Annotated in this window: 43 protein-coding genes, 1 riboswitch and 1 other annotated feature; of the genes, 37 read left to right on the forward strand and 6 right to left on the reverse strand. The window is 25.7% G+C overall.

Annotated elements, in window-relative coordinates; all coding sequences use genetic code 11:
* The first annotated feature begins 202 nt into the window (after positions 1–202).
* From Q4E08_RS05185 to Q4E08_RS05195, 3 genes are all read left to right on the forward strand, one after another.
* Positions 203–1,903 (forward strand): ABC transporter ATP-binding protein, encoded by a 1,701-nt coding sequence (locus Q4E08_RS05185; protein WP_303129111.1) that lies wholly within the window; start codon positions 203–205, stop codon positions 1,901–1,903.
* A gap of 148 nt (positions 1,904–2,051) precedes the next feature.
* A riboswitch (purine riboswitch) is annotated at positions 2,052–2,153 on the forward strand.
* 66 nt (positions 2,154–2,219) lie between these two features.
* Positions 2,220–3,530, forward strand: a complete 1,311-nt coding sequence (locus tag Q4E08_RS05190) for an NCS2 family permease (protein ID WP_303129114.1) — start codon at positions 2,220–2,222, stop codon at positions 3,528–3,530.
* 384 nt (positions 3,531–3,914) lie between these two features.
* Positions 3,915–5,330 carry a L,D-transpeptidase/peptidoglycan binding protein gene (locus tag Q4E08_RS05195; RefSeq protein ID WP_303129116.1) on the forward strand — a complete coding sequence of 472 codons (1,416 nt, stop codon included), beginning with the start codon at positions 3,915–3,917 and terminating at the stop codon, positions 5,328–5,330.
* 37 nt (positions 5,331–5,367) lie between these two features.
* On the opposite strand, the gene Q4E08_RS05200 is transcribed toward Q4E08_RS05195, so the two are convergent.
* Positions 5,368–5,523 carry a hypothetical protein gene (locus Q4E08_RS05200; RefSeq protein ID WP_303129118.1) on the reverse strand — a complete coding sequence of 52 codons (156 nt, stop codon included), beginning with the start codon at positions 5,521–5,523 and terminating at the stop codon, positions 5,368–5,370.
* A gap of 105 nt (positions 5,524–5,628) precedes the next feature.
* Between Q4E08_RS05200 and Q4E08_RS05205 the strand changes: the two genes are divergently transcribed.
* Positions 5,629–6,096: a L,D-transpeptidase gene (locus tag Q4E08_RS05205; RefSeq protein WP_303129119.1), complete on the forward strand. Its 468-nt coding sequence runs from the start codon at positions 5,629–5,631 to the stop codon at positions 6,094–6,096.
* A gap of 198 nt (positions 6,097–6,294) precedes the next feature.
* Here Q4E08_RS05205 and Q4E08_RS05210 read toward each other — a convergent pair whose 3' ends face one another.
* Complete coding sequence (locus tag Q4E08_RS05210; RefSeq protein WP_303129120.1) at positions 6,295–6,906, reverse strand: class I SAM-dependent methyltransferase; 612 nt, start codon at positions 6,904–6,906, stop codon at positions 6,295–6,297.
* Positions 6,907–7,175: 269 nt separating this feature from the next.
* Between Q4E08_RS05210 and Q4E08_RS05215 the strand changes: the two genes are divergently transcribed.
* Genes Q4E08_RS05215 through Q4E08_RS05240 form a run of 6 tightly spaced genes read left to right on the forward strand, consistent with a single transcriptional unit; the run spans position 7,176 to position 12,935 of the window.
* Positions 7,176–8,189, forward strand: a complete 1,014-nt coding sequence (locus Q4E08_RS05215) for an ABC transporter ATP-binding protein (protein WP_303129121.1) — start codon at positions 7,176–7,178, stop codon at positions 8,187–8,189.
* Between the two features lies 1 nt (position 8,190).
* Positions 8,191–9,471: an ABC transporter substrate-binding protein gene (locus tag Q4E08_RS05220; RefSeq protein WP_303129122.1), complete on the forward strand. Its 1,281-nt coding sequence runs from the start codon at positions 8,191–8,193 to the stop codon at positions 9,469–9,471.
* A gap of 55 nt (positions 9,472–9,526) precedes the next feature.
* Positions 9,527–10,339, forward strand: coding sequence for a carbohydrate ABC transporter permease (locus Q4E08_RS05225; RefSeq protein WP_303129124.1), 813 nt, complete (start codon positions 9,527–9,529; stop codon positions 10,337–10,339).
* Positions 10,320–11,159 (forward strand): carbohydrate ABC transporter permease, encoded by an 840-nt coding sequence (locus Q4E08_RS05230; protein WP_303129126.1) that lies wholly within the window; start codon positions 10,320–10,322, stop codon positions 11,157–11,159. Before Q4E08_RS05225 ends, Q4E08_RS05230 begins: the two co-directional genes overlap by 20 nt.
* Positions 11,159–12,088, forward strand: coding sequence for a prenyltransferase (locus Q4E08_RS05235; protein ID WP_303129128.1), 930 nt, complete (start codon positions 11,159–11,161; stop codon positions 12,086–12,088). The genes Q4E08_RS05230 and Q4E08_RS05235 overlap by 1 nt, the downstream gene beginning before the upstream one ends.
* Before the next feature lie 16 nt (positions 12,089–12,104).
* A complete protein-coding gene (locus Q4E08_RS05240) occupies positions 12,105–12,935 on the forward strand; it encodes an ABC transporter substrate-binding protein (protein ID WP_303129129.1) in 831 nt (276 codons plus the stop codon).
* A gap of 60 nt (positions 12,936–12,995) precedes the next feature.
* Here the strand turns inward: Q4E08_RS05240 and Q4E08_RS05245 are convergent, their stop codons facing one another.
* Positions 12,996–13,517 carry a Gx transporter family protein gene (locus Q4E08_RS05245; RefSeq protein WP_303129131.1) on the reverse strand — a complete coding sequence of 174 codons (522 nt, stop codon included), beginning with the start codon at positions 13,515–13,517 and terminating at the stop codon, positions 12,996–12,998.
* 5 nt (positions 13,518–13,522) lie between these two features.
* Positions 13,523–13,918: a NusG domain II-containing protein gene (locus Q4E08_RS05250; RefSeq protein ID WP_303129132.1), complete on the reverse strand. Its 396-nt coding sequence runs from the start codon at positions 13,916–13,918 to the stop codon at positions 13,523–13,525.
* Between the two features lie 196 nt (positions 13,919–14,114).
* On the opposite strand from Q4E08_RS05250, the gene Q4E08_RS05255 reads away from it, so the two are divergent.
* The 12 genes from Q4E08_RS05255 (at position 14,115) to Q4E08_RS05310 (ending at position 25,516) form a co-directional block, all read left to right on the forward strand.
* Positions 14,115–14,594 (forward strand): FMN-binding protein, encoded by a 480-nt coding sequence (locus Q4E08_RS05255; protein WP_303129134.1) that lies wholly within the window; start codon positions 14,115–14,117, stop codon positions 14,592–14,594.
* Between the two features lie 262 nt (positions 14,595–14,856).
* Complete coding sequence (locus Q4E08_RS05260) at positions 14,857–15,894, forward strand: FAD:protein FMN transferase (protein WP_303129135.1); 1,038 nt, start codon at positions 14,857–14,859, stop codon at positions 15,892–15,894.
* 13 nt (positions 15,895–15,907) lie between these two features.
* Positions 15,908–16,783, forward strand: a complete 876-nt coding sequence (locus tag Q4E08_RS05265; RefSeq protein ID WP_303129136.1) for a LysR family transcriptional regulator — start codon at positions 15,908–15,910, stop codon at positions 16,781–16,783.
* Positions 16,784–16,796: 13 nt separating this feature from the next.
* Entirely contained in the window at positions 16,797–17,759 is a 963-nt protein-coding gene (locus Q4E08_RS05270; protein WP_303129138.1) for a 1,4-dihydroxy-2-naphthoate polyprenyltransferase, read from the forward strand.
* A 230-nt stretch (positions 17,760–17,989) separates the two neighbouring features.
* A complete protein-coding gene (locus Q4E08_RS05275; protein WP_303129140.1) occupies positions 17,990–19,912 on the forward strand; it encodes an FAD-dependent oxidoreductase in 1,923 nt (640 codons plus the stop codon).
* A 148-nt stretch (positions 19,913–20,060) separates the two neighbouring features.
* Positions 20,061–21,029 carry a polyprenyl synthetase family protein gene (locus Q4E08_RS05280; protein WP_303129142.1) on the forward strand — a complete coding sequence of 323 codons (969 nt, stop codon included), beginning with the start codon at positions 20,061–20,063 and terminating at the stop codon, positions 21,027–21,029.
* Positions 21,030–21,171: 142 nt separating this feature from the next.
* A complete protein-coding gene (locus tag Q4E08_RS05285; protein ID WP_303129143.1) occupies positions 21,172–22,329 on the forward strand; it encodes an AI-2E family transporter in 1,158 nt (385 codons plus the stop codon).
* A 25-nt stretch (positions 22,330–22,354) separates the two neighbouring features.
* Entirely contained in the window at positions 22,355–22,795 is a 441-nt protein-coding gene (gene aroQ, locus Q4E08_RS05290) for a type II 3-dehydroquinate dehydratase (protein ID WP_303129144.1), read from the forward strand.
* Between the two features lie 148 nt (positions 22,796–22,943).
* A complete protein-coding gene (locus tag Q4E08_RS05295) occupies positions 22,944–23,876 on the forward strand; it encodes a nucleoside hydrolase (RefSeq protein WP_303129146.1) in 933 nt (310 codons plus the stop codon).
* Between the two features lie 85 nt (positions 23,877–23,961).
* Positions 23,962–24,390 (forward strand): UDP-N-acetylglucosamine pyrophosphorylase, encoded by a 429-nt coding sequence (locus Q4E08_RS05300; RefSeq protein WP_303129148.1) that lies wholly within the window; start codon positions 23,962–23,964, stop codon positions 24,388–24,390.
* Between the two features lie 103 nt (positions 24,391–24,493).
* Positions 24,494–24,820: a hypothetical protein gene (locus tag Q4E08_RS05305; protein WP_303129150.1), complete on the forward strand. Its 327-nt coding sequence runs from the start codon at positions 24,494–24,496 to the stop codon at positions 24,818–24,820.
* Between the two features lie 129 nt (positions 24,821–24,949).
* Positions 24,950–25,516, forward strand: a complete 567-nt coding sequence (locus Q4E08_RS05310; RefSeq protein WP_303129151.1) for a flavodoxin domain-containing protein — start codon at positions 24,950–24,952, stop codon at positions 25,514–25,516.
* 47 nt (positions 25,517–25,563) lie between these two features.
* Here the strand turns inward: Q4E08_RS05310 and fba are convergent, their stop codons facing one another.
* Positions 25,564–26,427, reverse strand: coding sequence for a class II fructose-1,6-bisphosphate aldolase (fba, locus tag Q4E08_RS05315; protein WP_303129153.1), 864 nt, complete (start codon positions 26,425–26,427; stop codon positions 25,564–25,566).
* Between the two features lie 324 nt (positions 26,428–26,751).
* Between fba and Q4E08_RS05320 the strand changes: the two genes are divergently transcribed.
* Positions 26,752–27,765: a polysaccharide deacetylase family protein gene (locus Q4E08_RS05320; protein WP_303129154.1), complete on the forward strand. Its 1,014-nt coding sequence runs from the start codon at positions 26,752–26,754 to the stop codon at positions 27,763–27,765.
* Positions 27,766–27,822: 57 nt separating this feature from the next.
* Here Q4E08_RS05320 and Q4E08_RS05325 read toward each other — a convergent pair whose 3' ends face one another.
* Positions 27,823–29,172 (reverse strand): tol-pal system YbgF family protein, encoded by a 1,350-nt coding sequence (locus Q4E08_RS05325; RefSeq protein ID WP_303129156.1) that lies wholly within the window; start codon positions 29,170–29,172, stop codon positions 27,823–27,825.
* Positions 29,173–29,409: 237 nt separating this feature from the next.
* Here Q4E08_RS05325 and Q4E08_RS05330 point away from each other — a divergent pair, with 237 nt between their 5' ends.
* The 14 genes from Q4E08_RS05330 to Q4E08_RS05395 all read left to right on the forward strand — a co-directional run.
* Positions 29,410–29,910, forward strand: coding sequence for a DedA family protein (locus tag Q4E08_RS05330; RefSeq protein WP_303129158.1), 501 nt, complete (start codon positions 29,410–29,412; stop codon positions 29,908–29,910).
* A gap of 202 nt (positions 29,911–30,112) precedes the next feature.
* A complete protein-coding gene (locus tag Q4E08_RS05335) occupies positions 30,113–31,441 on the forward strand; it encodes an FAD-dependent oxidoreductase (protein WP_303129160.1) in 1,329 nt (442 codons plus the stop codon).
* Between the two features lie 159 nt (positions 31,442–31,600).
* On the forward strand, positions 31,601–31,885 hold the full coding sequence (locus Q4E08_RS05340) for a hypothetical protein (protein ID WP_303129163.1): 285 nt from the start codon (positions 31,601–31,603) through the stop codon (positions 31,883–31,885).
* Complete coding sequence (gene fni, locus Q4E08_RS05345; RefSeq protein WP_303129165.1) at positions 31,873–32,904, forward strand: type 2 isopentenyl-diphosphate Delta-isomerase; 1,032 nt, start codon at positions 31,873–31,875, stop codon at positions 32,902–32,904. Before Q4E08_RS05340 ends, fni begins: the two co-directional genes overlap by 13 nt.
* Positions 32,905–33,000: 96 nt before the next feature.
* Positions 33,001–33,138, forward strand: coding sequence for a six-cysteine ranthipeptide SCIFF (gene scfA, locus Q4E08_RS05350; RefSeq protein WP_035279055.1), 138 nt, complete (start codon positions 33,001–33,003; stop codon positions 33,136–33,138).
* Between the two features lie 78 nt (positions 33,139–33,216).
* Positions 33,217–34,569 carry a thioether cross-link-forming SCIFF peptide maturase gene (gene scfB / locus Q4E08_RS05355; RefSeq protein WP_303129172.1) on the forward strand — a complete coding sequence of 451 codons (1,353 nt, stop codon included), beginning with the start codon at positions 33,217–33,219 and terminating at the stop codon, positions 34,567–34,569.
* Between the two features lie 36 nt (positions 34,570–34,605).
* Entirely contained in the window at positions 34,606–35,820 is a 1,215-nt protein-coding gene (locus Q4E08_RS05360; RefSeq protein WP_303129174.1) for a pitrilysin family protein, read from the forward strand.
* 51 nt (positions 35,821–35,871) lie between these two features.
* Positions 35,872–37,290, forward strand: a complete 1,419-nt coding sequence (locus Q4E08_RS05365; RefSeq protein WP_303129175.1) for an aminotransferase class I/II-fold pyridoxal phosphate-dependent enzyme — start codon at positions 35,872–35,874, stop codon at positions 37,288–37,290.
* Between the two features lie 105 nt (positions 37,291–37,395).
* Positions 37,396–37,770: a hypothetical protein gene (locus Q4E08_RS05370; RefSeq protein ID WP_303129176.1), complete on the forward strand. Its 375-nt coding sequence runs from the start codon at positions 37,396–37,398 to the stop codon at positions 37,768–37,770.
* Between the two features lie 201 nt (positions 37,771–37,971).
* Positions 37,972–38,227 (forward strand) — a binding site (T-box leader).
* Positions 38,228–38,279: 52 nt separating this feature from the next.
* Positions 38,280–38,762: an Lrp/AsnC family transcriptional regulator gene (locus tag Q4E08_RS05375; RefSeq protein ID WP_303129177.1), complete on the forward strand. Its 483-nt coding sequence runs from the start codon at positions 38,280–38,282 to the stop codon at positions 38,760–38,762.
* Positions 38,759–39,928, forward strand: a complete 1,170-nt coding sequence (locus Q4E08_RS05380) for an aminotransferase class I/II-fold pyridoxal phosphate-dependent enzyme (protein ID WP_303129179.1) — start codon at positions 38,759–38,761, stop codon at positions 39,926–39,928. Before Q4E08_RS05375 ends, Q4E08_RS05380 begins: the two co-directional genes overlap by 4 nt.
* 85 nt (positions 39,929–40,013) lie before the next feature.
* Complete coding sequence (locus Q4E08_RS05385) at positions 40,014–41,396, forward strand: MATE family efflux transporter (RefSeq protein ID WP_303129181.1); 1,383 nt, start codon at positions 40,014–40,016, stop codon at positions 41,394–41,396.
* Between the two features lie 131 nt (positions 41,397–41,527).
* The gene (locus tag Q4E08_RS05390) at positions 41,528–42,238 is read left to right on the forward strand and encodes a phosphatase (RefSeq protein WP_303129183.1); all 711 of its coding nucleotides are present in this window, start codon (positions 41,528–41,530) and stop codon (positions 42,236–42,238) included.
* Between the two features lie 66 nt (positions 42,239–42,304).
* On the forward strand, positions 42,305–42,502 hold a 198-nt coding region (locus Q4E08_RS05395), incomplete at its 3' end, for a hypothetical protein (RefSeq protein ID WP_303129184.1).

Here is a 42,502-nt window from a genome sequence, read left to right on the forward strand (position 1 = left end):
GTAAAGCAACTTTGTTGCCATTTAAAGTTATAATAGAAAAATATAATAATAATGAAAAAACTAATTAATTTTTAAAAGCAAAGTCTAAATTATAGGCTTTGCTTTTTTTATGATAAATAATTAATTGTTAAGATAAACTTTGAATTTTTGATATAATGTATATTAAACGGCTAAAATTTAATACGAATGAGAGGGATAAATTATGTTAAAAGAATTTATAAAATATTATAAGCCCTATAAGAAGTTATTTATATTAGATTTATTTGCAGCATTTACAGTATCGTTGTGTGATTTGGTATATCCTATGATAACAAGAAACATAATGGATGATGTTGTTCCTAATAAAAATTTTAGAATGCTTGTAATATTTGGTGTGGCATTATTACTAATATTTATACTTAAAGCAGGATTAAATTACTTTATGCAATATTGGGGTCATGTTGTAGGGGTTAGAATGCAAGCAGATATGCGAAAAAAAGTATTTATACATCTTCAAAAACTTCCAAACTCATATTTTAGTAACAACAAAACTGGTGTTATAATGTCTAGAATAATAAATGATCTTATGGACATATCAGAACTTGCACATCATGGTCCAGAAGATTTATTTATATCTTTAGTAATTATATTAGGATCTTTCTTTATATTACTAGGAATAAATATTCCACTTACAATAATAGTTTTTTCTATACTTCCATTTATAATTTTATTTGCAATAACTCAAAGAAAAAGAATGAGTAGAGCTTTTAAGGAAACTAGAGTTAAAATTGGTGAAGTAAATGCTACTTTAGAAAATAGTATAGCAGGAATTAGAGTTACTAAATCTTTTTGTAATGAAGAAGAAGAATTAAAAAAGATGGAAGAATCCAATAATATATTTAAAAAAGCTAGAGAAAAAGCATATAGAGTAATGGCTGGTTATTTTTCAGGTATGTTTTTTGGAACTGACTTTTTAGAATTAGTTGTTTTAATAGTTGCAGGATATTTTACTTATATGGATTATATTACTTTAGGAGATTTTGCAGCATATTTACTTTACGTAAAAATGTTTATGCAACCTATTAGAAAACTAATAAACTTTACAGAACAATATCAAAATGGTATGACTGGTTTTGAAAGATTTATGGAAATAATAAATCAAGAAACAGAAAAAGAAAGTGAAAACCCAATAGAGCTTAAAGATGTAAAAGGAGATATTGAAATACAAAATTTATCTTTTACCTATGAAGATAATAATGAAGTGCTTAATAATATTAATTTAAAAATAGATGCGGGAAAAACAGTAGCACTTGTTGGGCCATCTGGTGGTGGAAAAACAACTTTATGTAGTCTTATACCAAGATTTTTTGAATTTGAAGATGGGGATATAAAAATAGATGGAACAAGTATTAAAGATGTTAGCTTAAATTCACTTAGAAATAATATTGGAGTTGTAGCACAAGATGTATTTTTATTTACAGGTACAGTAAAAGAAAATATAACTATAGGAGATAGGAATGCTACAGATGAAGAAATTATAGAGGCTTGTAAAAAAGCTAAGATACATGATTTTATAATGTCTCTTCCAAATGGATATGATACTTATATAGGAGAAAGAGGAGTTAAGCTATCTGGAGGTCAAAAGCAAAGAGTATCAATAGCTAGAATATTTTTGAAGAATCCACCTATTATGATTTTAGATGAAGCTACATCAGCTCTTGATAATGTAACAGAGAAAGAAATACAAAAATCATTAGAGGAATTAAGTAAAGATAGAACAAATTTAGTTGTAGCTCATAGATTGTCAACAATAAAAAATGCAGATGAAATAGTTGTTTTAACAGAGAATGGAATAGAAGAAAGAGGAACACATAAAGAACTTATAGAAAAAGGTGGAGTGTATTCTAAACTTCATAGAAAATAAATAATGGTAGAAATCTTTTTAAATTAATTTAAATATTAAGGTTATATTTAAAAAAGATTTCTACTTTTTTTATTATATAAAAATATATAAATACGAATATTGACTAATGAATATAAGTATAATATTATGTATATATACGAAATATAATATAAAAAATATAAAAAAATATCGTATAATATCGCAAATAAGGTTCGATAGTTTCTACCAGATCACCGTAAATGGTCTGACTACGATTTTTCTAAAGATTATATGGACAATCCTTTAGATTAATCAAAGCTTAAAAAGATTTCAAAAACTAAAGGAGGAAATATTAAAGATGAACTTTATATCAAAATTTTTCAAATTTGAAAAAAGAAATACTACTTTAAAAGGGGAATTAATTGGAGGGATAACAACATTTATAACAATGTCATATGTTTTATTTGTTATACCAGATATATTAAGTACAACAGGAATGGATAAAAATAGTGTTTTTGTTGCAACAGCATTAGCCGCAGCATTTGGAACACTAATAATGGGGATATATGCAAACTTTCCAATGGCACTTGCACCAGGCATGGGACTAAATGCCTTCTTTGCTTTTACTGTTTGTGGAGAGATGGGAATCTCATGGCAAGTTGCTCTTTCAGGAATTTTAGTTTCAGGAATAATTTTTGTAATAATTTCAGTATCAGGACTTAGAGAGCTTATTATAAAAGCAATACCTCAAAATTTAAAATCAGCAGTTACAGCTGGAATAGGATTATTTATAGCATTTATAGGTTTTAAAGGTGCAGGAATAGTAGTACAAAATGATGCTACTTTTGTTTCAATAGGTAATTTAACAAGTCCTAAAGTATTACTTGCTATATTTGGACTTTTATTAACAGGAGCATTAATGGCAAGAAAAGTTAAAGTTGCAATTTTTGTTGGAATGATATGTACAGTAATAGTTGGAATAATATCAGGGCTTATAGATACTCCAAGTAGAGTAATTTCATCAGTACCATCAATAGCACCTACTTTTGGATATGCACTTTCAAATATAAAAGAAGTTTTTACACCACAAATGCTTATGGTTGTTTTTACAATGTTATTTATGGATTTCTTTGATACTGCAGGGACTTTAGTAGCAGTTGGAGCAAAGGTTGGACTTGTTAAAGAAGATGGATCTATAGAAAATGGCTCTAGGGCTTTAGTTGCTGATTCAATTGCAACATGTGTTGGTTCTATATTTGGAACAACTAATACAACATCATATATTGAATCATTATCAGGTGCTTCTGTAGGAGCTAAAACTGGATTTTCAAGCGTTGTTGTAGGAGGAATGTTTTTATTATCAACATTCTTCTCACCACTTCTTTCAGTAGTAACTTCTGAAGTTACGGCACCAGCTCTTATAATTGTTGGATCACTTATGTGCGCTTCATTAGCTGATATTAATTGGAAAGAACCAGAAGTTGCAATTCCAGCATTTTTAACAGTTATATTAATGCCTTTATCATATAGTATAGCTATAGGAATTGCTTTTGGATTTTGTGCTTATGTTGTATTAATGGTTTTAAAAGGTAACTTTAAATCTGTTCATCCTATAATGTATACTTTAGCAGGTTTATTTACATTTTACTTTATATTTGGACTATCTTAATTGATTCGATTAAATTTAATATAAAATTATGACTTTTATAAGGAAGCTATTAAAAATAGTTTCCTTTGATTTTTATTAAATTTACTAATAAAGAAATTTTAACTAAATAGTAATTGGCAAAATAGGAAAATACGAATATAATTAAATATGTTTTTATATATTAAAATTAAAATATTTTAAATTGTTTAAAATATATTTTTTAATATTATAATGCATTTTAATATTATTAAGTCAATTTTTAAGTAATAACATTAAAATAATTAAATTTATTATTTAAAAATTGATTAAATTGTAAATAAAAATTTAATATAGCGTTACTGTATTAAAAAAGGACAACCTTTGAAGAAAAATTTTGGTATAGTATTATAGGGAGGAATTGTTAATATGGAAAAAGATAGCGATAAAGGAAGTAGAAAAATGAGAAGGGATATTAATCGTAAAAAAACTATAATAGGAATTATAATTTCTATATCTATTTTACTTGCTATATATTTAGGAATGTCCATGTATTTTATTAATCATTTTTATTTTGGTTCATCTGTTAATTCAATAAGTATATCAGGATGTACTGTGGAAGAAGCTAATAAGAAAATTGAAGATAAAATCGGAAATTATAAATTAGAATTAGAAGGCAGAGATGGAGCTAATGAAGTAATAACTTCAAAAGAAATAGGATTAAAATATGATGCAGCTCAAACAGTTAAAGAGCTAAAAGAAGAGCAAAGCCCTTTTAAATGGATTATAAAAATATTTAGTAATAAAGACACTGAAATAGATCTTTTAGCATCATATGATAAAAATCTTTTAAAGAAAACTATAAATAAGATGGTTTATTTTAATAAGAATAAAATTGTTAATCCTAAAAATGCTAGTTTTAAATATACTGATGGAAAGTATGAAATAGTAAAAGAAGTCTATGGTAATAAGGTTAATAAAGAAAAATTGTATAATGTAATAGTAGATGCAATTCATAATGGACAAAAAAGTGTAAACTTAGATAAAGCAAATTGTTATGATAACCCTAAATATTTAGCTGATTCAAAGAAGGTTATAGAAGCTAAGGATAAATTAGATAAATATGTATCTTCAGATATAACATACACTATAGGAGATAATAAAATAAATTTAAATGGTTCTATAATTCATAATTGGGTTAATGTAGATAAAGATATGAATGTTGTAATTGATGATCAAGCAGTTTCAAATTATGTAAATGGGTTAGCTAATGAATATAATACAGTTGGAAAAACAAGAGAATTTAAAACTTCATTAGGAACTGTTGTAAAAGTAAGTGGTGGATCTTATGGATGGAAAATAAATGTGCCACAAGAAGTTCAAACATTAATTTCAGAAATAAAAGAAGGTGCAAAGGTTACAAGAAAACCAGTATACTCTCAAACTTCTTTATCTTATGGAACTAATGATATAGGAAATACATATGTTGAAGTTAATTTAGATAAACAACATGTTTGGTATTATAAAGATGGAGCTCTTATTACAGAAGGTGATATTGTTACAGGTAATGCAAGTAGAAATTGGGCAACACCACCAGGAGTGTATTACTTAAACTATAAGGAAAAAGATGCAACATTAAAAGGTGAAGATTATAAAACACCAGTTAAGTTCTGGATGCCATTTAATGGGGGGATAGGACTTCATGATGCGTGGTGGAGAAATAAGTTTGGTGGAAATATATATCAAAATCAAGGCTCACATGGTTGTGTAAATTTACCACCTCCAGTTGCAGAAGCAATATTTAATAATATAACATCAGGAACACCTATTGTTTGTTATAAGTAAGTAAAATACGAGTGAATTTATTCACTCGTATTTTTATTTAATTTATATGTTGATTTTGAAAGCCTTCACGTTTTACAGAATGTTTTTTTTGAGTTCTGTTGTGATTTTTTCCTTCTTCACTAGTAAGGGAAGTTTGACAATTACATTTTGGCATTCTTGAAGCTTTTTTATCTGGTTGACTATCTTTTGGCATAATATCACCTCCACAAGTAATTCAGTATTAGTATGCCTTAAAATCACAAAATATAAATAGTTAATATTATAATATAAAGGAAAAAATATTTTAAGGAGTAAGTTTATGAAAAATCCTGTTGAAATATATAATTCTCTTGATTTTAAAAATTTTAATATTGATATGTTAAAGTTTGTTAATGAAAATAATATAAAAAGTGATACTGGATATTTAATTACAACATCATTAAAAACAAAGTATACTTATATATTTAAAGAAGATGGTGGTAAATGGGAACAAATTTATAAATGGAGATGTACGGTTGGAAAAAAGACTACACCAACAATAAAAGGATATTTTTATATAACAGGCAGAAAACCTTACTTTGGAACTACTCAGTATAGGGCTAAGTATGCAACGAGATTTATAGGAAGATATTATTATCATTCAATTTTATATGATAGTACAGGCAAGTATGTAATAGATTCTAGACTTGGAATGCAAATTAGTCACGGATGTATAAGGCTTTTAACTCAAAATGCTAAATGGATATATGATAATATACCAAATTCAACACCTGTTATTATTGCGTAAGACAAGTATTAATAATAAATATGATACTATTAATTTTTTTGTGTATTAAATAAAGAAATCAAAAGAGCTATATTTGGAGAGAGAAAAGGAAAGATTATAATATTATGATTTTTAATTTTAAAAGTAAATTTAAAATTTAATATTAAAAATAAGAAAATATTAATGGTATCTATTTTTTATAGATACCATTTTATAATTTTAATTTATATAAGCTAGCTTATATATTAAAAATCTTTCTCTTGAATCAGTTTTAAAGCTTTCAAGTCGTATTTCTTTATATAACATAAAAAATGTATAATTTTCTAAAAAGAAAATATAATCATCTGATGGATAAAATAATATAAGTTCTATATCTCTTTTATATTCATAAACTGATTCTAAAATATTATCTAAAACTTTCATAAATATTTGAATAGAAAATGGATTAAAAAAATAAAATTTATTATCTTCTTTATTAATTTTATATTCTTCAGCTAAAATACAAGAAAAATTAATTTTACATTGATCCTTATTATATTTTTCAAGAAAATGTTCTTTATTAATTAAAGCTTGCTTATAAAAGTAATGATTCATTTCAATTCCTGTAACTTTAGAATTAAATAAATAACTTATAAAAAAATTAAGCCTTCCCATACCACATCCAAAATCAATTATTGAATCACTTTCTTTTAATTTATAATGTTTAAATAATTCGTTTAATGCCGAATATTCAGTAGGTTCGTATCTGTTATAGTGTATTGATGTTTCATCTAAATCTTGCTTTTTATTAGTTTTTATATTTAGTAATTCTTCATAATATTGTTCATTCATTAAAATACCTCTTAAGTTTTTTATACATAAAAATAATATTATTAAATATTAATATAGTCAATTACAGAAAAGATATATAAAATAAAAGATTTTGATTGCTTAGTTATTTAAGATTTTTATATTGTATAGAATAAAAGTATTTCTAAATAATTTCATATATTTGTATAATTTAAAATGCTTTAAGATAGATTAATTTGGAGATGATAAAAATTAGTTATGTAGTGTTTAAGGAACTATTTAAAAGGTATAAAGGGAAAAAATTTAATACTTTGGAAAATATCAATTTAGAAATTAGTAAAGGAGAATTTGTTGTAATAGTTGGTCCAAGTGGTAGTGGAAAGTCTACTCTTTTAGAAATAATTTGTGGATTTGAAGAAGTTACAAGTGGAATTATAGAACTAGATGGCAAAGTTATAAATGATATTGAACCAAAGGATAGAAATATATCAATGGTTTTTCAAAACTATGCTTTATTACCACATTTAACAGCATATGAAAATATTGCATTTGGAATGAAAATAAGAAAAGTTGATAAAAAAGGAATTCATAATAAAGTTATGTGGGCTGCTAGTATATTAAATCTTCAAGATTGCTTAAATGCTAAACCTAAAAACTTATCTGGTGGTCAAAGACAGAGAATAGCATTAGCACGTGCCATTGTTAGAGAACCTAAATTATTTTTAATGGATGAGCCTTTATCTAATTTAGATTCAAAACTTAGAAATCAAACATCAAATGAAATAACAACATTACATAAAAAAATAAATGCAACAACTATATATGTAACTCATGATCAAGTGGAAGCCTTAACTATGGCAGACAAAATTGTCATTTTAAATGATGGAGTTATTCAACAAATAGGAAGTCCAAAAGAAATTTATAAAAATCCAAATAATATATTTGTAGCACAATTTATAGGAAAACCCGAAATTAATTTGTTTGATTTAGAAATTAAAAAGGATGAGTTAATTATTGAAGGGACAATAAAACTAAAAAAGAATGATTTATTAAATAATATAGATGAGGGTAAGTATATCTTAGGAGTTAGGTCAGAAAATATAAAAATTAATTTAAATAGTGGAAATATAAAAGCAAAAGTTGAAAAAATAGAATACTTAGGTAGCGAATATATTGTTTATTTAAATTATTTAAATAAGAAATTTACTAGTAAGGTAATTAATTTAGAAAATATTAATTTAAATGATGAATTATATATTAGTTTTGATTTAAATGAAGCTAATATTTTTAATAAAAATAACAAAAGAAATATGAGGGGAGAATGAAATGAGAAAAAAATTACTTAGTATTTTAATATTATTACCACTTATTCTTACTGGATGTGGAACAGAGAAAAAAGAAGCAGCAGGAAAGATTGGAGGAACTATAACAGTTGTAACTGATAGAACTGATGCTGATAAGTTATTCGAGGATATAGAAACAAAATTTAAAGAAAAATATCCAGAAGTTGAGGATGTAGTATTTGAATCATCAAATGATTACACAAATTATATTACAACAAGAATGAACACTAAAAACTATGGTGATGTCTTATTTGTACCGTTTAGTATGAATGCAACTCCAGAGGAATATGAAAATTATTTTGAACCATTAGGAAATGTTAAGGATTTAGAAGAAAAATATATAGATGTTACAGAAGCTGATTATAATGGAGTATCTTATGGACTTCCAGCTGCATTAAATTCATTAGGTATAATTTATAATGAAAATGTTTTAAAGAAAGCTGGAGTAGAAAAAATGCCTACATCTTTAGAAGAAATGATAGAAGCTTGTGAAAAAATAAAAAAGAATACTGATGCTATACCATTTTATACAAACTATAACAATACTTTAGGTGTATGGGGTGGAGCATTAACTTCATATGGTGGAGAGCAATATAGATCAGAAATGCTTAAAAAAGGAACAGCATTTAAGGAAGGACAGCCTATAAGAGAAGTTATGGATTTATTTTATAATTTATCCTCAAAAGGATTAACAGAAAAGGATCCTATAACTGGAGATTACGGAAAGTCAATGCAATTGCTTGCTGATGGGAAAGTGGCAATGTTTATGATGGGATCTCAAGAGGTGCCAGATATACAAAAGTTAGCTAAAGGTGACAATAAAGAAGCAATAAAAATAGCTCCATTTCCAGTAAAATTTAATGGACAAACAAGCATACCATTTGGGGCGCCAGCAGTTGTTGGAATAAATAAAAATAGTGAAAATAAAGAAACTGCAAAAGCATTTTTAGAATTCTTTATTTCAAATGAAAGTGGTTATGCAAAAGAATTTGGTGGAATGAGCCCAGATAAAAATAGTTTAAGTGCTGATCAAAAGAAAATGTTTGAAGAAAATAATATAATACTTACAGTTCCAAAGGAAACACCAGAAACAGATAAATTATATAGCGATATAGCTAATGAAGTTGGTGTTGGAAGACTTAATGACGTTCTTCAAAATACTATAAATATAGGCTTATATCCAAATCAAAATAAAAGTTATAATGATTATATAAAAGAATTAGAAAATAAGTGGGAAAAAGCAGTAAAAAATAATGAAAAGTAAGCTTTTAAAAAAAGAAAGAAAGATTATCTTTTTCTTTCTTTTTTTTCCTATATTATTGTTAGTATTATTTGGTTTTTTGCCTATTATATCGTTAATAAATTATAGTTTTACTTCATGGAATGGATTATCTAGTAACAAAGAGTTTGTAGGTTTTGATAACTTTATAAAAATATTTACAGATCCTAATTATATAGAAGTTTTTAAAAATAGTTTGTATTATTTTATATCTGGAGTTGTTCAAATTGTTATTGGATTATATCTTGCAATAATTTTATCTTTTAAGGTGAAATTAAAAAACTTTTTTAAAGGAATTTATATATTTCCATTATTAATTAGTGGAGTGGCAATTTCTATGATTTTTAGAATGTTTTTTACACCTGATGGAACTTTTGATCAAATATTAACTTTTTTAGGACTTGAAAATATTATAAATTATTGGCTTGGTGACCCAAGATTTGTTAATTATACTTTAGCTAGTATATCCTTATGGAGATTTACAGGATTTAGTTTTATTATGTATTTTGGTGCTATACAGACTATACCAAAGGAATATTTAAAAATAGCAGAAATTGAAGGAGCAACAGTATTCCAAAAAGTTAGATATATTATATTACCTAATATACATACAGTATTAAAGATTAATTTTACATTACTTATAATAGGTGCTATATCAGCATTTGAAATACCTATGATAATGACAAATGGTTCAAATGGAACAACAACATTTTTATTAATGACTATGAAAACTGCTTTTGAAAATAAAAAAATAGGGCTTGCAGCAAGTATGGCAGTAATAATTAGTATTGTGATTATTGTTATGACATTTATACAGAAAAGAGTTTGTAAAAATGATGAATATGAATATTAAAAATATAATTTTAAAAATAATTAAATATATAATTTTAATTTTATGGGCTTTAATTATATTAATTCCACTTATAACAGTATTTTTTGGGTCATTTAAAACTTTAAATGAGTTTAATTCAACTAATGGAATAGATATTCCTAATAGTTTTTTAAACTTTGAAAATTATAAAAAGGCTTTTATTGATGGAAAAATGTTTATAGGATTTTTTAATACTTTTGTATTAATTTTATTTGGAGTAGGTGGAAGTATACTTATAGGATCTATGGTTGCTTTTATTATTAATCGTTTCCAGTTTAAATACAAAAAAATTATTTTATTTATGTATCTTTTAGTATCTATAGTACCTATGGAAATATCACAAGTTGCAACATTCAAAATAATAGATGCAATAGGTATATACAATACTAGATTAGCTCCAATAATTTTATATTTAAGTGCTGATGTTTTAATGATTTATATTTATTTGCAAATGCTTGAAAAAATACCTAAGGACATAGATAAGGCTGTTTTGTTAGAAGGAGGAAATTATTTTACATTATATAAAAAAGTTATATTTCCTTTACTTAAACCAGCCACTGCAACTATTGCAATGATTAAAGTTATATCAATATATAATGATTTTTACATTCCTTTTTTATATATGCCAGGAGAAAACTTAAATACTGTTTCAACTACAATATTCAAATTTATAGGTCCAGATAAAATAGAGTGGAATGTTATATGCGCAGCAGTAATAATAAGTATAATACCAATGATTTTAATTTTTTTATTTTTACAAAAGTATATATACAGAGGAATAACAGCAGGGAGTATTAAATAATGAAAGATAGAAATTTTTTTAAAAGAGCATATACTGTTATGGAAATAAGGACAGGCTTTGCAACTGGACTTCCAGTTTTAAGTGGAGGACTTTTTGGAGCTTACTTATGTGGTGATATAAAGGTTTTATTATTACTACTTATGTTTATTTCAGGGTTTTGTTTCAACATTGTAGCTAATATTGCTAATGAAATAAGAGCTTATATAAAACATGAAGAGAATGAAGATACATTTACAGGTCATAAAGGTAGTGAAGGTTTAGTAAGGGGAGACGCAAAGATTAGAGATGCGATTATAGCACTTATGCTTATGATTGCATTAGGTGGAGCAACTGGGATTTTAATTGTATTAATAACAAAAGATATAAAAATACTTATTATAGGAATTTTAAGTTTAATTGCAGCTATATGTTATTCTTTAGGACCTAAACCATATATACTTTATCCAGTTGGAGAAATTGTTTCAGGAATTTTTGTTGGATTAATAAGTTCATTAGTATCAGCTTATATACAACTAGGAAGCTTTAAATTAGAAATTTTTATATATTCTTTAATTTCAATGATAATGACTGTGTTTTTGATGTCTACAAATAATACATCAGATTATATAAAAGACAAGGGAGTAAGGATAACGCTTCCTCATGTAATTGGATTTAGAAATTCAATAAAAATACTTATTCCAGAAGGAATAGTAATGGTAGTTTCTTGGATAATCTTATATTTTATTGGAAGTATAAATTTAATAATTTTTATTACGGGATTATTTACATTTTACTATTATGGATATGTAAAGTTCTATAAAGATTATTATAAAATACAGGAAGTTTATAAAGAAATGGGAAGAGAATGGGGTCCTAGACCACTTCTTCTTATATATTCTTTTCATATTTTAGTATCAATAGAGTTTTTATTTTTTATAGTATTTAAGTAAAGGAAGGAAAGCTATTATGGATAAAATGAATTTAATATTAATTAGAAAAAATCCACTATCTATTCCAGCTATTCTTGCAAAGGAACTTGGAATATTTAAAAAGTATAATATAGATGTTAATTTAAAAGTTCCATATGATTTTAATTTTGGTAGTAAAAGTCCATTTTTAGAAAATGAATCTGATGCTATGATGGGAGATTTAACTTTCTTTTTTTATATGTTAGATAGAGGGAAAAGATGTATTATAACATCAAATTTAACTAGAACAATAAGTTTAGTTGTATCAAAAAGATTTGATAGTAAAAAAGAAAAAATAAAATTTGGTGTTAATAGAAAAGGGATGTTTAGGTTGTTTTTAGAAGATGATTTAAAAGATATAGTAAAAAAACCGGAAATTATATGGATTAATAATACTTATGAGCGCATGGAAGCTTTAAAAAGTGGAAAAATAGACGGTTTAGTTGCTATAGAACCTTTTATAACAGAAATGGAAGATTATGGTTTTAAAAAAGTATGGAGTTTAAGAGAAAGTAAAAGAAACCTTGTTATGTGGTGTTTTGATGAAGATTATTATATAGAAAATAAAGAAGCAGTTAAAAATTTTCATAAGTCTTTAGAAGAAGCTAAAAAAATATTTAATGAAAGTACAGATAAAGAAAAGGTTGAAATAGGACTAAAATATGCAAAATATGATACTAAAGAAGCGGAGAGATTAAAAGAATTTGAGTTTGAATATGGAAAAAATTTCGAGTTAGATGATTTTAATTTTTGTAATGAATGGATGTATAAAAATAATGAAATAAAAAATATGTATGATGGCGAAAAGCTTATAGCAAAAATATTTTAATAAAAAACACAGATATAAAATTTTATATCTGTGTTTTTTTTATATAAAGTGTAGTTAGTGTTAATTTTTAAAATAAGGTAATTTTCTTAAGTGAGCTAGTAAGTAATTTGCTGATATTCCAACAAATATTCCAGTTCCTATTCCTGCTATAGATAATATAGGTAAATAAAGAAAAATACCAAAATTATTTAAGATTAAAGATGCTACAAGGAGCTGTCCAACATTATGAAAAACAGCAGCAGAAGCACTTACCCCAATTATAGAAACTTTATCTTTAAAAAGTTCTTTAACTAAAATTGCTACAAAAAAGCTTAAAATTCCGCCAACTGAACTATAAATTAATGTAGATAAATTCCCTACTAATAAGCTTGAGAGAATTATTCTTAAAGCTAAAACTAAAAAGGCTTGCTTATAGTTGTCTAATGTATATATTGCAATCATTATAACTAAATTTGCTAGTCCAAGTTTTGCTCCTGGAGTTATAAATGGTACAGGTATCATATTTTCAATTGTAAAAAGAATTAAAGCCATAGATACTAAAGAAGATATATAAATCATTTTACTAGTTTTACTTAACTTCATATTTATTAATGTGAAAGTATAATATCATCATCATTAGTACTTTCATCTCCTTTAATTTCAATGATTAATTCGTGTGGTAAGCAAACTAAACTTTCTGTTACTTTATTTATAGTTCCTTGTTTTACACAAAGTTCATCTTTACAATCTGCATGAATCATCTTAATACCTGATTTATTTATAAGTATAGTATTAGTTCCTTTATCTGTGTTTATAACTATTTTTTCATCATTTTTAATAGATGATAAATTAATAGTTTTATATAATTTTCCAGACACCTTTATATTAGCGTAAGTGGAAGAATAGTTTTTATTTAAAGCCTTAGCAGATATAAAATAAGGCGTAAAGGATATTATTATAAGAAAAATTATTATAACAATATCTAATTTTTTGAATATTTTCATTAGTTTTCTCCTGATAAATTAATTTTATTAATAAATCTGTAATTAAAGTTTAATTTATTACAAGAAAAATTGGTAATAGAAAATTTTTATACTATATAAAAATATACGTTAATAAAGTTTTATTATTTCAGTGTATAATCCTTGATGAAAATAGTTAATTTTTTTATTTATTTATAAATTTTTAGGAGGAATAATAATGAAAAGAAAATTATTAGTAGGATTATTTGCAGCTGCATTATCATTATCATTAGTTGCTTGTGGAGGAGATAAACAAACTGATGCACCAGCAGCTGATAATAGTAAACAAGAAGCAACTATGAAAGATGGAACATACGAAGTTGAAACAAAAAATGCAGATGATAATGGTGGAAAAGCTAGAGCTTCAGTTACAATAAAAGACGGAAAAATAACAGAAGCTAAATATAATGAGTTTACTGATAAAGGTGATAAGAGAGAAGATAAAGAATACAATAAAATGATGAAAGAAAAAGCAGGCACTAATCCTTCAGAATATGAAGTTAAAATTGAAGAAGGTGTAGTTAAAGCTCAATCAGCAGATTTTGATGCAGTAACTGGTGCTACAAATTCATCAGCTAAAGCTAAAACTTTATTTGAAGAAGCTTTAAATAATGCAAAAGAAGGAAAAACTGATAAAGAATTAGTTGAAGTTAAATAATATTATATATTTTTAAGCCAATGATTTAAGATCATTGGCTTATTTTTATTATTTATAAAAATGATTGAATAAAAATGATTATTTAATAAATAATTTAATTTATAAAAAATAATTTTATATATATATATAGTGAATTTAAAATAAAAAATAAAAATAAGAATTTATATTGTAAAAGTTTAATAAAAAAAGTAAAATATAAACGAACTGTAAACAAAATGTTAATACAGTATAAGAAAAATTAATAATAAAGGGGAAGAATTTAATGAGGAAAAAAACTAAAATTATAACATTTTTAATGCTTATAGTATTTAGTATAGGATTTTATGGATGTAAAAGTAAAAATGATAATGAACCTATAAGTAGAACTGAGCTTTTTATGGGAACATCTATAAAGGTAACTCTTTATGAGGGTGGAAGTGAAAAAATATTGGACAAGGTATTTAATAAAATAGTAGAATTGGAAAATTTAGTAAGTATAAATAAATCAAATACAGAAATAGATAATTTAAATAAAAACTCAGGAATAAAAGCTGTAAAGTTAAGTGAAGATAGTTTTAATATAGTTAAGAAAGGGCTAGAATACTCAAAACTTTCTAACGGGGATTATGATATTACAATAGGACCATTAGTTAAACTTTGGAGCATAGGATTACCTGAGGCGAAAGTTCCTACAAAAAAAGAAATTTCACAAGCTATTAAAAGTATAGATTACTCGAATGTTTACATAGATGAAAATAATAGAGAAGTTTTTTTGAAAGAAAAAGGAATGATGTTAGACTTAGGAAGTATTGCAAAAGGATATGCAGCTGATGAAATAGCAAAAATACTTAAAGAAGAAGGTGTTAATTCAGCAATTATAGATCTTGGTGGAAACATATATGCATTAGGTTATAAAAAAGAAAATAATAAATGGAAGATAGGTATACAAGATCCATTTACTGATAGAGGTAATGCAATTGGTACAGTTACTGTAGCTAATAAATCTGTTGTAACTAGTGGTATTTATGAAAGGTATATAGAAAAGAATGGTAAAAAATATCATCATATATTAAATCCTAAAACGGGGTACCCATATGAAACAAATATTGCTGGAGTATCTATAATATCAGATAAATCAATAGATGGAGATGCACTATCTACATTAGTTTTTACCAAAGGAATAGATAAAGGAATAGAGTTTGTTAATAAAATTGATGGAGTAGATGCAATTTTTATAACTAATGATAAGAAGGTTTATGTTACAGATGGTATAAAAGAAGACTTTAAAATAATTAATGAAAATTATAAATTAGTTAATTAAAGGGGGAAGGAACATGCAAATAGATAGTTTAAAATATTTTTATGAAGTAGCGGAGTTAAAAAGTATATCTAAGGTGGCAAATAATTCACATATATCTCAACCCGCACTAAGTCATCAACTTTTAAAATTAGAAAAAGAGCTTGGAGCAAAATTATTAGAAAGAAGTAATAGAGGTGTAGAATTAACAGAGCAAGGGAAGATAGTGTATAATTACGCAAAGAAAATTTTAAATTATCATAATAATATGGTACAAGATGTAAATATAAAAAATTCTTTAAAATACGACCTTGAAATAACAAATGCTAATATATCAGCAAATTTCTTAGTTTCTAGAATTGCAAAAGATATAGGGAAAATATTTAAAAATTTTAATGTTAATATAAATAATAATTGGGAAAGTAATCAACAATCTTTATTACTTCATAATAAGTCAGATATAGTTGTAGGGTGCAATATGATATATGATGTAGATTTATCATCAAATTATATAGGAAGTGATAACCTTATATTTATAAGCAGAGAAAAAATAAAAGAAGAAAACATATCTAATCAATCAGTAGCTATATTAGATGATGGAAGAAGTAATATTTTAAATAGCATTAGAGACTTTGATAACATTAATATAACCTTAAGAAGTAATTGCTTAAGCACTATAAAAGAATATTTAAATAATAGCAATACTTTAGCAATAGTTCCTAAAATAGCTGTAAGGTCAGAGATAGAGTCAGGGGAGTTTATAGATTTAGGCTTTAAAAATTATGAAAAGTCATATGACTTATTTATAACTTATAGAAAAAATATTGAGAATAGAATTAAAAAGAAAATAAATATATTTATTAAAGATTTAGAAAAAGTTTTAAATTATGATAATAAAAATATAGCGGTTTAAATAGGTGAGCAATATGACTTTAAAAGGATATTTAAGTTTTGTTGAAATACAGACAAAAATAGCTAGCTTAATTCCATTTTTATTTGGAACTTTATATAGTATATACAGATATGGAAAGGTAGACTTAGCGAATTTAATATTTATGTTTATATCAATGATATGTTTTGATATGGTAACAACTGCAATAAATAATTATTGTGATTATGAAAATGAAATAAAACATAGTAATGGAAAATATTTTGGTAAAAATCCAATGTTTATTCATAAAATTTCTAAAAAGAAAGGGATTATAACTATATATACATTACTATTTATATCTATAATATTTGGAATAATATTAACTGTTAGGACAAGTTTGTTAGTATTATTTTTAGGAGTAATATGCTTTTTTATAGGAATATTTTATACTTTTGGACCAATACCTATATCAAGAATGCCTCTTGGAGAAGTTTTTTCAGGATTATTTATGGGGTTCTTAATTACATTTTTAACTATATATATTAATATATTTGATTTAGGATATTTTTCGATAAGTATATTAAATGGTGAATTTATAGCAAAAATCAATATTTTTGAAACTATTAGCATATTTTTAGTAAGTATACCTTTAATAACAGGAATAGCTAATATAATGTTATCTAATAACATATGTGATTTAGAAGATGATAAAAAAGTATCAAGGTTCACGTTGCCATATTATATAGGAGAAGATTTTGCTATAAAATTATATAAAATACTATATTATTTTGGATACTTTGCAATTTTAATATCAATTATTTTAAAAATTTTACCTATAACATCAATTATAGTTTTTTTTACTATTCCTATCGTAAACAAGAATATAAAAGAATTTGAAAATAAGCAAATTAAATCAGAAACTTTTGTATTGGCAGTAAAAAATTTTGTCATTATAAATTTTGTATATATACTAGCTTTAATTGGCAATTTTGTTATTTTTAATATATTAGATATTTAAATTTATTATGATATATAAAAAAAAATTATGATATTCATTGAAATTAGTAGGGGATTAGTTGGCTATTCTTAAGGGGTAAGGGGAATTTAAATATAAGTTTTACATTTAAAAAGATTGTTTGTTAATTAATAAACAAATATAGACAGTAATAAGTTTAACTTATAGAATAAACATGCTAAAGAAGTTAAATTAAAATATTAAAAACAAAATTAAAGAAGAGAGGGAATAATATGTCAACTAAAATTGTTATTTTGGGTGCAGGTTATGCAGGGGTTCATGCAGCTAAAAAATTAGCAAAAAAGTATAAAAAGAATAACGATGTTGAAATTACATTAATTGATAAAAATCCGTATCATACACTAATGACAGAATTACATGAAGTTGCTGGTGGAAGAGTACCAGAGGAATCTGTTAAAGTAGAACTTTCAAGAATATTTCATAGAACGAAAGTAAAAGTTGTTGTTGATTTTATTGAAAATGTAGATACTGATAATAATGTAGTTACTACAAAGCAAGGTGAATACAAATATGATTATCTAATGGTTGGAATAGGTAGTGAGCCTGCATTTTTTGGAGTTCCAGGTGTAAAGGAAAATGGATTTACTTTATGGTCTTTAGAAGATGCCCTAAAAATAAAGAAGCATATTAAAAATAGAGTTAAAGAAGCTTCATTTGAAAGAAATTCAGAAAAAAGAAAAAGAATGCTTACATTTGTTGTGGCAGGATCTGGGTTTACTGGAATAGAAATGGCTGGAGAGTTACTAGAGTGGAAAACTACTTTAGCTAGAGAATATAGAGTTTGTGAAGATGAAATAAAGATATTAGTTGTTGAAGCTATGTCAACAATATTAAATATGCTTGATAGAAAGCAAGCAGATAAAGCTGAAAAATATATGGTTAAGCATGGTGTTTCTATTCTTAAAAACTCGCCAATAGTTGAAGTAACTAAAAATACTATTAAATTAAAAGATGGAAAAGTGATTCCAACAGAAACATTAATATGGACGTGTGGTGTACAAGCAAATCAAGACTTAGAAGATGTTGATGTAAAGAAAGCTAAAGCAGGAAGATACTTAGCTAATAAATATATGCAAGCTGAAGGAAAAGAAAATGTATATGTTGTTGGAGATGTAGCATATGTTGAGGAAAATGGAGGAAAATCAAATCCTCAAATAGTTGAAGCAGCAGAACAAACTGCAACAACAGCTGCTAAAAATATAATAGCATCAATAGAAAATAAAGAAAAAGTTGAATTTAAATCAAGTTATCATGGTTTCATGGTATCTATAGGTGGAAGATATGCAGTAGCAGACCTTATGGGAATTAAGTTATCAGGATTTTTTGCTATGGTGATGAAACATCTTATAAATATGGTCTATTTATTCGGAGTTAATAATGTACATGCCGTATATAATTATCTTCAACATGAGTTCTTTGCTATGAAGGAAAGAAGATGTATAATGCGAGGTCATTTATCTTCAAAAGGAAATAGGTTATGGCTTGTTCCTCTTAGAATATATATAGGATCTTTATGGCTTATTGAAGGTCTTAAAAAATTAATTGGAGAAGAAACATGGAAGAAAGCATTTGAATCTGCATCAAGTGCATCAGATGCAGCTGGTGGAAGTATAGGTGCTTACATCCAATCTTTATTTGATAATATGACAATCGGATGGGATAGCTGGATGAAGATGGGTAATGTAAAGATGCCATTTTCTTGGCTTCAAGATACTGTTACTGGAGCATCAGCAGCTACAACTGATGCAGCTGTATCAAATATGCCAACACCTATATTTGATAGTATGCCAAAGTTTTATGAATCTATAATGGAGATATTTATGCCAAATCCTGAAGTGGCAGTTTGGTTCCAAAGGATAGTTGTGTTAACAGAAATTGCTATAGGGTTATGTTTAATAGCTGGATTATTTACATTTTTAGCATCAGCAGCATCAGCATTTATGACTGTTAACTTTATATTCTCTGCAATGGCAGGATGGGATATATTATGGTTTACATTTGGTAGTATTGCTTTAATGTGTGGAGCTGGAAGAACATTTGGATTAGACTATTATGTAATGCCTTGGATTAATAAATTTGTTGGTAACTTATGGATGGGAAAAAGAGAACCAATATATGAAATACATGGTAAGTAATTAGTATTTAATTATTATAAAGTAGAGAATGATTTATTCTCTACTTTATATAAAAATATTAATGTAGTGTGTGATAATAGTATTTGTATAAGTTATATTATCAGACTTTATATTAATAAAGTATTTATATAGAAAACGAGGGAGAAAAATGGGGAATTTTTGGACTGATTATCCTATTATAAATAAAGAAATAGAAGAAGTAAAAAAACAAATAAGTTTAAATGCAAAATGTAAGGACAAAGTTATAGAAAAGAGTATATTAGATTTATTAAATTCAGGTGGTAAAATGTTAAGGCCTGCCTTTTTGATTATTGCTTCAAAATTTGGAGATTATAATGAGGAAAGAGTAAGGGCACTTGCTTCTGTTGTAGAGATGTTTCATATGGCAACATTAGTTCATGATGATGTAATAGATGATGCACCTCTTAGAAGGGGAAAGGAAACTGTTCAATCTAAATATGGTAAAAATTATGCTGTATATATAGGTGATTATTTATTTTGTTTATGTTTTAGGATACTTGGGACAACATCATCAATAGAAAGGGGAATTGATGTTGATGCTAAAGTTATGTCTAGAATTTGTTTGGGAGAGGTTGAGCAGTTAAATTCAAGATTTAATAGAAATGTATCAATAAAAGATTATTTAAAGAGAATATCAGGAAAAACAGCAGAACTTTTTTCGCTTAGTTTTTATATAGGTGCAGCTGAAAGTTCATGTGATAAAAAGATTTGTAGACTGTTTTGGGAGATAGGACATAATATAGGGATGGCATTTCAAATAATTGATGATATATTAGATTACATAGGTACAGATGAGGAAATAGGAAAAAAATCAGGAAATGATTTAAAGGATGGAATATATACTTTACCATTATTATTAGCATTAAAAAATAATAAAGAAGTATTTGAAAATTTATTAGATAAGGAATTTTATTCTAATGAGGAAGTTAATAAAATAATAAATTTAGTCAAGGAAAATGATGGTATAAGTGAATCTATAATTCTTGCTGAAAAGTATTCAAATAAGGCATTTAAAAATATAGATAAATTGCCAGAAAATGAGTATAAATATATATTAAAAGAAGTAACTGAAAAGTTACTTAAAAGAAGCTATTAAATGGAGGTCTATATTAAGTTAAAATTACTTAATATAGACTACTTTATTTTTAGAAATATAATTATAAGAATTATTTTAGAATTACTTAATTAAATTTATGTTATAATAAAAAATGATACTAAATGGAAAAAGAGGTAATACAATGAAAGTAGATTGGAATAGAAAATATACAACTATATCAGTTTATGCTGTTATTTCTGTATGTGCAGTAATAGTATTTTATTTAGCTATGTCTCAACTTGGACATTTATTAGATAAAATAAGTGGTGTAGTTAATATATTTAAACCATTTATATGGGGATTTGCAATGGCTTATCTTTTAGATTTTGTTCTAAGATTTTATGAAAATAAAATATTAAAAAAAGGTGTATTTAAAAAGCTTAAATCAAAAAGAGGTATTGGATTATTATTTACATATATGACTGCGTTTATAGTAATAGGATTGTTTATTCAATTTGTACTTCCACAACTTATTGATAGCATAGTTGGATTAGTAAATGATATACCAAGTTATATTGATAATACTAGTAAATTTATAAATCAAACTATCGCAAGTCTTGACCTTCAAGAGCATTATTTAACTATAATAAATGAAAAATTTAATAATATATTAGATTATGTAATAAAAGCATCTACTAATTTATTACCAATGCTTGGTGCAGGATTAACTACTGTTTTATCAAGCATATGGAATATAGTTTTAGGTATTATAGTATCTATTTATTTATTAATAGAAAAAGAAAAGTTTTTTGCATTAGCAAAAAAAATAACTTATGCAATATTTAATAAAAAGGCAGCCGAAAAGACTATTGAATTAACACATAGAAGCAATGAAACATTTGGAAAGTTTTTAAGTGGAAAAATTTTGGATTCATTTATAATTGCCATTTTAACATTCATAATATTAACTATAGTAAAAATGCCATATACACTTCTATTGTCAGTAATAATAGGAATAACTAACATAATTCCTTTTTTTGGACCATTTATAGGGGCTATACCATCAGTTATAATAGTATTATTTGTTTCACCAACAAAAGCTTTTTGGCTTATTGTTATAATATTTATAATTCAACAACTAGACGGTAATATTATTGGTCCTAAAATACTTGGTGATTCAATTGGAATATCTGCATTTTGGATTTTATTTTCAATATTAGTAGCAGGGAAGTTTTTAGGATTTGTAGGAATGGTAATAGGAGTTCCACTTTTTGCAGTATTATATTCTATAATTAAAGAAATTGTTGAAGCTAGACTTGATAAAAAAGGTCTAAAGACAGACACTAAAGATTATATGTAGCAGTTTTTGTGGAGGATTTTTATATATGAAATTTATGATAATTAATGGACCTAATTTAAATATGATAGGTGTAAGAGAAAAAGATATATATGGTATAAAAACTTTTAAAGATATTTGTGAATTTATAGAAAAAGAAGCTATAAAGAAAAATCATGAATTAGTATTATATCAAAGTAATTCAGAAGGAGAAATAATTAATTTTCTTCAAAAGGCATATTTTGAAAATTATGATGGGGTAATAATAAATCCAGGTGCATATACACATTATAGTTATGCTATACATGATGCTATAAAATCTATATATCAAGTTCCGACAGTTGAGGTTCATCTTTCTAATATACATTCAAGAGAAGAATTTAGAAGAGAATCAAAAACAGCACCAGCATGTATAGGGCAAATATCTGGCTTCGGTGAATATGGATATATTCTTGCTATGGATGCTTTAGAAAATTACATTAAGAAATAATTTTGTTTTATAAGCTTAAGAATTGTACTTTCAATTTTTAAGCTTATTTTTATATTTTATTTTGAAGAGTATATATTTAAAATATTTACAGAAACAAAAGTATATAAGCAAAATATAATGAAATAAAAAGTAATTTTTAGGTGATATTATGAGAAAAATAATTATTGATACAGATACAGCTTCAGATGATGCTGTTGCTATAATTACAGCTCTTAGAGAAAAAAGTATAAAAGTGCTTGCTATAACAACTGTAGCTGGAAATGTAGATGTAGAAAGAGCTACAGAAAATGCATTAATTGCAATAGAAAAAGCTAAAACTTATGCACCACCAGTTTATAAGGGACTTAGTAAACCATTAATTAAGGAGCAGGTAGAAGCAAAAGATATTCATGGAAAAGATGGATTAGGTAATACAAACTTTCATCCAAATAAATTAAAGGCAGAGAGAGAGCATGCAGTAAAAGCTATTTTGAGAATTATACAGGAAAATCCCTATGAGATTGAGCTAGTAACTCTTGGACCACTTACAAATATTGCTTATGCATATTTACTTGCACCTGAAATTATGAGAAAATTAAAGTCGATAACATTAATGGTTGGAAATGGAATAGAGGGTGGAGGAAATATTACTGAATTTGCAGAATTTAATGCTTATGCTGATCCCGATGCATTAAAGATAGTTATGGAAATAGATGTTCCACAAGTAATATTAGGATGGGATGTAGCGATAGGCGATGGAATTATAACTTATGATGAAATTAATGCTTTAAAAAAATTAGATTCAAATACTGTAAAATTTGTTCTTGATATATGTAAAGAAATTTGTACAGTTTGCAAACTTAAAGGGAAAAAAGGTGTTGGATTTGCAGACCCATTGGTTATAGCAGTTTTTACTCATCCTAATTTAGTAAAAAAATCTATAGATACTAATTTAGAAGTAATAACTAATAAAGGCGAAAAAGAAGGGCAAGTTATTTTGAGTAATATAAAAAAAATTAATAAATCAACAGAAACTGTAATTACAAACGTTGATGGAGTTTCTATAAAAAAATATTTGTTATCAAAATTAATTGATGAATAAATTTTAGTGTATATTGATAAAATTTTTTCAACAATATATACTATTAATTAGAAATAGTGATTACTTAAGAAAAGAGGGTTTGAATATGAAATATAATTTAAATATAAATGATTTAGGAAATATACTAAAAAAGTTAGATGAAAATTATGATTTAGAATTAATGACTAAAATAGAATTAAGTGGTGGATGGCTTACTATGCATGGAAAAGCATCTATTACTAAAATTCCAGTAGATGGATTATCAGGATGTGCTAGTAAAGGAAATAATATTATACACATAAAGGTTAAAAGTAAATCAACTGATGGAACTATTATTAAAATTACAGGAGCAAAAGATAAAAAATTTAATATAGATATTTCATCAACAAGATATAAAGAATTATCTCCTGGTGGAAGTTTAAGTCTTAACCAAATAAAAGTAAATAATGAGGAATGTAAACTTAGAATTGATAATGATATAATATTTAAAATTAATACTAGTGCAAAAAATGTAGAAGATTTGATTAATTGTTAGATTTTTCAAAGAGCTAAACTAAAAAGTTTAGCTCTTTTCTATTTATTTTTAAAATTATAGTGATATAATAAAATAGTTATTCAAATTTTCATGAGGTGATTATATGTTAAAAGATAATTATGTAGAATTACAAAGAGCATCAAACGAACTTGATAAGTATCACAATGAAGGAAAAAAGGACAAGCTTATTGAATATTTAATGGGATTAAATATAAATATTATAAAAGATATTCATGTTATCTTGCATATTGGAAAAAATGAATTAAATAATTGTATACACAAGCCTTTTGAATTGTATAAAAAAACAATGCTTACATTTGATGCATTAAGAGGATGGCAGGAAAAAGAAGTAGAAGTTAATAAGATAGTGGAGTGTGAAGCCTCATACGCACATTTTAAAAATGGGTTAGAAATACTTGAATTAATTTAAAGGAAAAAATAGCTTTGGAAACATATTATGTTTTTAAGGCTATTTTTTTATTTAAGTACAAATTAAATATGTGGAAAAAAATGTTTTTTTAAAATATAATATTTATAGAGGGTATATGGGAGGGGTTTTATGGCATTTGAAAATGTAGTTATATTATATAAATCTAAGTATGGAAGTTCAAAGAAGTATGCTAGTTGGATTAAAGATGAATTAAAGTGTGATATGTTTGAAAAAGACAAAGTTTCTTTAAAAGATTTAAAAAAATATGATAGTATAATTTATGTCGGTGGTGTATATTCAAACTCTGTAAATGGATTTGATAGTTTAGTAAAAAAGTTTGATGAATTGATAAATAAAGAGATAATTTTAGTGGCTGTTGGCTTTTCATTAGGAAACGAAAATGAAATTAATAAAATAAAAGATTTTAATTTAAAAGATGCTCTTAAAAATAATGTAACCTTATTTTATTTAAGAGGTGGATTTGATTTTGAAAAGTTAAAATTTTTCGATAAAACAGCTATGAAATTACTTAGAAATAGATTGGTAAATAAAAATAGGGCTTTAACTGAAGAAGAAAGATTTTTATTGAGTTGTTATGAAAAATCACATGATTGGACTAATAAAAAAAGTTTAGATAAAATATTAGATTATATAAATAAAAAAACAATAAAAACAAAAATTAAAGTAAAATGTTAATAAAAAAGTCATCTTTAATAAAGATGACTTTTTTATTTAAATATAGATTATGCTCTGTTTATTGAACCGAACATTTCCATTTTTGATTTAACCATGTCTTTGATTGCTTCAAATCCTGGTGCAAGAAGTTTTCTTGGATCGAATCCTTTTCCTTCTAGGTCTTTTCCTTCTTCAATGTATTTTCTAGTAGCTTCTTGGAAAGCTAATTGACATTCTGTATTTACGTTGATTTTTGAAACGCCAAGTGATATAGCTTTTTTAATCATTTCATCAGGAATTCCTGTACCACCGTGAAGAACTAATGGCATTGGAGCAGTAGCTTTTTCTATAGCAGCTAAAGCATCAAAATCAAGTCCTTTCCAGTTTGCTGGATATTTTCCGTGGATGTTTCCGATTCCAGCAGCTAACATTGTAACTCCTAAATCAGCTATTTGTTTACATTCTTGAGGATCTGCAATTTCTCCAGCTCCAACAACTCCGTCTTCTTCTCCACCAATTGAACCAACTTCAGCTTCTAATGATAAACCTTTTCCTCTAGTTAATTTAACTAACTCTGAAGTTTTTTCTATGTTTTCTGCTAATGGATAGTGTGATCCATCAAACATTATTGATGAGAATCCAGCTTCAATAGCTTTGTGAGCTCCTTCGTAGCTACCATGGTCTAAGTGTAATGCAACTGGAACTGATATGTTTAATTCTTCTAACATTCCATTAACCATTCCTACTACTGTTTTGTAACCACACATATATTTTGCAGCACCTTCTGATACTCCTAGGATTACAGGTGATCTGTTTTCTTCTGCAGTTAATAATATAGCTTTAGTCCATTCTAAGTTGTTGATGTTGAATTGACCAACTGCGTATTTACCTTCTCTTGCTTTATTTAGCATTTCTTTTGCTGAAACTAACATGTGCAAAACCTCCAATATTTTAATTTAATTGTTTATTTTGAGAAGTAATTGCTATTACAAAAATTTCTCTCTATTCATTAGTATAACTCAAAATTATAATTATGAAAATAGCAAAATCGATAAAATTATTACATAAAGTATGAATAAGTAACAATATATTCAAAAATTACAAAGGTGTATACGAAGTGTTAAACTTATATGAATTAATGATTTTGTTTCCAAATAGTAATCTTTAATGAAGAATTAAAGTATAAAATAGTAATTGATTTTACATTAAATTTACTTAAATTAAATATTTATATAGAAACAGGTGGATAAATAAAAATGAATTATTCAAACAGAAGTAAAAGAAAAAACAAAGCATTTAAGAGAAGAAGAATTATTACAATAGGAGTGGCAGCTTTAATTGTTATTTTAGGAGCAGGAACTTATGCTTTTGCCCATCATAAAAGTGAAGCTGATTTAGAAAATAATAAAAAAGTACAAGCTAAACAAGAAGAAGTTAAAAAACCAGAGCCAACTGATGTAATACCAGGACAAAATATTATTTATGCAGCAGATAAATATGCAGTTCCAGCAAATGATGTTTATGATATGATAGAAACTAGAAATAAAGTGAATGATGAAAAAGAAGTATTTTTAACATTTGATGATGGTCCTAGTGAAAATACAAGTAAAATATTAAAAATATTAAAAGAAAATGATGTACATGCTACTTTCTTTATAATGGGTAATCAATTAAAAGAAAGTGAAGAAAATAAACAACTTTTAAAAGAAGAATTATTAGACGGAAATGCAATAGCAAATCATACAGTAAGCCATAATTATCATAAATTATATCCAGGAAATAGTGTTAGTGTTCCAGTATTTATGAAAGAGTTAAATGAAAATAATGAAATGATGAAAGAAATTCTAGGAAAAGATTTTAGTACTAGAGTAATAAGAATGCCAGGTGGATATATGTCAAGAAAATATTATCGTGATTCACACTTAAAGGCTTTAAATGAGGATTTCAAAAAAGAAGGTATAATATCAATAGATTGGAATGCTGAAACTGGAGATGCTACAGGAAATAACCTTCCTGTAAGTACTTTAATAAATGGTGCAAGAAAGTCTACAAAAGGAAGTTTAAAACATATTGTTTTATTAATGCATGATGCAGCAGCAAAGAAGACTACAGTTGATGCTTTACCAGAGGTAATAAAAATTTATAAAGATGCTGGATATAAGTTCAAAGTAATAAAAAATGCACCTATGAGTTATTTTGAATCAAAAGATAATACTGATAAAAATAATGATAATAAAAATAGTAAAGAAAATGAAAATATAAATAAATAATATTAAAATAAAAAGATTAACAGAAAGATAAAATTTTCTAACTGTTAATCTTTTTTATTATTTATATAAAATATCTTTAGTTACATCATTATAGTAAGGTGAGCTTGGATATGAATTTTCAATGTGTTGAGCATATTCTTTAGCTTTCTTGTTATCACCTTTGTTATGATAATAAAGTGATAAATTATATAATATTTCAGCTGTATATAAGTCTGAATGAGGATATTTATCTAAATATTCTTGGAAATATTTAGCTCCATCATCTTTTTTATCAATTGAATTATATGTAGATCCAAGAAAATATAAAATATGAGGTTCTAAATAACTACCATTGCAGTATTTATAAGCCTTGGTAAAACTATCTAACGCTTTATCATAAGTTTTAAATTTGTATTGCTCTAGTCCTTCGTTATAGAATTTTTCTATTCCTTTAGTTTTCATAAGTTCAAGAGCCTTATCATAATTTTCTTTAGTAGCATCAGTAATAGTATTTTGTGGATTTTCTTCTAGTAAAGTATAAATTTCATTATAATCATTTTTTGATATTGCATCTGAAAGTTTACTATTAAGCTCCTCAGCTGACATTTTTGCTTTTTCTTCAGTTTGCTCTTGTTTAGTTTCATTATTAGCTGGTGCTTTAAAGTGTTTGATTCCAACGTAACTACTTATTACAACAATAAGAGCACAAACAGCTATTATTGCAGACTTTTTACCTTTATTTGAAGGTTTATCATTTTTTGTTTTATTTTTATCTGCTGTTTCTTCTTTAGTAGAAGCATTTAAATCTTTAGTTTTAGAATTTTCTCTATTAGAATCTTTTTCTATTTTTTTAGAATTAGACTCATCTTTTCTTAAATCTTTTTTATTATCTTCCTTGTCATTTACTACTTGTTTATTTTCTATATTAGTTTCAAATTGTTTTTTATTATTTTTATTTTCTAAATCTTTTTCTTTAGGTTCGTTATTTATAATGGTATTTTTTGCTAAAGGTTCTTTTTGTTCTAAAATTTTTGGATTTTTATTATCTTTAGCTTCTTCTTTTTTATGTTCTATCTTTTTAGCTTCTTTTTTTTGTTTTTCTATTTTTTTTGCTTCAGAATTAATAAACTTACTTAAATTACTTAAATTTAAAGTTAAATTTAAAGCTCTTTGTTTAGTTTCATCATCTACATCTTGAAGGCGCATTTTAGCAGTAGGGTTATTATTATATTCTGCATTTATTTGCCAATTAAGTACAGCTTCTTCTATTCTACCAAGTTTTAAAAGAGCCTCTCCTTCAAGTTCAAGAGCTTGTTCATTATTGTATTCTTTTTCAAGTATTTTATCGCATATTTTTAAGACTTCTTTATAATTTTTATTATCATATAAATCTTTGGCTTTTTTAAGCCTTTTATCAAAATTACCCATAGTTCCTCCTTATAAAATGCTTCCATATATTATTTTAATACATAATGTCAAGAAATTTATTTCGAAAATATTTCTTTTAATAAAAAAATATAAAAATATATTTAAAAATCATGTATTTCTTATAAAAATAAAGTCTTTAGTATAGATTTTAAATAAATAAAACAAAAATAAATAGTAAAAATATAGATAATTTGTTAATATATTTTATAACTATTAAAATTTTTGAGGTGAGTTTAGATGAATTTAGAAGTAATTTTTGAGTATTTTTCTCAATATGGATTATTATTTCTGTTTATTATAGTTTTTTTAGAATATTTAAATTTACCAGGATTACCAGCAGGGATTATAATGCCAGCTGCAGGAGTTTTAATTGATAAAGGACATATTAATTTTTTTACAGCAATAGTTGTTTCGGTATTGGCTGGATTACTTGGTAGTATATGTTTATATGCAATAGGTAGATATGGGGGTACAGTATTATTAGAGAAGTATATAAAAAAATTTCCGAATCAAAAACAATATATTTATAAAATATCAGAAGAAGTAAAAAGGAGAGGAAATTATGGTGTACTTATTAGTAAGTTAATTCCGGTAGCTAGAACTTTAGTATCAATACCTGCAGGAGTTTTTAAAATAAATTTTTTAGGATTTTCAATATTTTCAACTATTGGGATAATTATTTGGAATACAGCATTTATAAGTTTTGGTTATATATTTAGTGATGTTATTTTTAAATAATTATTTTAAAATTTGGATAAGATATAAGGAGAATTACACATATTTTAATAATTGTATAGTGTAATTCTTTTTTTGTTAATAGTATCTGATAAAATTTAACAAAAAAACTATTTACAAATCTTATCTAAAGAAGTATCATTTAACTATAAAGATTATTGGATAATACTTATTAATTAATATAAAATATCGGGAGGTACTTATAATGAAAGTTATAGTTGTAGGTTGTACTCATGCAGGAACTGCTGCAGTAGTAAATTTAAAAGGATTATATCCAGAATGTGAAGTTACAGTATATGAAAGAAATGATAATGTATCATTTTTATCATGTGGTATAGCACTTCATGTTGGAGATGTAGTTAAAGATTTAAATGATATGTTCTACAATTCTCCAGAAGGTTTAGCAAAATTAGGTGTAAAAACAAACATGCAACATGATGTTTTAGATATAGATTTTGACAATAAAAAAGTTAAGGTTAAAAATTTATTAACTGAAGAAGAATTTGAAGATAGTTATGATAAATTAGTTTTAACTATAGGATCATGGCCAATAGTACCAAAATTTGAAGGTGGAGATCTAGAAAATATAGTTCTTTGTAAGAATTATAACCAAGCAAAGGTTATAACAGAAAAAGGCAAAAAAGCTAAGAATGTTGTTATAATTGGAGCAGGATATATTGGAGTAGAGCTTGCAGAGGCATTCCAAATGTTAGGCAAAAATGTAACATTAGTTGATGCAGAAGAAAGAATAATGGCAAAATATTTAGATAAGGAATTTACTGATGTTGCTGAAAAGGAATTTAAAGATCATGGAGTAAAATTAGTTTTAGGTGAAAAAGTTAGTTGCTTCAAAGGAGAAGGCGGAAAAGTATCTAAGGTTGTAACTGATAAAGGTGAATATGATGGAGATTTAGTTGTATTATGTATTGGATTTAGACCAAATACAACTCTTATTAAAGATAAGCTTAAAACTTTACCAAATGGTGCAATAATAATTGATGAATATATGAGAACAAGTGATGAAAATGTATTTGCTGCTGGGGATTGTTGTGTTGTTAAATATAATCCAACAGGAGAAGATAGATATATTCCACTTGCAACAAATGCAGTAAGAATGGGTACTTTAGTAGCTAGAAATATTAAAAAACCAACTATAAAATATATGGGAACACAAGGTACATCAGGTATAAAAATATATGAACAATGTATAGCTTCAACAGGATTAACTGAAGAAGGAGCTAAACTTGCAGGAATAGAATGTGAAACTTCAACAATTGAAGATAATTATAGACCAGAATTTATGCCAACTTATGAAAAAGCTATGGTTAAGATTGTATTTGATAAAAATACAAGAAGAATATTAGGTGGACAAATAATGTCAAAAGTTGATTTAACACAATTTATGAATACTTTATCAGTAGTTATTCAAAATAAAATGACAGTAGAAGAACTTGCTATGACAGACTTTTTCTTCCAACCACACTTTAATAAACCATGGAGTTTATTAAATCAAGTAGCACTTAATGTACTTTAATAAAAAGGTTAAAATATCTTAGTATAGTATAATTTGAGGATTTGATATAAGACCTATAGCATTTTATGCCGTAGGTCTTTTATTTTGTTTTAAAATTTTAAGAGTAAAATTTATATTTTATGTTAATCCTAAATTTATATTAATTTAGGAGTGATTAATTTGAATATAAAAATTGATGAAAAGGCAAAAATAGCATTAAAACAATTAATTAAAAATAGTATTGATGATTACGTTAGAATAAAAGCAAGTTTAGCTTGTGGTTCTTCTTATTATGATTTATTTATGGATTTTAAAAGAGAAAATGATAAAATGGTTGTTATAGATAATATTAAGTTTATTTTTGATGAGTATTCAGAAAAAGCTTGTAATGATATTATAATACTGTATGATAAAGATATTTACGTAAAAGGATTTTATATTAAGGAGAATAAATGCAAGATTTAGAAAATGTAAAATTAAGAAAAGAAGAGCATATAAAGTATGCAAAAGAATCCTATTCTAATGATGATTATTTTAAGGATGTAATAATATTAAATAATTCTATACCAGAAATTAATTATGATGAAATATCTCTTAAAACAAAATTTTTAGGAAATATTATTAATATGCCTTTAATAATAAATGCTATGACTGGTGGGGCTGACTTAAGTTTTAATATAAATAGAGATTTAAGTATTATAGCAAATGAATTTAATATACCAATGGCTGTTGGATCACAATCTATAATGCTTAAAGATAAATCTTTTGAAAATAGCTTTAAAATTGCAAGAAAGAATAATAAAGATGGCATCATTATTTCTAATTTAAGTGCTATGAGTTCTCTTGAAAATGTAAAAAGGGCAGTTTCTTCATTAGAGGCTAATGCTATTCAATTACATTTAAATGTTTCTCAAGAACTTGTTATGACTGAAGGTGATAGAAATTTTAAAGGTATGCTAAATAATATAGAAAATATAATAACAAATATAGATGTACCTGTTATAGTTAAGGAAGTAGGCAGTGGAATAAGTTTTGATGCTTGTAAAAAGCTAAAAAATATTGGAGTTAAATATATAGATGTTGGAGGAAAAGGTGGTACAAGCTTTATAAAAATTGAAGCTTTAAGAAATAATAGTGATATATGTAAAGAGCTAATGCAGCTTGAAATACCAACCCCACAATCTATATTATTTTGTAGAGCTGTAAGTGATGATTTAAACATAATATCCTCAGGGGGAATTAGTAATTCAATACATTTAATAAAATCATTAATACTTGGGGCAAATATAGTAGGTATTTCAGGAGCAATATTAAAAGTATATTTAGAAGGTGGAATTTCTAAGGTTAGTGATTATATTAGAAAGATAGAAAATGATAGTAGAATATTTATGGGATGTTTAGGGTGCAATGAAGTTGATGATTTAAAAAATATAAAATATTATTATAAGAATCAAGAGATGGTTAATCATTTTATTAATAATTAAACAAAACTAATAATAACATTAATAATTACTGTGGAAGAAATGTTTGTATTGTGATATAATTTGTATGTTATTCTTTAATGATGGAGGAGTAAGGATATGAAACATATAAAGACAATCAACAAAACAAACATCAAAAATAGTTTAAAGAAGCCTGGATGCAAAGAATGTGCAAACTCATGCCAATCAGCATGTAAGACTTCATGCACAGTTGCAAACTTAGAGTGCGAAAACTAATAAATGAGCAGTAACTTAAAGATTTAAGTTGCTGCTTAATTATTAATGTGCAAGATATATGAGGAGGAATTTTTAAAAATGGCATTAATACATAAATTTAAGCAAGGAGACAATAGTTTTGTCTTAGATGTAAATACTGGAGCAGTTCATATAGTTGATGATTTAGTTTATGATATAGTTGATGATAATGCATTAAGAGATAAAGATATAATTATAAATGAATTAAAAGATAAATATCCTGTTGAAGCTATTAGCGAAGCTTATGATGAGATAAAGGAATTAGTAGATGAGGACATGCTTTATACTAAAGATATGTATGAAGATATAGCTCATAGTTCAATGGATGATAGAGATTATATAAAAGCTGTATGCTTAAATATAATACATGGATGTAATTTAAGATGTAAGTATTGTTTTGCAGATGAAGGAGAATACAATGGACATAAAGGGGTTATGGACATTGAAACTGCAAAGAAGGCAATTGATTATGTTGTTAAAAGAAGTGGCCCAAGAAAAAATATAGAAATTGACTTATTTGGTGGTGAGCCAACACTTATAATGGACACAATTAAAGAAATAATAGCTTATGCAAGAGAAAATGAAGCTAAGTGGAATAAAAATATAAGATTTACAATGACAACTAATGCTACTCTTTTAAATGAAGAAATGATGGATTTTATGGATAAGGAAATGGGAAACATAATTCTTTCATTAGATGGTAGAAAAGAAGTTAATGACAATGTAAGAATAAAAGTTGATGGTTCAGGTTCATATGATGATATACTTCCAAACATTAAAAAAATGGTGGAAAAGAGAAATAAGAATAAAATGTTCTATGTAAGAGGAACATTTACAAGAGCTAATACTGATTTTTATGAAGATGTTATGGCTATGGCAAATGAAGGTTTTAGAGAAATTTCAATAGAACCAGTTGTATTACCTGATGAGCATCCATTATCACTTAGAGAAGAAGATTTAGATACAATATTTGAAAACTATGATAAGTTATATGATGAAATGGTTAGAAGAAAGAAAGAAGGAGACGAATTTAGATTCTATCATTTTAATGTGGATTTAAATGGTGGACCTTGTGTTTACAAGAGAATTTCAGGATGTGGAGCAGGTTTTGAATATGTAGCAATAACTCCACAAGGAGAGGTTTATCCATGTCACCAATTTGTTGGTAAAGAAGAATACAAACTTGGAACAATATATGATGATTCATATAATTCAGAGCTTGGAAAGAAATTTAAAAAGGCACACATATACAATAAGCCAAAATGTAGAGAATGTTGGGCAAGATTCTATTGTAGTGGAGGATGTCAAGCAAACAATGTTAATTTCAATGGCGATATAAATGTTCCTTATGAAATTGGTTGTAAAATGCAAAAGAAGAGAATTGAATGTGCAATAGCTTTAAAAGCGGAATAATATATTAAAAAGTGTACTTAAAGGAGAGATATTTAAGTGATTAAGGAATATACTTTAAAAAATGGCATTAAATTAATATATAAAAATCATAGTTCAAATCTTACATCTTTATGTGTTTCATTAAAAGGTGGAGCATTAATGGATGGAGAAAAGTATGGGGTAGCCCATGCCACAGAACATATGGTTTATAAAGGAACAAAAAATAGAACTGAAGAACAAATAAATACAGAATTAAGTGAAATTTTTGGTTTTCAAAATGCTATGACTAATTATCCTTATGTAATATATTATGGAACCTTATTAAGTGAAGATTTATCAAAGGGAATAGATTTGTTTTCAGACATTATAATTAATCCTGTATTTGATAAAAATGGTTTTAATGATGAGAAGAAGATAATAATAGAAGAACTTAAAGAATGGGATGAAGATATAGAACAATATTTAGAAGATAAGTTATTTATAAATTCTTTCAATAATAGAAGAATTAAATATCCAATAATAGGAACTTTTGAAAGTTTAGAAAACTTAAAGGTAGATGATATAAAGGAATTTTATAATAAAGTATATTTCCCAAGTAATATAAGTATATCTATTATTACTAATATAGAATTTGATAAAGTTATTCATATTTTAGAAAAGTACTTTGGAAGTTGGAATAAAAAAGAAGAAGAACTTAATAAAATTGTTTATGAAAAAAATGAAGAAAAATATTTTGAGGAAGAAAAACAAAATATTAAAACAAGTAAGATTCAAATTAATTACCCTATAGATAATTTAAATAATAAAGAAATTAAGGCTCTCAAAATATTTAATGAATACTTTGGAGATGGAGTAAACTCTAAACTTTTTGATACATTAAGAACAAAATATAATTTAGTATATGATGTATTAACTAGAGTTTGCTATGAAGAAGGAATTAAGTTCTATAAAATAACTTTAAGTACATCAAAAGAAAATTATAAAAAAGCTATAGAAATTATAGATAAATGTGTTAATGATTCATTAAAATTAAATGAAAGATTAACAGATAAAGATTTAGATAAATTTAAAAAGAGCTTTAAGCTTAAAAGATTATTTAGAGAAGAACAGAGTATAGTGCTAGCAAAAGAACTTGCTACATTTAATACTATGTTTAATGATTATAATATATATATTGATGAAACAGAAAACTTAGATGATATAGATTTAAATTTTATAGTAAAAACTATAACAAAAGTATTTGATAAAAAGTTTATTCAGGTTTTAAAATAAAAAAGTTGCCTTAAATTAAGGCAACTTTTTTATAATAAAGGAGGAAAATATATGAAAAAAATACCTTTATTAAAAGCTTTATTAGATTATCATAAAGAAAAAAATCTTATACTTTCCATGCCAGGAAATAAGTGTGGTATTGGATTTTTAGGAGATAAGCTAGGAGAAGAATTTGTAAATAATTTAGGTTTTTTAGATATTACAGAAAATGATCCTTTAGATAATTTACATTATCCAGAAGGTGTTATTAAAGAAAGTGAAGAGCTTTTAGCTAAAACATACAATGCTAAAAATGCATTCTTTCTTGTAAATGGAAGTTCTTCTGGAAATTTAATTTCTATTTTTAGTGCCTTTAATGAAGGAGATGAAGTTTTAGTAGAAAGAAATTGTCATAAGTCTATTTATAATGGATTAATACTTAGAAAATTAAAAGTTACATATATAGAACCAGTAATAGATAATATAAATGGAATTTTCTTACCTCCAGATGAAAATAGAATTTATGAAGCTTTTAATAAATGTAAAAAAGCAAAAGGAATAATTCTTACAAATCCTAATTATTTTGGAATAAGTTATGATATGGAAAATATAATTAAAGACTTAAAAAGCAAAGGATTAAAAGTAATAATAGATGCTGCACATGGGGCTCACTTTATTGCAAGTGAAAGATTACCTAAAAGTTTAACTTCATTAGCTGATTATGTAGTGCTAAGTGCTCATAAAACATTACCGTCATTAACTCAAAGTGGATATTTAATTGTAAATGATAAAAATTCAGATGTTTTATTTTATAAAAATGCATTTTTAAGTACATCACCATCATATCTTTTAATGGCATCTTTAGATTATGCAAGATATTATTTAGACGAATATGGACAGAAGAAATATGATGAATTAATAGATTTAGCAGAGTTTTGGAAAGCAAAAATTAATTGTATTGATAAAGTAAAGTTACTATCTAATTCAGATTTAAATAATGGTTATGAAATTGATAAAAGTAGATATGTACTTATATTAGAAGAAGGGTATAGTGGATATAAACTTCATGAGCTTCTTAGAAAAGAAAAGATTCAATGTGAAATGGGATTTTTAAGAGGTGTTGTTTTAATATTATCACCATTTAATAAGGACAAAGATTTTCAGAAAATTTATGAGGCACTTTTAAAAATAAATTTTGAAGCCATAAAATATTATGGTAATATTGAAAGTTTTAATATAAATACAAAAAAGGTGTTTGAGCCTTTTGAAGTGTTTAAAAAGGATTATGAACTTATAAGATTAGAAGATTCAATAGGAAAAATAGCTAAAGAAGCAATAGTGCCATATCCACCAGGTATTCCTTTAGTATGCCAAGGAGAATTAATAACAGAAGATGCAATAAATATTGTAAAAAATTATTTAGAAAATAATAAAGATGTTATAGGTACTTTAGATGGAAAAGTTAAAATTATAAAAGACAATATGTATTAATATAATATAAAATTATACAAAGAAAGTAACAATAGTTAAATACATTCATATATTATTACTAAAGAGTTTTAATTATACTAAAGAGTGAGAAAGAGAGGAATTAAAATGACTAGATGTAATAAAGGTTATGGAGAATGTAAAAAGGAAAAATGCTATTGTATACCATGCAAAGATAACAAATGTGAAAAGTATGAAAGATGTGCAGAAGAATTAGCAGCACAAAATAGAGCATTATTAGAAGCAATAAATAAAAAATTAAGAGAAGCTAACTGCTTACAAGAAGAAGCAGCTAAATATAGATTAAAAGCAGATCAACTATCAGAAAAAGCTGACAAAAAATTAAGAGAAGTTGAATGTCTATTAGAAAAATTTGAAGAAATAATTAGAAAAACAAATATTTTATTCTGTAAGGCTATAGAATGCTATAAAGAAGAAGCTGAAGATGATTTTGACTGTGATGGATACTGGAAGTGTAGATAAGTAATATGTTGGATGTGAAAATTTAAATTTTCACATCCTTTTTATAAAATAATTTACTCTAATTGGAAATTTTATTTGTTAAATATAAATTATATTGCAAAACAAATTATATTTAAATATTAATAATAAATTACAAAATTTTAATTAATAAAAGTATTGAATTTATTAAAATATAGTCATATAATAGATAAAAAATAAATGTAAAAAATTTTGAAGAGGAAGAGTACATAAAATAGTTCCTTTAAAGAGAGCTAAAGTTTGGTGGAATTTAGCAAGGGTATTTATGGAAGCAGCCTTGGAATTGCTTATTGAGAACTAAGTTTAATGCTTAATAAAATAAGCCGTAATCCTAACGTTAAATAGGAAAGGAATAAATTTATTCTTATAGAGTGAATAAATATAGCAATATATTTATTTATTAGGGTGGTACCGCGAATTAGTAACCTTCGTCCCTTTATTGTGGATGGAGGTTTTTTTATTTTAAATAAATTAGGGAGGATTTAAGAGATATGGAAGAAATTCTTGAGGTTTTAGAGAAAAACAGTAGATATAGTGATGAAAAAATAGCTATAATGACTGGAAAGACAGTAGAAGAAGTAAGAGAAGCTATTAGAGATTATGAAGAAAAAAATATAATAGCAGGGTATACTACATTAATAAATTGGGAAAATACAGGAAAAGAGACAGTTACAGCATTAATTGAAGTAAAAATAACACCTCAAAGAGGTCAAGGTTTTGATAAAGTTGCAGAAAGAATATATAAATTTTCAAATGTTAAAGCTTGTTATTTAATGAGTTCTGGAGGTTTTGATTTAACTGTAATAGTAGAAGGAAAAACAATGAAAGAAGTTGCTATGTTTGTATCAGAAAAACTTGCAGTTCAAGAATATGTACAAGGTACAGCAACTCATTTTGTACTTAAAAAGTATAAAGATCATGGAACTATATTTAAAGATAAGAAGATTAGTGATAGGGAGGCTATATTTATATGATAATGGAAAATATGATTTTAGATAATATAAAAAATATGCCTCCATCTGGAATAAGAAAATATTTTGATATGATAAACGAAATGGAAGATGTAATATCACTTGGAGTTGGTGAGCCAGACTTTGTAACACCTTGGAATGTTGTAGAAGCTGGTATATATTCATTAGAAAAAGGACATACACATTATTCTTCTAATGCTGGATTTATTGAACTTAGAGAAGAAATAGCAAATTATTTGTATAGAAAGTTTAATTTATCATATGACCCAAAAGAAGAAATATTAGTTACTGTTGGTGGAAGTGAGGCTATTGATTTAGCACTTAGAGCACTTGTAGGTCCTGGAGATGAAGTTATAATTCCAGAACCTAGCTTTGTTGCTTATAAAGGATGTACAACTTTTACAGGAGCAACAGCAAAAATAATAAACTTAAAGGCTGAAGATGAATTTAAGCTTATGCCAGATGATTTAAGAGATGCTATAACAGATAAAACAAAAGTTTTAATACTTCCTTTTCCAAATAATCCAACTGGAGCTATAATGACAAAGGAAGAATTAGAAAAAATAGTTGATGTTGTTAAAGATAAGAATATAATAATTCTTTCAGATGAGATATATGGAGAGTTATCATATGATAAAAAACATGTATCAATTGCAGAATTTGAAGAGGTTAAAGATAAAACACTTATAATAAATGGTTTTTCAAAAGCTTATGCAATGACTGGATGGAGACTTGGATATGCTTGTGGAAATAAAGTATTAATAGATGCCATGAAAAAAATACATCAATATGCAATAATGTGCTCACCAACAACAGCACAATATGCAGCAATTGAAGCACTTAAGCATGGAGATGATAGTGTAAGAGAAATGGCATCAGAATATAATAGAAGAAGAAGAGTTTTAGTAAATGGTTTTAGAAAAATGGGACTTGAATGTTTTGAACCATTAGGTGCATTATATGTATTCCCATGTATTAAGTCGACAGGTATGACTTCAGATGAATTTTGTGAAAAACTTCTTATGGAAGAAAGGGTGTTAGCTGTTCCAGGAAATGCCTTTGGTGAATGTGGTGAAGGATTTATAAGAGCATGTTATGCTGCATCTATGGATGATTTAATAGAAGCTATAAAAAGGATAGATAAATTTATAAATAAATATAAAGCATAGTTTTTTAACTATGCTTTTTGTTCACATTTTAAGTAAAATAATGTAAAATTTATAATATATTAAATTTGTGGAGGTTTTGGTTTAAATGACTGATAAAAAAATAGATTTAGGTACAGGAAAGATAAATAATTTATTATTTAGATTAGCACTTCCTGCAATTATAGCTCAAATAGTTAACGTTCTATATAATATTATAGATAGAATATTTATAGGAAGAATACCAAATGGAGAAATTGCTATGGCGGGAGTTGGAGTAGCTTTTCCAATAATAATGATAATATCAGCTTTCAGTGCGCTTATTGGTATGGGGGGAGCGCCTCTTGCAGCTATAAAGATGGGAGAGAAAAATAATGATGAAGCTGAAGAAATACTAAGTAATAGTTTTTCAGCTCTTATATTATTAGGAATTATACTTACTATAGTTTTTACTATTTTTAAAGAACAAATGCTTTGGGCTTTTGGAGCAAGTGAAGCTACAATAAAATACTCAAGTGATTATTTAGGATTATATATTTTTGGAACTATATTTGTTCAAATAGCATTAGGAATGAATCCTTTTGTTAACACACAGGGATTTGCGAAGACTGGTATGGCTACTGTTATAATAGGTGCTATAATTAATATAATTTTAGATCCTATATTTATATTTGGTTTTGGAATGGGGGTTAAAGGTGCTGCTCTTGCAACAGTTTTAGGACAATGTGTCTCAGCTATATGGGTTCTTAAATTTTTATTTAGTCAAAAAAGTATATTAAAAATAAGAAAAGAGTACATGATTCCAAAACTAAAAATTATATTTCAAGTAGTAGCTCTTGGAGTTTCACCTTTTATAATGCAATCAACAGAAAGTCTTGTAATGATTATAATGAATAATCAATTATTAAGATATGGTGGAGATTTAGCAGTTAGTGCTATGACTATAATGAGTAGTATAATGCAGATAGTGTTATTACCTCTTGTAGGTTTATCCCAAGGTGCTCAACCAATAATAAGTTATAATTATGGAGCAAAAGAAGGAAATAGAGTAAAACAAACATTCAGATTATTATTTACTTATTGTTTATGTTATACAGGAGTTATGTGGATTGCTTTAATGATGGCTCCAGGTTTTTTTGTATCGATATTTAATGATAATTCAAATCTTATGGATATAACAACTTGGAGTATAAAAATATTCTTTGGTGGAGTTATTGCATCAGGAGCACAAATAGCGTGCCAACAAACATTTTTAGCTCTTGGACAAGCTAAAACATCATTAATATTAGCTCTTTTAAGAAAGATAATACTTCTTATACCATTAGCATTAATATTACCTATGATTTTTGAAAATAAACTTAAATGGACTTTAATGGCAGAACCAATTGCAGATATAACAGCAGCAACTATTACTGTAATATGTTTTGTATCATTTTATAATAAAAAACTTTCAGAAGATGCATTAGGTTCTGATAACGTTAGTAAAGCTTAATATAAATAAAAAAGGACTTTTTACTTAGAGTGAATTCTTAGTAATAAAGTTCTTTTTATTTAATAATTATAAAATTATGATTAAAAAATTTTTTGTGGTAAAATATATTAGTAGTATTAAGGAGGTAAAAAATGAGAGAATTAATAGACTTACATACACATACTGTGTCTAGCGGTCATGCATATAGCACAGTTAAAGAAAACATAGATAGTGCAAGAGATAAGGGAATTAAATATTTAGGAATTTCAGATCATGCTCCTAAAATGCCAGGCACTGCACATATATATCATTTCCATAACTTAAGAGTTATTCCTAAACATATTGATGGTGTTAATGTTTTTGTTGGGGCAGAAGTTAATATATTAGACTTTGATGGAAATGTAGATTTAACAGATGATGATTTAAATAATCTAGATTATGCAATAGCAAGTTTTCATCCACCTTGTATAAATCCTGGAACAGAAGAAGAAAATACAAGAGCTGTTATAAATGTTATGAAAAAGCCAAACATAAAAATAATAGGTCATTTAGATGATTCAAGATATCCAGTTAATTATGAAGAAGTTGTAATTGCTGCAAAAGAAAATAATATTTTATTAGAATTAAATAATTCATCTTTAAGACCAAATGGTTTTAGAGTAGGAGCCTTAGAAAATGATAAAAAAATGTTAGAGTTTTGTAGAAAACATAAAGCCAAAATAATATTTGGTAGTGACTCTCATATATGTTATGATATAGGAAAGTTTGATAACTGTATAAATTTAGTAAATGAAATAAATTTCCCAAAAGAACTTATAATTAATTATAATGAAGAAGAAATAAAAGGTATATTTAATATATAAATTGTTTAGGGCTATTTTAAATAGCCCTAAATTACTTTTACATAAAAATAAGAGGGGTAAGTATTAATGGGGGATAATAAAACTGTAAATATATTTTATTCTTTAGAAAATGAAGAAAATATATTGAATAAATTCAATAGTGATATTTTTAAAGTATATAATCATATTTTTAAAAAAGATAAAATTATAAAATTTATTAAGTATTATAATTTTTGTTTTGATATGTACAATGTGAATTTTATAAGTTTTAATGATATAAATTAT

The organism is Clostridium sp. (assembly GCF_030532265.1).
Classification (GTDB): Bacteria; Bacillota; Clostridia; order Clostridiales; family Clostridiaceae; genus Clostridium.

Coding starts and splice junctions, on each gene's coding strand:
- Q4E08_RS05260 (WP_303129135.1), top strand. CDS start 14,857: ATGAGGAAAAAAACTAAAATTATAACATTTTTAATGCTTATAGTATTT.
- Q4E08_RS05285 (WP_303129143.1), top strand. CDS start 21,172: ATGAAAGTAGATTGGAATAGAAAATATACAACTATATCAGTTTATGCT.
- fba (WP_303129153.1), bottom strand. CDS start 26,427: ATGTTAGTTTCAGCAAAAGAAATGCTAAATAAAGCAAGAGAAGGTAAA.
- Q4E08_RS05205 (WP_303129119.1), top strand. CDS start 5,629: ATGAAAAATCCTGTTGAAATATATAATTCTCTTGATTTTAAAAATTTT.
- Q4E08_RS05185 (WP_303129111.1), top strand. CDS start 203: ATGTTAAAAGAATTTATAAAATATTATAAGCCCTATAAGAAGTTATTT.
- Q4E08_RS05295 (WP_303129146.1), top strand. CDS start 22,944: ATGAGAAAAATAATTATTGATACAGATACAGCTTCAGATGATGCTGTT.
- Q4E08_RS05335 (WP_303129160.1), top strand. CDS start 30,113: ATGAAAGTTATAGTTGTAGGTTGTACTCATGCAGGAACTGCTGCAGTA.
- Q4E08_RS05280 (WP_303129142.1), top strand. CDS start 20,061: ATGGGGAATTTTTGGACTGATTATCCTATTATAAATAAAGAAATAGAA.
- aroQ (WP_303129144.1), top strand. CDS start 22,355: ATGAAATTTATGATAATTAATGGACCTAATTTAAATATGATAGGTGTA.
- Q4E08_RS05375 (WP_303129177.1), top strand. CDS start 38,280: ATGGAAGAAATTCTTGAGGTTTTAGAGAAAAACAGTAGATATAGTGAT.
- Q4E08_RS05385 (WP_303129181.1), top strand. CDS start 40,014: ATGACTGATAAAAAAATAGATTTAGGTACAGGAAAGATAAATAATTTA.
- Q4E08_RS05230 (WP_303129126.1), top strand. CDS start 10,320: ATGATGAATATGAATATTAAAAATATAATTTTAAAAATAATTAAATAT.
- Q4E08_RS05300 (WP_303129148.1), top strand. CDS start 23,962: ATGAAATATAATTTAAATATAAATGATTTAGGAAATATACTAAAAAAG.
- Q4E08_RS05245 (WP_303129131.1), bottom strand. CDS start 13,517: ATGAAGTTAAGTAAAACTAGTAAAATGATTTATATATCTTCTTTAGTA.
- Q4E08_RS05240 (WP_303129129.1), top strand. CDS start 12,105: ATGGATAAAATGAATTTAATATTAATTAGAAAAAATCCACTATCTATT.
- Q4E08_RS05390 (WP_303129183.1), top strand. CDS start 41,528: ATGAGAGAATTAATAGACTTACATACACATACTGTGTCTAGCGGTCAT.
- Q4E08_RS05265 (WP_303129136.1), top strand. CDS start 15,908: ATGCAAATAGATAGTTTAAAATATTTTTATGAAGTAGCGGAGTTAAAA.
- Q4E08_RS05380 (WP_303129179.1), top strand. CDS start 38,759: ATGATAATGGAAAATATGATTTTAGATAATATAAAAAATATGCCTCCA.
- Q4E08_RS05365 (WP_303129175.1), top strand. CDS start 35,872: ATGAAAAAAATACCTTTATTAAAAGCTTTATTAGATTATCATAAAGAA.
- Q4E08_RS05210 (WP_303129120.1), bottom strand. CDS start 6,906: ATGAATGAACAATATTATGAAGAATTACTAAATATAAAAACTAATAAA.
- scfB (WP_303129172.1), top strand. CDS start 33,217: ATGGCATTAATACATAAATTTAAGCAAGGAGACAATAGTTTTGTCTTA.
- Q4E08_RS05235 (WP_303129128.1), top strand. CDS start 11,159: ATGAAAGATAGAAATTTTTTTAAAAGAGCATATACTGTTATGGAAATA.
- Q4E08_RS05255 (WP_303129134.1), top strand. CDS start 14,115: ATGAAAAGAAAATTATTAGTAGGATTATTTGCAGCTGCATTATCATTA.
- Q4E08_RS05305 (WP_303129150.1), top strand. CDS start 24,494: ATGTTAAAAGATAATTATGTAGAATTACAAAGAGCATCAAACGAACTT.
- Q4E08_RS05310 (WP_303129151.1), top strand. CDS start 24,950: ATGGCATTTGAAAATGTAGTTATATTATATAAATCTAAGTATGGAAGT.
- Q4E08_RS05370 (WP_303129176.1), top strand. CDS start 37,396: ATGACTAGATGTAATAAAGGTTATGGAGAATGTAAAAAGGAAAAATGC.
- Q4E08_RS05320 (WP_303129154.1), top strand. CDS start 26,752: ATGAATTATTCAAACAGAAGTAAAAGAAAAAACAAAGCATTTAAGAGA.
- scfA (WP_035279055.1), top strand. CDS start 33,001: ATGAAACATATAAAGACAATCAACAAAACAAACATCAAAAATAGTTTA.
- Q4E08_RS05220 (WP_303129122.1), top strand. CDS start 8,191: ATGAGAAAAAAATTACTTAGTATTTTAATATTATTACCACTTATTCTT.
- Q4E08_RS05190 (WP_303129114.1), top strand. CDS start 2,220: ATGAACTTTATATCAAAATTTTTCAAATTTGAAAAAAGAAATACTACT.
- Q4E08_RS05195 (WP_303129116.1), top strand. CDS start 3,915: ATGGAAAAAGATAGCGATAAAGGAAGTAGAAAAATGAGAAGGGATATT.
- Q4E08_RS05275 (WP_303129140.1), top strand. CDS start 17,990: ATGTCAACTAAAATTGTTATTTTGGGTGCAGGTTATGCAGGGGTTCAT.
- Q4E08_RS05200 (WP_303129118.1), bottom strand. CDS start 5,523: ATGCCAAAAGATAGTCAACCAGATAAAAAAGCTTCAAGAATGCCAAAA.
- Q4E08_RS05250 (WP_303129132.1), bottom strand. CDS start 13,918: ATGAAAATATTCAAAAAATTAGATATTGTTATAATAATTTTTCTTATA.
- Q4E08_RS05270 (WP_303129138.1), top strand. CDS start 16,797: ATGACTTTAAAAGGATATTTAAGTTTTGTTGAAATACAGACAAAAATA.
- Q4E08_RS05330 (WP_303129158.1), top strand. CDS start 29,410: ATGAATTTAGAAGTAATTTTTGAGTATTTTTCTCAATATGGATTATTA.
- Q4E08_RS05325 (WP_303129156.1), bottom strand. CDS start 29,172: ATGGGTAATTTTGATAAAAGGCTTAAAAAAGCCAAAGATTTATATGAT.
- fni (WP_303129165.1), top strand. CDS start 31,873: ATGCAAGATTTAGAAAATGTAAAATTAAGAAAAGAAGAGCATATAAAG.